Raw genomic sequence first — 57,671 nt, 5'->3', positions numbered from 1 at the left:
CCAAGTCCAGGAGCCGATCGCCCAACAGGTATAACCGCAAGTAGCGACCTTCTTCGGGGCTGGTGGGGGCGGTGGTTTTCAGGGGATTCGTGAGGCCAAGGCTGGTTTCGATCGTGTCGATGAGCCGATCGATCTCGGCCCAAGGGGGCGAAAGGTAGGTGTATTGAATCCCGATCGGGACAATGGCCACCCGCTCCGATCGCCCGGCCGATCGCAAATCCTCCACCGTCCAAAAGGCCATTTGGGCCACGCCCGGCTCCAGGGGGCTAACCACTTCGCTGTGGCTGTTGGTTGCGCCTTCCGGGGCCGCCGCCAGCGGAAACCGCCCGTTCAGCAACAGATCGCGAGCCGTTTTTAGCCCGGGGCGATCGAGCTTGCCCCGCTGCATTGATGTGCCGCCCAAGTGGGAAAACATCCAGGCCACCGCATCCCCCGCCCAAAGGGGAATGCCCCGATCGTAAATAAAGTGCGTGTGCGGCCAATCCGGAAGCCGAATGCCCCGATCGCGCGCTACCTGGGGCACTGCCTCCCACAGCAAGTGGGACATCACGAACGGGTCATTGGTGCTGGGATGCCGAAAAGCCAAAATAAAGCGGAGTTTGCCCGCCTGGAAGTCGCGAAACAGTTCCGCCAACGTTTCAGCATTTTCCGTATGGAGTTTTGCGATGCCCTGTTGGCGAATCAACCAAGGAAAGATCCAACGCGCCAACCGATGCACCCAAGGGGTGTAGTTGGGCGGAATGAATTCCAGAGTGGGCTGAATGCCGGAAGCGGATGCGGCGGGCATAGGGTTAATCAACAGTTGGTAGAGTGGTTACGAGCAATCAACGGCCACCAAAGCCGCCTTGGCCTTGCCCAGTGGGGTTCAAGGCTTGGGAATCAACAGCATAGGCCCGATCGCCCCAGCACAATCGCCATCGGGTGTCTGTATTTTGGCCGGTTGTGCCCAAGGAAAACACGATTGGTGACCGCCTGGCCAGTTGTCTATTCAGGAGCGTGGGGATGAGCGAAGCAGCGGTGCGACCGGCCAAAATTACGCGAGTGTTGCCCGGATCAATTGCCCAAGAGGTGGGGTTTGAAGTGGGCGATCGGTTGGTGGCCATCAATGGCCAGAAACCCCGAGATTTGATTGATTACAACTTCCTCTGTGCTGATGAGGTGTTGGAGTTGGAAGTGCTGGATCAGCACGATCACACCCACCTGGTTGAAATTGAAAAGGACTATGACGACGAGTTGGGCTTGGAATTTGAGGCGGCCCTGTTTGATGGTCTGATTCAGTGCAATAACCGCTGTCCCTTTTGTTTTATTGATCAGCAGCCGCCCGGTAAACGCGCATCGCTTTATTACAAAGATGATGATTATCGATTGAGTTTTCTCTATGGCTCCTATCTCACCCTCACCAATTTGACGCAGCGGGAATGGGATCGCATTGAGCGGCTGCGGTTGTCGCCTTTGTTTGTTTCGGTGCATTCCACGGAGCCAGAGGTGCGATCGCGCCTGCTGAAAAATCCTCGGGCGGGCGAGATCATGAACCAGTTAGCTTGGTTTCGCGATCGGCGTTTGCAAATCCATGCTCAAGTGGTGCTCTGTCCTGGCATTAATGACGGGGTGCATTTGGAGCGAACCATTCATGATTTAGCCAGCTTTTATGGATCGCCTGCGGGCCAAGCCGGGCCCAGTCGGCGGGCTATGCCGGCCCTGGCTGACCAAGCCGCGATCGGGGGTGGTTGGGCTATTTCCGAAAATGTGACGCTGTTGGCGGGGCGATCGCCTGGGGCCGATTTGGGGACGATCGAATCTGAGCGCGATCGGGTGGCAGTGATCGATCGCCTCGACGGTTCAGAAGCGGCAGAGTCGGATCTGCCTGACCCAAATGTTGTTAATCCGAATGTTGTCGATCCAGATGTTTTCGATCCAAATGTGTTCGATCCGCGATCGCAGCCCATGGGCTTGACGGATTGGGATTCAGAGGAGGATCAGGCCGATGAGGATGATCAGTGGGATGAGGCCGATGGGTTCGATCGGGCTGCTTGGGATGATCAAGACCCCAATGAGCTAGATGATGATCTAGATGGCGACCAAGACGAAGTGGAACCCCATCGCCCAACGGTCACCTCCGTGGCGATCGTGCCAGCGGGGCTAACGCAATTCCGCCCGGCCGATGATGAGCTACAGCCCGTCACCCCCGCCAAAGCCTGCGAAGTTATTGCCCAGGTGCGATCGCTCCAACAAACCTTTCGCCAAACCCTCGGTTCCACCTTTGTTTGGTTAGCCGATGAGTGGTTTCTGATTGCGGGTCAGGATTTGCCGGAAATGGTCGAGTACGAAGATTTTCCGCAAATTGACAACGGCGTGGGTTCCATTCGGCTGTTTGTGGATCAGTTTGAGCGGGCCCTGGCGGCGAACCCGGTGCGTGCAACCCCCTTTACCCGTCGCCTCACCTGGGTGGTGGGGAACACGGTGGAGCGGCCCTTCAGTGGTTTGGTGCGCCAGCTCAATCAAATTTCGGGGCTAACGGTGCAGTTGGCTGCCCTAAATTCAGATTATTGGGGCCAAACCATGACCGTCACCGGCTTGCTGACGGGCCAGGATTTGGTGCAAAAGTTGGCGGGCCAAGATTTGGGGGATGCCTTGCTGCTGCCGTCGTTGATGTTGCGCCATGGTGAACAGCGCTTTTTGGACGATATGACGGTGCAGGAGGTGAGCGATCGACTGCAAGTCCCGATCGTGATTGTCACCAGTGCTGAAGCGGTGATTGAACAAGCGGTGGCCGCCGCTTGGCCCCAAGCGATCGCCCCCCAAGCGCCCAGTGATTTGCTGGCGTAGGAGTTTGGGGACTCGGGGGAGCGAGCCGGCCGATTCTGTAGGCCAGCCGCTAGACTAACCAGTATGCTTTTTGAGGCACAACCTCGATTCGATCCTGGGTCGATTCTCAGTTTGATCTCAGTTCGATCGAGTATCCACTGCGCAAGGCCATCCAACCGACGCTGGCAACCCCCACAGGGAGTAATTCATCCCTGAACTTTCGGGCCCCGAACTTTCGGGAGTTGGCAGCGTCTGCTGGTGACGATGCGAGCAATAGGCGAGTAATTGAGTAATTTACGAACTTTGCACCAGTGGCAGCCGTCAAAACAGCCGGTTTTAGGCGTGAGGAGCGAAGCAAGTTTTGGTTATGAAGATTGCCCATCGAGCGATCGCCACGGGTTTAGGGGTTACCGTCGCGTTGTGTTGTCTGTGGGCGGATGCCGCCCGCGCCGAGTCGGTGGAAGCGGATGCGGCCGCCACCTTGGCTGAAGCTGATCATGTCATAGCCGACAAGTCCCCTACTTCGCCACCGGATTCAGCCGCCGCGACTGGTTCTGAATCTGCTGAATCCGCTGCATCGCCTCATTCGCCTGTTAATTCGCTGAATTTGCCGAAGCCAGCTAAACCGGCCAAACCGGCTGTGGGTGTGGTGGCCACCGCAGTTCCGATCGCTGCCGAGCGTCATCAGGAGTCGATCGCCCAAGAATCAGCCAGCCAAGAGCAAGCCGATCAAGAGCAAGAGCTTGCAGCAGCCTCCCCCAGGGCCGACGCTTCCGAGTCGATCGGGGGAGACTCAGCTCCCGTGGCCCAGGCGAATGATAGTTCCAGTAATCCCGATCCGTTCGGAAATGTGCCCTCAGCGCCTGGTTCCTTGGGCGATCGGCCTGAAGGCAATACAGAAGCGGATGAGCTGGTGATCCAACGGCTGGAATCTGATCCAAACCCGCTGCAATTTCCCACCCTGCCGGAAGAGGTGCGGATCCTGCTGACCCAGCCGATTACCCTTGAGCAGGCCCTAGAAATTGGCCGTCGCAATAACCGAGACCTGCGCCAGGCCTACCTCAGCATCGAAAGCAGCCGGGCCCAACTGCGCCAGGCGATCGCCGCTAACTATCCCCAATTGCGGTTCTCCTCCTCGCTCTCGGATTCGCTCACGGCCGGCAGTCGTTTGAATCTGTTGTTGCAAAACCGAACCGCTCGCCGTCTCGGCAACTTTGGGGGCCAGGTAGATATTGACACCCAAGATCAGTTCACCTGGAGCAGCGCTCTGGAACTGAGCTACAACATCTACACGTCGGGACTGCGGCCCGCGAACATTGCCGCCGCCCAAGCCCAGTTGCGAGCCACTGAGTTGTCCCTCGAAGCCACCTTTGAGGATTTGCGGCGCGACATCACCGATAGCTACTACCGGCTGCAACAGGAAAACGAGCAGCTCAAAATTGACCAATCGGCGGTAAAGTTTCGGGAGCAAAGCGTGAAGGATGCCCAAGCTTTGGAAAAGGCTGGGTTGGGAACGCGGTTTGAGGTGCTGCAAGCGGAAGTGGAATTGGCCAACGATCGCCAGTTGGTGGTGCAAACGCGCGATCGACAAACCCAGCGCCGCCGAGAACTGGCCCGGCTGTTGAGTTTGCCGGAGGCGATCGATATCCAAACCGCTGACCCGATCGCTAAGGCGGGTGAATGGACGCTGCCCCTCGCAGACAGCATCGTGCTGGCCTATCGCAACCGGGCAGAAATTGAACAGCAACTGGCCCAGCGAGAACTGAACAGCGCCCAACGGCGAGCCCGGTTGTCTCAGTTGGGGCCCCAGCTCAGTGCCTTTGCTCGCTATGAGTTGCTGGATGTGATTCAGCCCGATGACGACTTCAGCTTGGTCAGCGGCTATTCCACGGGCTTGCAGTTGCAATGGACGCTGTTTGATGGCGGCGCGGCGCGGGCCCAGGCGCGTCAGGAGTCGGTGGCGATCGAGCAGGCCGAAAACGGTGTGGGCCGGGCGCGCGATCGAATTCGGTTTGAAGTGGAAGTGGCCTACTCCAACCTGCAAGCCAACGCTGAAAACATTCAAACTTCCCTCAAGGCGATCGAGTCAGCCCAAGAGGAAGTGCGCTTGGCGCGGCTCCGGTTCCAGGCCGGCGTGGGCACACAGACCGATCGACTCAACGCAGAAACCCGCCTCACCCGGGCGCGGGGTAACGTGCTGATTGCGATTATTGGCTACAACCGCGCGTTGGCCGCCCTCAACCGTGCCGTCAGCAACCTGCCGCCGGGTACGATTCAACCGGTTCCGGAACCGATTCAACTGCCTGAACTGGTTGATGCACCGACGGGCCCTACTACTCCGTAGGGGGCTTGTTCGGCCCGCGTCTGCATTCCAACGGATCGGGATCGATCGAACTGGAATGGCCTGCTTTGAGCGGTCTTGCGTTTTGGGGGGCGATCGGGCCGAGGTCGGTTTTTTCGACTCTCTGCCACGATTGCTCCTGAGGCACTCGCATTAAACTGGGGTAGCTCAACAAACTGCAACATCTTGCAATGATCTTGCAATCTTTCACCGATTGCCTTTGCCTTCATTGCGTTTGTTGCATCTGTTGCTGCATCTGTTGTGTCCCTTGCTTGCAGCACTGCACCTGTGTTTGGGCGAAGCAGTGGCATTGGTCGTGGTTTTTGCCCCTTCTCGATCGCCCTGCCCACCACACGAGTTCCCAGTTTTCAGCAAAGACCCACAATTCCCCCTGAGCTACGCCCCGTCAGCGAGTCCCTTTCCCAACACCCTATGGGCACTATTCACTTCGTTAACGAAAACAAGGACGTAATCGCCGCCACCGGTTCCAACCTGCGAATCAAGGCGATCGAGAACGGCATTGATATCTATAAGCTGTACGGCAAAATGATGAACTGCGGTGGCTATGGCCAATGTGCCACCTGCGTTGTCGAAATTGTGGAAGGGATAGAAAATTTGTCCGATCGGACGGATTTTGAAAATCGCACCCTTCGCAAGAAGCCCGACAATTACCGTTTGGCTTGCCAGGTGTTGGTGAATGGCCCCGTGAGCGTGCGTACTAAGCCCTAGTATTGATGCCAGTGCTTTTGTAATTTCTAGGCCGAACAGAACTCTAGAACTCGACAATTACCGAAGGTGACAGCGCTTTGTTGTGTTGTTCCTTCGGTTTTTGCGTTGGGAATGGTTGATTGTTCCAACGCAACGGCCCATCTGCCCTGAAACAGTCGCACTGGCAACGGATTCTGTTGTGCAATTGCAATTGAGTAGATTAATCAGGCATGTAGATTGTTTCGGGGGCTAATGATAGGGGGTTGAATTGTCATCCTTCTCGCCGCAAGCGGACAAGGATTCTCGAATCTCCCGATTTGGGTTTTCTGCTTCATAGCACGCGCCTTCCGAGACTTGCTTTTCGGGTCTTACGGTCGCTCCACAGACTGACACCGCTAGCCCAGCGGCCAACTACATTCTAACAAGTCCTAAAGGGCGGGGTTTCAGACTCCGTTTTCAAACGATGAAGCGGCGGAATTTTCTGGGGTTGTTGGGCCTGGGTGCTGGTTCTGCGGTGGCCCTGGACTGGCAAAAAGTTTGGGCAAATCCGGGAACTGCAAGTGCATTGCGCCAGGCGATCGCTGCGAAGTTTCAGCCCATTCCCTTTGCAATTCCTTTGGATTTTGAAGGAGCCTCGATCGCGGAGCAAATTGCCAGCCACCGCACGTTTACGGTGCAGGATAATTTGGTGCTGCCTGAGGGATTTACCTATGACCTGTTGGCGGTTTGGGGCGATCGCCTTGGAAACGGCCATGTGGGCTACAACAACGACTACCTGGGATTCGTGGCCACCGATCGCGATCGGGGAGATTTGGTGGTCAATTTTGAATATGTTTGCGCCAAGCCTTGGTTAGAGGCCTACGAAACGGTGATGGGGCGATCGCTCCCGATCGAGCCGGTGACCCGTGCCCTAGCCCAGGCCGGTGGTCAAGGCCTGGATTGGGGGCAACTGGCCCCCGCAGATCCCCTCCGCGAGGCCCTGCGGCAAATTGCCACCGCCGCTCTGGAAGATTTAGGGATCGGTGTCATCAGTATTCAGCGCGATCGCACTGGGCGCTGGCGGCGGCAACCGTCCCGCCGAGAACGGCGAGTGACAGGCCTTTCGGGACTAACTGACGGGCACTACCTGCAAGCCACGGGCCCCGCCACGGCCATTTTCCGAAAGGCCACCATGCGGGGCTACAACGACCAACTGGGCGATCGAATCATTGGCACCTTTGCCAACTGTGCGGGTGGCACTTCTCCTTGGGGAACGGTTTTCAGCGCCGAAGAAAACTTTCAAGACGTGGTGGTGGAGCCAGTTCACGCGGATGGCAGCTCCTTTGCCCCTGAAACACTCCGATTCAAGATGGACACCGACGACTTCATGGGCTGTGGCAGCCTGTTGGGTCTGGCGGGCAATAAATATGGCTGGATGGTGGAAATTGACCCCAAAAACCCTCAGGACTACGGAACCAAACACACCTGGCTGGGACGGTTTCGCCACGAAGCGGTGGCCCTGCGAGTTGTCCCCGATCGCCCCTTAGCAATCTATTCCGGGTGCGATCGACGGGGTGGCCACATCTACAAATTCGTGAGCCAGGGCCGGGTGCGCAACCCTCAAGACAAACGCAACTCCCAACTGCTTCAGGAAGGAATGCTTTACGCGGCCCAGTTTGATCCCGACGGGACAGGGCGTTGGATCCCCTTAGCCCCGGATACGCCAGTGGATCCGGTTTTGCCCAGCCATTGCGTCGGGGGAATGGTCACCCTGCCCCAGCGGCCGGCGGGTGGCATTACCTGGGTGCGAGATGATGCGGTGGCCCTGGCCTTCAAGGCGAAATTTGCCACCCTCGGAGACCTATATGAAGGCACACCCGCAGAACGCCAAGGCGCAATTTTAATTGATGCCCACTTTGCGGCCAATGCAGCCGGAGCCACTTGCACGGCTCGGCCGGAGGATACGGAATTGGCGGCCGATGGCTCGGTGCTAATTGCCTTCACCTCCGGTTCCACCAACAGCCTGGATGGTGGCCCCGATCGCCGCGTCTTTGTGGGGCCCCAAGGGGAAGGAGCCTATGAGTATGGCTGGGTTGCTCGCCTAGTGGAAACTGATCAGGATCCGGCGGCCCTCACCTTCCGCTGGCAGTTGATCGCCACAGGTGGGGAACCGGCGGCCGGAGGTTTGGGGTTTGCCAATCCCGATAATTTGGCCTTTGACCCGGGGGGCGATCTCTGGATGGTGACGGACATGAGCGGCGATAAACAAAATCGTCCGGTTCCTGCCAATCGCCGCGACTCCCAAGGCCAGCCCCTGAGCCAATCGAATCTCAGGGCTATCTATGGCAACAATTCCCTTTGGTGGTTGCCAACGCGCGGGCCAGCGGCCGGTTTGGCAATTCCCTTTGCCTATGGGCCCATGGAAACGGAACTAACGGGGCCTTGCTTTTTGCCCGATCGCGCCACCCTACTGATTTCGGTGCAACACCCTGGCGAATTTGGCGGTACTCGTCGCCAGGATGCCACTCAAGTGGTGGAACTGGCGGTGATGGCCACCGATGGTACGCCTTTTATGCAGCGGCGCACTGTTCCGATTGGCTCCAATTGGCCGGAGGGTCATCGCAACCGACCGCCCAGACCGGGAATTGTGGCCATTCGCCGCGAAGATCTACAGCCCTTTTGCTAGTTGCACCCAATTTTGGGGGGTAGCTCTCCGGTTCGCTTGGATCCAAAAGATGCCAAAAACTTGAGATGCCATCAAATTTGACTGGATTTGATCGAATTCGATCGAACTTGATCGAATCCTCCTGACCTTCCCGATTACCGATGAAATCAGGGGTTTCAGACCCTCCTTAACCGTAATTTTCGACAATCTTTTCCAAGACTCGGTTCCGCCTCTTGTCGGTTCGATCTATAATCGCCACAGGAAGTGTACTGACTCAGTAACACTTTCACTGGTATCGGTGTGAGGAAACGCGAATGAAACTGTTCTGGAATGCACTGCGCCTGAGCCCGGCTGCTGCTGGCCTCTCGCTGTTGCTCGCTCAAGGCGCTTTTGCCGGTGAAGCAACGACCCAAACCAATATTGACGCTAGCCCTTCGGCGATCGAGCTTGGCCTGCAAGACGATCTCGCCAGCATGGACCAAGTGACCTCCGTGTCGCAATTGTCCGACGTGCAACCCACTGACTGGGCTTTCCAAGCGCTGCAATCGCTGGTTGAGCGCTATGGTTGCATCGCCGGTTATCCGGACGGCACCTTCAAGGGCAACCGCCCCTTGAGCCGCTACGAGTTTGCCGCCGGTTTGAACGCTTGCCTTGATCGGATCAACGACCTGATCAAGGCTGCTACCGATCCCCTGGCCACCAAGGAAGATCTGCGCAAGCTGCAAAAGCTGCAAGAAGAATTCGCGGCTGAATTGGCTGCCCTGCGCGGTCGCGTGGATGCTCTCGAAGCCCGCACCTCTGAGCTGGAAGCTAACCAATTCTCCACCACCACCAAGCTGACCGGTGAAGTGGTGATGGCCGTGGCTGCTGGCCTGTCGGATATTGTTGGTGATGACGACAACGACGAAGCAGACAACGCCACCTTCTCGCACCGCGTGCGCTTGAACTTCAACACCAGCTTCACTGGTAAGGACTTGCTGCGCACCCGTCTGCAAGTGGGTAACGTGCCTCGTTACTACAGCAGCGAGACCAACATGGCTCGTTTGGCTTGGGAATCGAACACCAGCAACAACTTCATCCTGGATGAGTTGTACTACCGCTTCCCCCTGAACAGCGCCAACACCTGGCGCGCCTTCGTGGGTACGACCGGTCTGGACATCGACGATATCCACTACACCGCCAACCCCCTGTTGGAATCCTCGGCTGATGGCGCTCTGTCGCGCTTCGGTCGCTACAACCCCTTGTTCCGTCAGCCCCAAGGCGCTGGTATCGGTGTGAACTACAAGGGCGAACGTTTCCGCTTTGCCGCCAGCTACCTGGCCAGCGAAGCCAACGATCCCCAAACCGGTGCTGGTTTGTTCGACGGTAGCTACAGCGCTGCTGCGAGCTTGTACTACTCCCCCAGCAAGACTTGGGATATCGGTCTGCTGTATGCCTACGCTTACCACAGCACCGATGCTCGCACCCGTCCGAGCTTGACCGGTGGTACCGGCAGCTTCCTGGGCGACAACCCCTTCCGCGACCCCACCACCGCTCACAACGTGGGCGTGCAAACCACCGCGAAGCTGAGCAAGAACTTCGTGCTGAGCGGCTGGGCCGGCTGGACGTTTGCTAACGCTGAAGACAACGGCGATGGCAACGCTGACCTGTTCAACTGGGCTTTGACCTTCGCGTTCCCCGACCTGTTCAAGGAAGGCAGCGTGGGCGCTCTGATTGTGGGTCAACAGCCTAACCTGTACAACGCCGACAACACTGTCGGTGGCGAAGATGATGACAATTCCTGGCACATCGAAGCTCTGTACAAGTTTGCGGTTAACGACAACATCTCGATCACCCCTGGTGTGATTGTGGTGACCGATCCCAACAACGACAACGACAACGACACTGCTGTGTTGGGCGTGTTGCGGACTGTCTTCAAGTTCTAAGTTGCAACTCCACTGCCGCGTTGAAATGACGGTGTAGTGGCCAATCAAGCTGGGCAGCAATCTCCGATTGGCTAGCCCAGCTTATTCAAAGGCAACTTTAGAAACAGTGCTTGGCTGAACCCGTTTGTGGGAGCCAGCACAATTCAAATGAAGCCATTTTCAAAAGAGTAAGTGTTACCCATGCACTTGCTCTTTTGTTTTGCTTGCTTTTCTGGGTGGGGGCGCTTGTGTGGCGCTTCCATTGACGATCGGGATTATGGGGGTGGGGGCGATCGGGATCCTGAAAACTTCAGGGCAGCGCGATCGTTCGGCGTGCCTTTGCCAGGTTTTCAACGGCTTGCGGAGCGCTTGAGGCATAATGGAAAAAGGTATCCTCTGGTTAGATGTTTGCTCTCGCATTGTGACCATTAGGGTGACCACGCGCCCAAAGCCAGCGTTTGGCCAGCGGAAATGTTCGTGCGATCGCCCCTGAGGCGGAACTCAGGTTCTGTCAAGGGTTCCACCGGTTCACGGGTGGAGCCAGGGACTTTGCAAATCTGCCATCAGCCAGATCTTGATTCACTACCAGCGCAGCACCCCTTTGCCATGAGCCAATGCCATGGGCAAATGCGGTAACGAGTGCGCGACTTCGAGGGGCAACCTGTATGTCGAAATTTGACTCCCATCTCAAGTGTTCGTTTTGTGGCAAGTCCCAAGAGCAAGTCCGCAAGCTTATTGCTGGGCCGGGAGTCTATATCTGCGATGAGTGCGTAGATCTGTGCAATGAGATTTTGGACGAAGAACTCTTCAACGGTGGCACGGCAACCCAAGCGCCGCCTCGTCCTGAACCGGCTGAGCGGACGCGCACCCGCACTCCCCGCACTACACCCCATCGGGTGCTGAAGCCCCGGGAAATCAAGAAATACCTCGATGACCATGTTATTGGCCAAGACGAAGCCAAAAAAGTCTTGTCAGTGGCGGTTTATAACCACTACAAACGGTTAGCCTGCTTGCAGGAAGCCGAAAATGGTCAGGGATCCGCAACAAGCCCCAGTAATCCTAGTGCGCCCGCTTTGGATGATGGGGTGGAACTCCAAAAGTCCAATATTTTGCTGATGGGCCCCACGGGGTGTGGCAAAACGCTGCTGGCTCAGACCTTAGCCAAAATTTTGGATGTGCCCTTTGCAGTGGCCGATGCCACAACCCTGACGGAGGCGGGCTACGTTGGGGAAGATGTGGAAAATATCCTGCTGCGTCTGTTGCAGGTGGCGGATTTTGACGTGGAGGAAGCCCAGCGCGGCATCATCTACATTGACGAAATTGATAAGGTAGCCCGCAAGAGCGAAAACCCCTCCATTACGCGCGACGTATCTGGGGAGGGGGTGCAACAGGCCCTGCTGAAGATGTTGGAAGGGACGGTGGCGAATGTGCCGCCTCAGGGGGGCCGTAAGCATCCCTACCAGGACTGCATCCAAATCGACACCAGCAATATTTTGTTCATTTGCGGTGGGGCGTTTGTTGGTTTGGAGAAGGTGGTGGAGCAGCGCACGGGCAAGAAGTCGATGGGCTTTGTGCGAGCGGGTGAAACCCAATCCCGGGAGCAACGCACGGCGGATACCTTGCGCCACCTGGAACCGGAAGACCTGGTGAAGTTCGGGATGATTCCGGAGTTTATTGGGCGGGTGCCGGTGCTGGCGGTGGTGGAGCCGTTGGATGAGGAGGCGCTGATTGCGATCCTGACGCAGCCGCGTAATGCGCTGGTGAAGCAATATCAAAAGCTGCTGCGGATGGATAATGTGCAATTGACGTTTGAGCCGGATGCGGTGCGGGCGATCGCCCAGGAGGCCTATCGACGGCGAACGGGGGCGAGGGCCCTGCGCAGCATTGTGGAAGAGCTGATGCTGGATGTGATGTATGAAGTGCCGTCGCGGAAGGATTTGACCCGCTGTCTGATTACGCGGCACATGGTGGAGCATCGATCGACTGCGGAGTTGTTGTTGCACCCGTCGTCGCTGCCGAAGCCGGAGTCTGCCTAGCCTTTCGGAAATTGGACTAGCTCAGCTCATTGGGCTAATGGCTCGATCGAGCCTGATGTTTGGGGCTTTGCACCCGATCTCGAAGTTTGATCTTGTGATCTACTAACCTTTTTGCATTAACCTTCTTTGCTGCTCTGCAACCATGGCCTATGTGGAGGTGCGCGGAACAGCGCATTATTACGAGTGGATTCGACAGGGGGGCGCAACGACCCCAACCGGTCGGCCCATTATGGTGTTTTTGCATGGCTGGGGCGGTTCCGGGCGCTATTGGCGATCGACTGCGGCGGCCCTGAGCGATCGCTTCGATGCGCTGATTTATGACCTGCGGGGATTTGGCCGATCGCGCTTGCCCCAAGACCACCCCCCGGCCGATTCTCCTGACTACTGGTTGGAAGCCTATGGGGAAGATCTGATCGCGCTGCTCGATCGCCTGGGCATCACGGAGCCGGTGTATCTCAATGCCCACTCAATGGGGGCTTCGGTGGCCGTGTTGCTGATGCGGCAATCGCCCGATCGAATTCGGCAAGCCATCCTGACCTGTAGCGGCATTTTTGAATATGACGCGGCGGCCTTTGCGGCCTTTTACCGGTTTGGGGGTTATGTGGTGCAATTTCGCCCCCCTTGGCTGTCTCGCTTACCCCTAGCGCCACAACTGTTCATGGCGCGGTTTTTGCACCGCTCCATTCCGATTTTGGAGCAGCGTGCTTTCCTGGAAGACTTTACTCAGGCCGATCGCGCGGCGGCCCTGGGCACGATCTTTACCTCCGTTAGCCTACGAGCCGTGGAAGAGATGCCCGCTGCTTTTGCGGCCTTGCCTGTGCCGACCCTGTTGGTGGCGGGACAGTTTGATCAAATCATTCCGCCGCGCTTGGGACAGCAGGCCGCTGCACTCAACCCTCGCATTACCTACCGCGAGCTGACGGCCACGGGGCATTTTCCAATGCTGGAGGATCCGGAAACTTACCTAGCCACAGTGCGCCAATTCCTGCATGGATGAAGCTGAAGTGGACAAGGGTGTTGTGGGGTGATTCCCCTCAGCCTGCTGGAAGATCGGGCTTTAGAATGTGCCTGAGGGGAGCGGTGGACTCAGGTATCGATCAAAACCAGACCGTTCGTCGATTCAGGCTCAGTTTCCCGATCGCCCAATTTTGCCCCCTTGCCTCCGGTGCTCTATCCGGCTTCTGGCCCATGCTTGACCATGCCAACAGTTCGCCTACCGAGTTGCCACCCAAGTTGCCCGCACCCTCACCAGCAGAGGGATCGACGACCTTTTGGGGATCTTTGGTCAACGGGGCGATCGCGGCGGGCAGTGCCATTACCCTGTTGTGGTTGGGCTTGAACCTGTCGGAGTTGTCGCCATCGGGGGCAAATTATTTGGGCCCAGCCTTGAAGCTGAGCGAAGGCGTGGCCATTCCACCTCTGGCCATGCAAGGCGGAGACCCTTACCTGCGGGCCTTGATGCGGACAATTTCCGTGAGCGAGGCGAATGGTCGCGATCCTTACGCGATGCTTTACGGCGGCCGACGGGTTCGGAACCTGAGCCAGCATCCCCAGGAATGCGTGACGATTTTGCTGGGGCCCAATATGGGCAATTGCTCCACGGCGGCGGGTCGCTATCAAATGCTCGATCGCACCTGGTTTGAAAAGGCGAAGGCCTATCACCCCGATCGCCACAGTTGGGGCGTTTTGGGCCGCTACAGTTTCGAGCCGGTTTATCAAGACTGGGTGGTCTATCGCTGGCTGAACGATCGGGCTGCTTGGGGGATCGATTTGCGCCAGGCCTTGCGCCAAGGCCAGCTCGATCGAGTGTTGCGCCGTTTGTCCGGGACTTGGACTAGTTTGGGCTACGGCATTGAAACCAACCGCATGACCCGTTTGCTGCCCAGTGCCTATCGTCAAATTTTGCGAGAAGAGTTGAAACGAACTCAGGGGCCCGCCCAACGCCCAGCCCAGTCCAGCCCTTTACCAACGCCCTAGCCGGATTCCTAGCCAGATACTGTGTGTCCCCCACAAGTTGGCATTCGATCTCACCCCGCCACTGGGCCGGGGTTGTTGGGAGAACCTAGGCGACGCGCTCTTCCGTCACCAGAGTTAGGCTAGCCCAGGCTCCTTGGGCATCGTAGCTGCGGATCAGCCGTTGGCGCAGATTAGGGTTGATTAGCCAACCGGCCTCCAAAAAGAGCGGCTGTCGATAATTGAGTTGCGTGGGAAAGGTGGCCGAAATCCCGTTGGGCAGCAGGAGCACTGTGCTGTTACCTGCGCGGAACTCCAGCCGATTCCCCACGATCGCCGCGTCAGAGCCGATCGCCTGATTCCCGAACTTGAGTGTTTGCACCAGCCGATCGCCCGATCGCCGAACTTCCAAGTGCGACATGCCTGTTTGGGCCGGCTGAAAATCGGGATAGACCGTCACCCACTGTCCTTGCCAAACCCCTGGCAGCGCGGCTAACAGCGCTTCAGGCGTGAGCGGCTCCCCCGGCGGCAAGGTTGGCATAGGATCCAGGGTTTCCCGAATCAGGGAAAGGGGCATTAACTGCGCCGCCTTGTCGTAGCGAATCACGACCCGCACCCGCAAGGGCCGAGCCACCAATCCCAACTCGGCCCCAAATTCGGAAAAGGGCCCTAATTGCATGGAACCTTGGGAAAATGCGCCGGTTTCGAGGGCTAAGAAGCCTCGCCCCAGGTTGCTGTAGGTGAGTTCTAAATCTTGAACGGGGGCAGCGGTTTCGATTTCGGGAAACTGTCCATCGGCCGTGGGGGCAAATTGGCGCACCCGCTGATAGATAGTTTTGCCGCCTTCGAGGGGGGTAATGCTGGTGATGCTGGGGCGATCGCTGAGGAGTTGTCCTTGGTCATCCACCGTGGCAAAGGAGCCGTACCACTCACCCACGTTCTCTAGCAAGCAGTCCCAGGTCGATCGCATGGCCCATAGCAGAGAGAGGACTCCATCGATGGTATCGTAGTACCCGCAACGTTTCGAGACATTCATGGACTCGCCACAGCCCTTGCGCCGCACCAAAATCGTCGCCACCATTGGCCCCGCCACTAACACGCCCGATGTGTTGCGATCGCTCATTGAAGCCGGTGCCACGACGCTTCGCCTCAACTTCTCCCATGGCAGCCATGCCGATCACCAGTCCAACATTAAGCTGATTCGGCAAATCTCCTTTGAGCTGAATCAGCCGGTGGCGATTCTGCAAGACCTTCAGGGCCCGAAAATTCGGCTCGGCAAATTTGCTGAAGGGTCGATCGTGTTGCAAAAGGGCGATCCCTTCGTGCTCACCAGCCGGGAAGTGGTGGGCACTCAGGACGCAAGCTCCGTCACTTACGATTTGCTGGCGGAAGAAGTTCCTGAAAATGCCACGATTTTGCTCGATGATGGGCGCGTGGAAATGGTCGTGGAACGGGTCGATCGAGCCAAGGGCGATCTCCACTGCCGCACCATTGTTGGCGGTCGCCTCTCGAACAACAAGGGCGTGAACTTCCCCGGGGTTTACCTGTCGATCAAAGCTTTGACCGACAAGGATAAAGAAGATTTGATGTTCGGCCTCGATCAAGGGGTCGATTGGGTGGCGTTGAGCTTTGTGCGCAATCCCCAAGACGTGCTGGAAATCCGCGAAATGATTGCCAGCCGGGGCAAAAACGTGCCCGTGATCGCCAAAATCGAAAAGCACGAGGCGATCGAGCAGATGGAGGCCATCCTCTCCCTTTGTAACGGGGTGATGGTGGCGCGGGGCGATCTGGGGGTGGAACTGCCCGCCGAAGACGTGCCCGTCCTGCAAAAGCGCTTGATTCGCACGGCTAATCGTCTGGGCATCCCGATCATTACGGCCACCCAGATGCTCGACAGCATGGTCAGCAACCCGCGGCCCACCCGTGCGGAAATTTCCGACGTGGCGAATGCCATTTTGGACGGTACTGATGCGGTGATGCTGTCCAACGAAACCGCTGTGGGTCAATATCCCGTGGAAGCCGTGGCCACCATGGCTCGGATTGCCGTGCGGATTGAACAGGAAAAATTCCAGTTCGATTTGGACAGTGCTGGGCGATCAATCCCGAATGCGATTTCCAAGGCCGTTGGGGACATTGCGGCCCAGTTGGATGCAGCGGCGATCGTAACCCTCACCAAGTCCGGAGCCACCGCCCGCAACGTTTCCAAATTCCGTCCTAGTACGCCAATTTTGGCCGTCACGCCCCATGTCAACATTGCCCGCCAATTGCAATTGGTGTGGGGAGTGCGGCCGCTGATGGTGTTGGATTTGCCATCTCCCACCCAAACCCTGCAAGCGGCGATCGGGCTGGCCCAAGAACAGTACGTTCTGCGCGAAGGGGATTTGGTGGTGATGACCGCCGGTACGTTGCAAGGCATCTCCGGTTCCACAGACTTGATCAAAGTAGAAGTGGTGACCTCCGTGTTGGGCCGTGGCCGTGGCATTGGCCAAAGCTCCGTTAGCGGTCGGGCCCGGGTGGTGAAAAACCTGATGGATGCCAACTCCCTGGAAGCGGGCGAAATCCTTGTGGCTCCTGCTACCAGTGTTGATTGCATTGAAGCGATTCGCCGTGCCGGTGGCGTGATTACCGAAGATGGCAGCCTGACGGGTCACGCCGCCACTATCGCCCAACGGTTGGGCATTCCCGTAATTGTGGGTGTGGATGGGGCGACCGATGCCATTCGTGACGGGGCGATCGTGACCTTGGATGCACCGCGCGGAGCCATCTATTCGGGAGCGGTAGGAGCCATCAGCGAATAGTTCACGAATCGTTTGCGAGCGACTCATTGAATTAATTAGTTAGTTCAACGAGAGGAGCGGGCTGGGGGTAACCTGGGCGATCGCCCTGTGGCGATCAAAAAACTGACCCCCGCCCTTTCCAAATCAGAGTTCAACCGGCAAAATACTGGCATCCCCCCGCCTGGTCAGCCCTGATCGCCAAAAGTTGGATCATCTCCACGGGCGAACCAAGTGGCGGGAAATGATCGATCCTGCTTTGGCGTGTAAAGCTGGCTGAAAATAAGCCAGTCACGAAAAAAGCAGACCGCGAATAGCAGATAGCCAGACGGTTAGATAGTCAGACAGTCAGACACGGATAAAAAACAGATGGGGTAAACGCTGGGCGAGAAGTCGTTTAACCAGTTGCAATGCTGGGTCAACCTCTCAGCCCCGCTCGACTCAACCCAATTCAATTCAGCCCTTGTCCTTGGAGCCTGGTAATTCTTTACCAAAGGTTCATACGGAATGGGCGAAAGTTCATCCTAGCTTTACAGACAGCTAGGGGTTTTCGCATACCCTTAAAGTTATGAAAGTGCTGAAAACGCAATAAGGGCTAAAAACTCCATTGCATTCACGCGCTTGCGGACGAAACAAAAAAGTCACCCCTTTGGGGTCTCCGCAGCGTGCCATCTCTGTCTGACATCTCTGACAATCTCCACAGACCCTGCTCTAACTCTCTTTTCCTGCTCTAACTCTCTTTTTACGACAACGGTTCATTGGGTGAGTGTGATTGACACACCACCCCTTTTTTTGTCTCTGGATTTTTTGTCTCTGGGTTTTTGGTGTAGCGTTGCTGATCTTGTGCTCTGGCTGGCTGAAAAATCGCCGGGGAATGGTGGATCAGCCTATTGAGCGCCTATCAACCTTGCTCAGAATCGAGAGCGTGAAATGGGCAACTAGCCTGTTCAGCCTAGGCTCCATCGCGATCGAGCAGACCTGAGGGCGGAGACCCGTATCGAGACCCCTAGAAGGTATTTGGCGCAACTCGCTAGAATCAAGGTTGTTTCAGGTCATTCACAAGCCATAGGACGCGCATGATCCCGACTGTTATCGAACAATCTGGCCGCGGCGAACGCGCTTTTGATATTTATTCCCGGTTGCTGCGGGAGCGCATTGTGTTTTTGGGAACGGCGATCGATGCGGATGTGGCCAACTCGATCGTGGCGCAGCTCCTGTTCCTTGACGCGGAAGATCCCGAACAGGATATCTACCTGTACATCAACTCCCCTGGGGGTTCGGTGACGGCTGGCATGGGCATCTATGACACGATGAATCACATCCGCCCGAGCGTTTGCACCATCTGCGTTGGTCTGGCGGCCAGCATGGGAGCGTTTTTGCTCAGTGCCGGTGAAAAGGGCAAACGGATGAGCTTGCCGAACTCCCGAATTATGATTCACCAACCCTTGGGCGGCGCACAGGGCCAAGCAACGGATATCGAAATCCAAGCTAAGGAAATTCTGTATCACAAGGCCAATCTCAACCGTTGCCTGGCGGATCACACGGGTCAACCCCTGAGCCGCATTGAAGAGGACACGGAACGTGATTTCTTCATGTCGGCTGGAGAAGCCCAGGACTATGGCCTGATTGACCAGGTGATTAATCGTCGGCCGTCGGCTTCGGAGCCGTTGGTGGCTGCGGTTTAGGATGCGGCGGCGCTGCGGCGTGGCTGAGACTGTGTAACCGGCGCTGCATGATTTGCACTGTGGGGCGATTGGCTTGCAGTGATGAAAAAGCTGAGGGCGCGGAATTTGGCATTGAATAGCCAACGATCGCGCGGGGGCAAGGGGCTTAAGCCCCTTGTCTGCTTTTGGTGGCCCCTTGTCTGCGTTTGGGGGCCCCTTGCCTGTTTTTGGTGGATAAGGCCAGGGCGAGCCGTTGCCTTGAAGATGGCTGGCGGGGCTTGATGTTTCTAGAGGCGCAGGGCGATGTGGTTGTCGATGCGTGCGATCGAGCCGTCGGGGCCGATCGCCCCAAATTGTTGGCAATAGTCCCGCACGATCGGGGGCAATTGCTGAAACTCAAAGAGCGCGTCCCCATTGGCCACATCGGCCCAGAAATTCCGCAACTGGGGAGTTAACAGGAGCGCTTCGTCTTGCGACAGCCCCAAACCGCCATACATCAACATTTTCAACATAAACGGCGGACTCCGATCGCCCATCCACTGCCGAGAAAGGGCGGGCAAATCTTCCCAACCGGGAACAGACTTCACGCGGCCCGATTCCACCTCCAACCAAGGATGACCCGCGCGATCGCGCCGCAAGGTGACCAAACGGAATGGATGGGGGTAACTGACTAAGGAGCCGGTGGTGATGTCATAGAGTCCGTCAGCTTCGGCAATGTCCTGCACATGGAGATGGCCCGTAAAAACTAACTGGATCCCGGCCGATCGCAGCTTTTGGCGCAGTTCGATCGCGTTTTGGAGCATGTAGCGACTGCCCAGGGGGTGAGTCGCCTGTTCCGGCAAATGTTCCACCACATTGTGATGCACCATCACCAGGGTCAGATCCTGCGGGTTGAGCTGGGCAAGGGTGCGATCGAGCCAGTCCATTTGCTCCGCATCGATCGCCCCAACAATTTCCTTGCCATCTTCTGCAAGTTGATTGGAATTCAGACCAATCAGCTTCAGGCCGGGCAACAACTCTTGAATGTAATAGGGCTGCGGAGAATCCCCATAGCCAAAATCCCGATACAGCGTCACAAACTCCGGCAGGGTCGTGATGCGCGGGTAACTCGATTGGGCAGGAAAATCATGGTTGCCCGGAACCACATAAACCGGGTAGGGCAACTGTTTCAGCCGTTGCACCAACCACTGATGATTTTCTGGCTCGCCATGTTGAGTCAGGTCACCAGGCAACAACAGGAAATCTAAATTTAGTAGCTCCAGTCGCTCCAGGATTTGCTCCAGGGCCGGAATCGCCACCTCCACCAAGTGAAATCGACTCGGATGATCCCAAACCGTGTGGGGCAAAGCGACATGTAAATCGCTGATGACGGCAAAGCGGCAAGGGCGATCGGGCCACGGGGCGATCGGGGAGGACATAGGAAGCGGTGAACAGGGGCTGAAGAACTGGACAAGGACGATCCCCGCTCAAAAACGAGTATAGCCTTGCGTTTCCGCCCCCGGGTGCGATCGGGCCCAAAGCAAGCAATCTGTAGTGATTTTTAAATCGTTATTAACGCATGTGTCTATTAAACGATGAAATGTGGGTTGATCCGAGAGCTGGACTGATGACTACAAAGGCTTTTTGCTCCGAATGAGGAAAATAAAATAATTTTCGTCAAGTATGTTGCAAGAAAAATTTACATAGTGTTATACTGTGAAACACAGGGCAACAAACAGCCCCCACACCCTTTGGAGCAGTGCCATGTACACCACCATTAACGAAACCGGCCAACTGAATAACTACGCTAAAGAGCCGAAGATGTACTACGCGCATTACCCCACCTTCTGGGAACAACGCCGCTACGCACAACTGGGTGGGGCCGCTGTCTTACTCCTGGGGCTAACTTTGGCAGTTGCCTTCGCTGCATCCTCAGTCGCCTAGAGCATTAGAACCTTCAGGGGTTAGTGTTAGCAGAGTCAACCATTTTCTGCACCCGCACGAGTGGTCGTTGAGTTCTAACCTCGTTGATGATCCACAATGACGGTTCGCAGCAACTCCCCAAAGTAATGACCTGCACTTGCTACCCGCAGCGATTACTTGCCACGACGATCTTTAGTCACCACTGGCTATAGTTGTCTGCAACCGACCAACCGTAACAAACAACACGAAAGCCACCCTAGTTTTGAACATCGAGGTGGCTTTTGTTGTTTTTAGAACTTGAATGAAAATTGACAGTCCTCTTGTGCCTCAACTCTTTCTCTTCACTTGGGCAAAGGGCATATAGAAATGAATCATAGATGGTAGATCATAGAACTTTCCCAAAGCTTTCTAGTAGCGGAACGAGCCTATGTCGATCGGTCAAGTCAAATGGCTGTTGCCGTTCCCCGATCGCTAGGTAACAAGGGGCTTAAGCCCCTCGTTATGACAACTGATTTCGCAACTTTGACCCCCCAAATTAAGGTGGCCATGCTACTAGGCAAAGTCTGAAGGGATCGTCGTGGCGCTATTGGGCAGCGGATTGGGAATCATGTCGCCCTCCTGCCATTGCTGCACCTGAGAGAAGAGGTTGCGAACAGTTTCTTGAAAGGCTTCTCGGGTTACTTCAATGCCTTGCATCACATCGCCGGGGATGTCGAAAAATACGAGGCTATCGATCGTTTCCATTGCCATCAGTTGAAACAGGATGTGCGTGACGGGAAATGGGGCGGCCATCAAGTTGGGATCTTTGGTGGGCATGGGGCCGCGGGCTGCGTCTTGCAAGGTGGGAAAGGCGTAGACCACATTTTTCTCGATTCCCTGTTCGCGGCGGTTCCCGAGGGTGACGCGTACCCAATCGCCATTGAGGGTTTGTAGGATGTAGTAGTCTTCGCGACTCAGTTGGTTGGCGAAGTAGATCAATGCTGGGGCGATCGCGGCAACGATTTCGGGAGTTTGACCGTCTTGGGGGGCATTGTCGATCAGAATTTGAATTTGGCTTTCAATATCCATAGGTTCAATGAAAAAGACGAAAAATGACGGTCAAGCTAGGCAGGGCGGGCAGCGGCTTTGGCAATCGCCCTAGTAACAGTCCTAGCAACGATCGCTCGTGCCACAACCATCGTTGCGATCGGCCGCAAGCATTGTACCTGCGGATTTTGTGGCAAGTTGTTGGGGGCTAATTGGGGTTACCGATCGCACAGGCAGCGTAATCGCTCGTGGTGGTCATCGCTGAGTCGATTATGCTTGTCATGGTAAACCGTTCCGTAGGACATCTCCGGAGTCTTGGGGTGGCATCAGTCGCAATGGTCGGTTGTAATGTTGGCATCAGACGAGAGTTGTAGGGGCGTGGAATCGACGATCGATTTATTGCAGCGGGAGTTGCGGTCAGGAACGACGGCTCCAGAGGCGGTTTGTACAGCGGTGGCCGATCGAATTGCGGCGGAAGTCGATCGCATCTGTACTGAAAGTCGTCGGATCCAGTCTTCCGGGGATGTGTTGGGTTGGGCCCACAGCCTGGCTCGTCACCGATTGCAACAGAATTTGCGCTATTACCAATTGGGATCCCAACGCGGCCGAGCCGAGTTGCACAGTACCCTCAGCGCCATCATTTACCGATACATTTCCCCAGCCCGATCGCGCACGAGCTATCAAGCGCGGCTGTTGGCGATCGAGGATTTCCTCCAGGGATTTTACGTGGAGGCGCTGGGGGCCTTTCGGCGCGAAAACCAGTTGCCCCCGGACTACACCCCTCGGGTACGGCTGGAGTTGGCGGAATATATGGCGTTTGTGGAGCGCTACGCCAAGCGCCGGATTCCGTTGCCCGGTGGGCGATCGCAGCAGTTAATTGTGTTGCGGGCCCAAACCTTTGCCCGTCAACAGCCCCCGGAAACTTCGATCGACATGGATCAGGCCGCCGAAAGCGCCAGTGATAGCGGTGAGGGCTACTCCTGGGATGATGCATCGGTGCAGCAGGTGCGCGATCGAATCAGCGCCAAGGAATCCACCGATGTGATGGATGGGGCCCTGCGCCAGGCGGTTGTGGATGAATTAATTGCTTATCTGCGCGATCGCAACCAAGAGGAATGCGTTAACTATTTGGTGCTGCGATTAAAAGACTTATCCGCCAGCGAAATTGAAAAGGTGTTGGGGCTGGATGCTCGTCAGCGCGATTACTTACAACAACGTTTCAAATATCACCTCATTCGCTTTGCCTTGCTCCACCGTTGGGAATTGGTTCACCAGTGGCTTGATGTGGATTTGGAGCGCGATTTAGGCTTAACCCCTCGTCAATGGGAAAGTTTGCTCAATCAACTGGGCCCGGAAATTACCAAATTGGTGGAGCTAAAACGCGCAGGATCAGACGATCGAACCGTGGCCCAAGCGATGGGGATCAGCGCTTCTCAAGTGCAAAAGCTATGGTTCAAGTTGCTGGAAACCGCTTGGGAAATTCGTAATCGCACAGAGTCCGGAACGAGGAGGGGGACAGATGAATAGCAACTTAGATAGCGTTCCCGGTGCGTTGCAAGCGCAGCTCTTGGGCCAGTTATTGGATGTGGCCAAGGAACTCGACCCCACAACCACCCCTGATCAGTCCCGATCGCCTGAGCCGATTGAACTTGGGGCAACCCAGCTTGAGCCGATCGAGATTGATCAGGCGATCGAACAGGCCCTCGCTGCCCATGCCTTCGATCCCGCTGACCTCCTAGAGGGCGACTTTGCTGCCCTTGCGGATCCGGCGATCAACCCCGCACCAGCGCGATCGCTATCTCCCAGCGATTTATCGGTTGCGAATCCTATGCTCGAACTTGATGCAATGCCCGTCGTTGACCAGCGCTATCACGCCCTGCTGAAACAGCGGTTGATTCTAGAAGCCTCCCAGCGCCCTCCCCTGTTTCCTTGGGAGTCGTCTGAAGCGGCGCTAGATTATCGCGACACTTACGAGGACGCGCCCTCGATCGCCCAAGTTCCCCAAAATCCCTGGCTACGGCAGTTCCAGCAGCTCAACCTGCCCACGAACCTGCCAGCGGAATTGGCCGAACGACTCTTAGCCGCTTGTCAAACCGTTGCCGCCCAGGCTCTCAAAGAAGGCGTAGCCCTCATGCAAGCCGTGGATGAGCTATTTCCCGACCAAGATCGCCTGCTGAATGCCCAAGCCTCCGTCGTGTTGCGCTGGGCAACGGCCGTGCGTACCGGTGCTGCCAATCGTTTTCCCATGGAATATGTGGAATATGATCGCGCCAACCCCCAGCAGCAAATGACCATTGCCCTGTTGGCCGCGCGGGAACTGCTGAACCGCCTGACCCTCGAACTCAGCGCCAAAACCCCCCAGGTCACCCAAGAATGGCTAGCTGATGGTGGTGCTTTGCGAATTGAGGCCCACTACATCCCCCAAGCCGATCGCCCTGCCTTGAACCTCACCCTCCGGCTTCCCGGCACGGGCACTGCTACTCTCAATGGCCCACAAGCCTCGGTGCAAGCGGCTGGGGAAGGCCTCCTGCGCCTGTCCATGCGGAACGTCAAACCGGGCGATCGCTACCGGTTGTCCGTGGCCCAAGTGGGCGAAACGGAGCTTCCTCCCTTGACCTTCACGATTTTGGTGCGCTAACAGCCACGAGCAAACAGCCACGAACAAACAGCCACGAACGAACAGCCACGAACGAGCGGCCCGGGCAACTGGCCGTGAGCGATTCGCCATGAACTGAGATCCCGTCAAATTACGGGCATGACTCAAGAGTACGACTCGGGAGCATGAACCAGATTTAGCAACTTGCCTGTTGTAAAAGTAATCAAGTCAGGCGATACACTAAAGGACGGGTGATCGCACGATCCAGCGACCTATCCATCGCCCGCCCTGAGGTCATCCCTCCAAGGAAAATCCTCATTCGTTTTGCTAAATCCAGAACGCTCGCCATGACCCTACCCCTCACTGTTGAAAACGTCGAAACCACCCTTGATGAACTGCGCCCCTACCTGATGGCTGACGGCGGCAACGTTCAGCTTGTTGAAATTGACGGGCCCGTTGTCAAGCTGCGTCTCCAAGGTGCTTGTGGTTCTTGTCCCAGCTCGGCCATGACCCTGCGGATGGGCATTGAGCGTCGTCTGAAGGAAGTGATCCCCGAAATTGCCGAAATTGAACAAGTGGTTTAAGGCGTTTACCTGAGCCTTCGGTTTGAGTCTCAAAACTGAAACCTTCGACGCTCAAAAGCAAGTCAACACAGCAACTCAATACACAACCAAATACAACTGATCGATCGCTGATAAAACAAGGGGCTTTTGCTCCTTGTTTTCTTATTTGATTTTCCTGTTGTGGATTATTTTCTGTAAATTATTTTCTGCAAATTTTCTTGCTTAAGCTCTCTTCAAAATCCAAAAACTTAGCCATCTAAAAACTAAAATTAGATACAGCCTTTACTTAAAATAATTGGCACGTCATATCGCAAATGCCATGAATCAACGGTTCGGTGGGCACGGCCCACCCTACAGACAACTGTGCTTAGTAATCGAGATAAGGGCTGTAGTAGAAGTTTTTCTGAAAATATTTTAGTAAAACAGTTTAAACATAAACAGGCAAGGAACGTCAGCTCCTTGCCTGGTCAATAGTTGTGCCGTTTGGCAGTCTAAATTACTTCAGCGTGGTTTCAGATATCCATGGAGATTCATCGATCGATGTTCCGTGCAATCTATTGATTGATAAACTAAGTCAAATTAATCAATGCAATAAATTCAACCGGAGTTAACTAGACCTGATTAGGACTGCTTAGATCTTTGGGTGAGTCTCAATGAAGCTGAATCCGAATAGGTCTGGATGAATCGCAGTGGGAGAATTTATGTGCCTCAGCCGATCGGCAGTTGATTGTTTGATCTGGCGAGCGAAATTTGCAAATTTGATGGGTAACAGCGCCCACGTCATCTCACGCGATAGCTTAGGGTTTGGCAAGCCAATTAATGTGCGCTTGATGGGGCTGCTGGTCTTAATCGTTAGTCCATTCTTCGTGACTGAGCAGGTCTCCCACGCAGTCCCGGAGTAGATAGTCACACCGCTCTAGCTCAAACTCCACACAAGTCCATTCCCGAGGCGGAATAAATTGGCAGAGGACATAGAGGGGCTGATGACGATCCACGTTTCCCGTTTCCACGAGATGGCGGGCTTCGTCTCGGATCTCGTCGATCGAGTAACGCAGTTTCGTTTGCAGCATATAGAAGGCCCTCTTGGCGATCGATTCGGATGGTTCGGTATGGCTCGATTCAAATGCACCCTACTGTAACGCACCAAATTTATCTATGGCTGTTGCTTAGTAGCGGGCAATACTGAACTTTTACCTATTCTCATCCTTGCCCGAGGGCTTAGCACAGGTCTGGCCGTTAAAAATTCTTAAAGACTGCGACTGTCCTGCAATATTTGATCATCCCCCTTATCATGGCTCTTGGATCGTGACTAGGCGGGTCGATCGAATCCGTCACGTCACTGGGCAGCCTCAGTCAAGCTCTGGAACCGTGGGCAATGGCAATGGTTGTGAATAGTTGCCAGATAGTTGCCAGATAGTGGCGCGAAGAGTGGCGCGAGCAGTGGCCGGAGGCAAAAAGTACCCAATTTGGCCCATAAACCGCAAGCACCGGAAGATCCATGGGACTCATCTTCCAGTGCTTGTGGTGGGTGATGCTATGCGCTAGCTAAAAGGTTGGCTGTTCCCGATCGGGCAGCCCTGGGCTTGCGCTGCCTAGGAGGCGATCGCCCCTTTTGTTTGATAACAACCTAATTGCAACGGGCAGATGGCGCGCTAGGGTGAAGGCCTAGCTAGCGATCGTGCGAGGAGTGCCCTCAAGGGCTTGGTCTTCACTATCAAAAATTTCAAATACGGAATCCATCACGGTGACCTCGAAAACCAGCTTGGCTTCGGGGTGTACCTGACAGAGGCGAAAACTGCCTTTTTCCTTATCGGCATCCCGCATCCCGGCAACGAGCGAGGTGAGGCCAGAACTGTCAATGAAGTTGACCTTGCTGAGATTCACGACGATATGAGGACTCAGCTTAGAAATACATTCTTGCAGTTTGAGGCGAAATTGCCAGGCTGTCGTAATGTCCAGCCGTCCTTCAGGGGTGAGAACAATTACCGTCGTGCCATCTTTGGTCGTGTGGGTCTTCTGCTCCATGATGGATTGTTCGCTCTTGGGGGACTAGGAAGGGGGCTGGCCGACAGATCGTGTTGAGGACAGCGGCGGATCGGCAAGCACTTCATGACCATACCCAAACTCGGGGGCCAGTGGACGTGCAAAGAACGATCCCGGTCAGGACACGGAGATCGAAACAAAGCTGGGGGCTTGATGCTTCGATTTGATCGCACCGGCTACGAGCACCACGCAATCGGAAGCAGCGCTCGACAGGTAAGTCTCCTTCGGATTGTATCACGGCACCCCAGGAGACTTAAGTGGTCTCGGAGTGCCGTTTTCCCCAAGCTGCTAGGCAAGTCCAGGCACTTGAGGGGGTGCATTGAGCCAATCCTGCGGCTTCAGGAAGATCTCATAGAGACTCGCTTCCCGCGTGTTGGGGTCGGGCTGGTAGCCATATTCCCAACGCACGAGTGGCGGCAAGGACATCAAAATTGACTCTGTGCGACCGTTGGTTTGCAGCCCGAAGATCGTGCCGCGATCGTACACCAAGTTAAACTCAACGTACCGTCCCCGACGATAAAGCTGGAAATTTCGCTCCCGATCGCCATATTCCTGGGACTGACGACGCTCAACGATCGGCACGTAGGCCGGTAGGAACGCTCGGCCGCAATCTTGCACGAAGCCGAACAACTCTTCCCAATTGCGCTGAGCCGGCACGCCCACTTGCTTGCTGTGTTGGGCGGCGGGGCCCTGGGCATCGGGGCCGCGATAGAGTTCGTTGGTGCCGTCTTGGTAATCGAAGAAGATGCCGCCAACCCCACGGGTTTCATTGCGGTGCTTCAGGAAGAAATATTCATCGCACCAGAGCTTGAAGGTGTCGTAGTAGTGCGGATTGTGGCGATCGCACGCATCCTTCAGGGTTTGGTGAAAATGCACCACATCTTCCACAAAGGGGTAGTAGGGGGTGAGGTCAATGCCGCCTCCAAACCACCACACGGGGCCCGCTTCAAAGTAGCGGTAGTTGAGGTGAACCGTGGGGATGTAGGGACTTTTGGGGTGCAGCACCATGGAGGTACCGGTGGCGTAGAAGCCATGACCGGCCGCTTCCGGGCGCTGGGTCAAAATCGAAGGGGGCAATTGGGTTCCCCACACTTCCGAGAAGTTGACTCCGCCTTGCTCAAATACGCCGCCGTTGGTGATGACGCGCGATCGCCCGCCGCCCCCTTCGGGCCGCTCCCAGGCATCTTCACGGAACTGACCCGCCCCATCGGCGGCCGTCAGTCCCTGGCAAATTTCATCTTGAATTTGGCGCATCCATTGGCCAACCCGTTCACGGGAGTCGGCTGGCGGTGCGCCCGCAACCATGGGTTGGGCCTGGCCGTTGGCCTCGGGATGGGTGATCGATGACTTGGCGGGGGTTGCGAATGCGGTCATAGCTAATGTCTAACGCAGTTTGTTAGGAAGCTTTAGGAAAAGGAAACGCCCGCGATCGACCTAAATTTAGGAACTCCCTCAGCCTGGGACGGGGGACGGCGATCGATCTTGGTAGAAAACAGGTTCTGGCGGTTGGGTCAGTTTCCTCACCCAAACGACAACCAGTGCCACGGTTGCTATTGACCCTCTAGCGTACCGGAGGCCCCTAAAAGTCCGGCCAAGCAGTCGTAGAACTTAACAATTTTGTTGTAATCCTGCTGCTGAGTCGCAATTAATCGTTGGTACGAACGCTCGATCGCCCCCGATCGCCTAAGCCGCCGCCTGCCAACTTCCCTTAACAAGACTGAGATCAAGGTGGGGATCAGCTTGAAATTGAGGAGCGCCCAGAGCCATGAGAGCGACTCAAACAGATACTCAAATCAATACTCATCAATACCCAAACAGAACTCAAACAATACCCAAACAGATGGAGAAGCAACTTCTAGAATTCAACCCAGACCCCTGAGCACCGAGCCTCCCCAGATTTTCCCAAGTCGCGATCTTGCAAGCCCTGAGAACAATCAGAACGTTCAGAACATGAGGAGCCTTCTGCTCGATCGGTAGCAGCCCACCGGCAAACGGTAAGATTTCAAAACATATAAACTCTGAGTACAAATCCTTAGAATCACCCAAAAGTTCCTGAATCCCCCCGACTCGCTGCCATGGCCGAACCATCGGCCCCCGTAGTCCGAGCTTTGGAAACTTCAGTGAATTCGGGATCTCTGAGGGATCTGTTCGGGATCTCTTTTAGCCTCAGCTTCCGATTAAGACTCAGCTTTCGACTCAGCTACGCCAACGAATTCCCACTCACCCATGACTGCTACCGCCCTCAGTCCCGAAGCCGTGCTTGAGATTTTGCGCCCCGTGGAAGATCCGGAACTGCGCAAAAGCCTCGTTGAGTTGAACATGATCCGCAACGTCAGCATCGATGGCGGCGCTGTGCGGTTCACCCTGGTGCTGACAACCCCCGCTTGCCCCTTGCGGGAATTTATTGTGGATGACTGCAAGCGGGCGGTGAAAACCCTGCCCGGCGTGGAGTCGGTGGACGTGGAAGTGACGGCTGAAACGCCGCAACAAAAATCCTTGCCCGATCGCGCGGGGATTTCCGGCGTGAAAAATATCCTGGCCGTGTCCAGCGGCAAGGGCGGCGTGGGCAAAAGCACCGTAGCCGTGAATATTGCCGTTTCCCTGGCCCAATCGGGGGCCAAAGTGGGGCTAATTGATGCTGATATTTATGGGCCCAACGTGCCAACCATGCTGGGTTTAACCCAGGCGGAAGTGATGGTGCGGCCAGGGCAGGGGCAAGGACAAGACATCTTGGAACCGGCGGAAAACCACGGCGTGAAGATGGTGTCCATGGGCTTCTTGATTGACCCCGATCAACCGGTAATTTGGCGGGGGCCGATGCTGAACGGCATCATTCGCCAATTCCTGTACCAAGTGGACTGGGGCGAGTTGGACTACTTAATTGTGGATATGCCGCCTGGAACGGGGGATGCCCAGTTAACCATGGCCCAAGCTGTGCCCATGGCGGGGGCGGTGATTGTGACCACGCCCCAAACGGTGTCGCTGATTGATGCGCGGCGGGGGCTGAAGATGTTTCAGCAGCTCAGTGTGCCGGTGTTGGGGATCGTGGAAAATATGAGCTACTTCATTCCGCCGGATCTGCCCGATCGCCAATACGACCTATTTGGTTCGGGTGGAGGCAAAAAGACAGCGGAAGAATTAGCAGTGCCGCTGCTGGGCTGTGTGCCCTTGGAAATGCCTGTGCGGGAAGGGGGCGATCGGGGTGTGCCTATTGTGGTGTCGGCTCCGGATTCGGCCTCAGCCCAGGCCCTGAAGGCGATCGCCCAGGCCGTGGCGGCACGGGTTTCGGTAATGGCCCTGAGCTAGTTTGCCTGAACTAGTTTGGGCGTTACCGGCGACTGGCGGTGAACCATCGGGCCATCGCTCCGCTACTGTTTGATCCAATCCTCGCCCTTTGCTTGCACTCAATGGCTTCTTCCATGTTGCGCTCCAGTCGCTGGAATCTCAAATCGCTGATTCAACCCTGGGCTGATATTGACTGGGTGTTGCTGCTGGCGGTCACGGTGATGACCGTCATTGGTGGCATCAGCATCCGCAGCGTCGAACTCAGCTCCGGGGGCACGAACTGGATTCAACACCTGGTGATGGGAGCCATTGGTTTAATCATTGCCCTCTGGCTGGCTCGATCGCGCTATGAGGAAGTGGAGCGTTGGCGCTGGTGGATCTATGGCGGCATTAACCTGCTGTTGATTGCGGTGATGCTGTTTGGGACAACGGCCTTGGGGGCAGAACGTTGGCTGACGATCGGGAACTTTAATATTCAGCCTTCGGAGTTTGCCAAGGTGGGGCTAATCATCACCCTGGCCAGCGCCATCAACCAAGAAAGCATTTCCACCCTGCCGCGCTTGTTTCAGGTGCTAGCCGTGACGGCCGTGCCCGCCGCCCTGGTGTTCTTGCAGCCCAGCTTGGGATCAACGTTGGTGCTGGGGTCGATTTGTATGAGCATGTTGTATTGGGGCAATGCCAATCCCGGTTGGCTGGCGCTGCTGGTGTCGCCGGTCATTTCCGCCGTGTTGTTTAACGTTTACTTGCCCGCTTGGTTGGCTTGGGTGGCCCTGATGGGGTTTGCGGCTTGGAAAAGTCTGCCCTGGCGCATCTATGGCAGCTTGGGAGCGATCGTGGTGAACCTGACTTCCGGGGGGTTGGGCAAAATCTTTTGGGACTTTTTGAAGCCATACCAAAAGGCCCGAATCACCATGTTCCTCAACCCAGATCAGGATCCGATGGGTGGGGGCTATCACTTGATCCAGTCGCGGATCGCGATCGGGGCGGGGGAGCTTTGGGGCCAGGGGTTGTTCAAAGGAACCCAAACCCAGTTGAACTTCATTCCCGAGCAGGACACAGACTTTATCTTTGCGGCGGTGGGCGAAGAGCTGGGGTTTATTGGCTCGATCGTGGTGCTGGCCCTGTTTTGGATTATTTGCTTGCGGTTGGTGTCGATCGCCCAATCCGCGAAAGATAACTTTGGCTCGGCGATCGCGATTGGCGTGTTGGGAATGTTGATTTTCCAAATCACGGTCAACATTGGGATGACGATCGGCTTGGCTCCCATCACGGGGATTCCCTTGCCCTGGTTGAGTTATGGGCGATCGGCAATGCTCACCAATTTTGTGGCGATCGGGCTGGTGCTGTCGGTGGCCAACCATCGCCAGCGGCTGCGATTCTGAACTCAGATTTCGCCACTAGAGTTTTGACAACCAGCCCTGGTGCTTCGCGGCTTTGATCAGTGGTTCTGATCGGTCGTTTTGAGTAGTTTTGAACAGTGGCTTTTAACGGCATCAGGCATTAGGACTCAGCGGTGTTTACAGGATTGGTGCAAGGACTGGGAACCCTGGAACGGCTGGGGAACGATCGGGTGGTAATTACCTGCGAACCCGAGGCGATCGGGGCGATTGTCCCCGGCTTGGAACTGGGTGATAGCGTGGCGGTGAATGGGGTGTGCTTGACGGTGGAAACCCTGTTGCCCGATGGGTTTGTGGCGGCTGTGTCCCCGGAAACCATCGATCGCACCACCCTGGGGCAAGTGCAGCGCGTGAACTTGGAACCTTCGTTGCGGGTGGGCAGCAAAATTGGCGGCCACTTCGTGACGGGGCATGTGGACGGGCCCGGCTGGTTTGAATCGGCGATCGCCACGGCCACCTCCTGGGAACTGAGTTTTCAGGCGAGCGATCGGGTCGCACGCTACATCGTTCAAAAGGGCAGCATCGCGATCGATGGCATCAGCCTGACGATCGCCGATTGTTCGGACGATGGCCGCTGGTTCAAGGTGGCCGCCATTCCCCACACCTACGCCCACACCACCTTGCAGGAATTGCAGCCCGGGGCCGCCGTCAACCTGGAAGGGGACGTGTTGGGGAAATATGTTGAAAAACTCCTGCGATCGGGAGCGGGCCCCCTGAACGGCGGCGCGGGGGAGAGCTATGCCATCACCCCCGACTTTTTAGCGGAGCATGGCTATCTTTAGAAGCCCGATCGCTCGTGGCCCGAACCAGTCCCATGCAGGGGCCCATAGAGGCGCTGCTGAGGAATACCGGGGCGATCGGGCAAGGGCCGCGAAACCCAGTACCATAGATCCCGAAGCTCCCGAAAGCTCCCGAAGCTTAAGCAGCAAGATCAAGCCAATCCCTGAGCAGCGCTCAACGATTGGTAATCATGATTTGCAATCTCGAAGCCTGGGCAAACCGATCAATCCGCTCGTGGTTTTGGGGTTTGCGCCGTAGTCCCTGATGCGCCATTTCCGGCCAATTTTCCTTTAACAACCATTTCTTGAAAACGCTGGTTCTTCCTAGGTTGGCATGAGCGATTCCCCTGCGTCCGCCGTCATTGATCCGTCTACCGCCCTCGACTCCCTGGCCACCGCGCTCAACAGCGGCAACCTGAAAAAGCAATTGGCCGCCCTTCCGGCGTTAGCGGCCCTGGATGATGGCGTGGCCTTGCTGATCGACTTTGCCAAGGATCGATCGCCCCAGCCCTTGGCCATTGACACGATCGATCCGCTGCTGGGTCGCATCGGCCAACTGTTGAACCGGGCCGACTTGCCCCAGGCTCGCAACTTCCTCGAAGGCTACTATCCCGATGGGGTGGTGGAGTTGCCCGGGGAATGCACCGTGGACTACCAACCCATTCAAACGGCGTTGCTTGAGGAAGATTTTGATCAGGCCGATCGAATCACCATCCAAAAACTGTGCGAGCTGGCGGGCCCCGAAGCCGTCAAACGCAAATGGCTGTACTTCACCGAGGTCGATCGCTTCCCCGCCCTCGATCTGCAAGTGATTGATGGCCTGTGGCGCACCTATTCCGAAGGGAAATTTGGCTTTTCGATTCAGCGCGAAATTTGGTTGGGTGTGGGGCAAGATTGGGAAAAATTCTGGCCCAAAATTAACTGGAAACAGGGTAACCACTGGACGCGCTGGCCCGGTGAATTTACCTGGAGTTTGGCAGCGCCCCGAGGCCATTTGCCCACCACCAATCAACTGCGGGGCGTGCGGGTGATGAATGCCCTGATGCGCCATCCGGCTTGGTCTTAGGAGTGAGCCAAGGGTTGCGCTAGGGGTTGCGCTGGTAGTGATGCTGGTAGTGGTGCTGGTGGTCACGCAAAGGGTTGCGCGAATCGTTGAGCCAATTTGGGAAAACCGCCAGCGGCGCGATCGCTAGCCATTGGGCCCCGATCGACCTAGGCTAAATGTGCTGTTTTCCACACAGGCATCGCCGCCACCTCCTCGCATGACCCATTGGGACACGATCGGGCAAACCCTCACCCTCTCTGGAGTCGCCTTAACCCAGTGGCGACAAACAAGCTGGCTGGGTCGTTGGATTGGGGCCCTCAGCGCTTGGCGACAAAGTAGCTGGCTGCTGCATTGGGGCGAAACCCTGCTGGCCCTGTTGGCGGCCACGGTTTTTGGCTTGGCTCCCTTTGCCGAAACGGATTTGCTGGGGCTGTTGCTGTTGGCGGCCGGTGCTTTTTGGGTGCTGCTAACGGTGACCGATCGCCCCGTTGCCGCTGCGGAAGCTGGCGATCAGCCTGGATTGTTCACCCCCATTCACCTGTTGGTGTTGCTTTATGGGGCGATCGCCACCGTGGCCGTGGCCTTTTCGCCCGTCCAGGCTGCCGCCTTCGTGGGCTGGACTAAGTTGATTTTGTACCTGGTCTTCTTCTGTGTTCTGGCACGGGTCACCCGGCTGGAACGGGGCCGCGCCATCATCACCACCGTCTACCTGCTGGCCGCCTTAGCCACCAGCGTCTATGGTTTGCGGCAATGGATCTTTGGAGCCGATGCCCTGGCCACCTGGGTTGATCCAGAATCACCCCTCAGCAAAACAACCCGGGTCTACAGCTATTTGGGCAATCCCAATCTGCTAGCCGGTTACCTAGAAGCCTCGGTTCCCCTAAGTGTGGCAGCGATCTTGGCCTGGAAAGGCTGGATCCAAAAAATCTTAGGCGTGGTGCTGTTGGGGCTGAATGGAACCTGTCTGGTGCTCACCTTCAGCCGAGGCGGTTGGATTGGGCTGGTGGTGGAATTAGCGGTGCTGGGAATTTTGCTGCTCTATTGGTGGTCTGTGCGGTTCACTCCCTTTTGGCGACGCTGGGCGATGCCGGCCCTGCTGGGCGGTGGCACAACCCTGATGGTGTTGGCGGTGGCGGCTTTGGAACCTTTGCGCGATCGGGTCTTCAGCATCTTTGCGGGTCGGGGCGACAGCAGCAACAACTTCCGCATTAACGTTTGGCAAGCGGTTTTGCAGATGATCCAAGACCGCCCTTGGTTAGGCATTGGCCCCGGTAATGTGGCCTTCAACCGCGTCTATCCGCGTTACCAAAAGCCGAAGTTCAGCGCCCTCAGTGCCTATTCCGTGGTTTTGGAAGTGTTGGTGGAAACGGGTGTGATTGGTTTCACCTGCTTTGTTTGGCTGTTGGGCATGACGGCGTATCAAGGGGGACGGGCCCTCAATCGACTGCGACAACTGCAAGCCAGCCAGGGCTACTGGTTGCTGGCGGCCTTGGCCACCATGGCCGGTATGTTGGCCCATGGTTTGGTGGATACGGTTTGGTATCGCCCCCAGGTCAGCACGCTTTTCTGGTTAATGTTGGCCCTGGTGGCGGGGTTCTATCAACCACCGACCATCGCTTCAGCGGCAACCCCCGATCGCCCAAACTTGGCCAGCGAAGAGAGTTAAGCCGCCCGTTGATGGTTGATGATTCATCGATCGGCCCAATTCACTGCCTTAACCGAGTTCACCGAATCGAATCAACCCAGCGAACTATCAGGCGATTAGTCAAGCGCTGGAGAATTTTGCAGCCAGCGGGGGCAGATTGCTGGTTTGGGAAACCCGATCGAGCCGATCGGAGTCGAATCCCGCAGTGGCCTGTTGATGAATTCGGTTAATGGATAGTTATGACCCTTGAATCGCTCGATCGCCGTTCGCGCATTGCCGTTGCTTCCAATGAGGCGAATGATGTGCGGTTTTTGTCCTCCACGGGTCAGGGATTTGATGGGGTCGTGGGCTATGGCACGGGTGGCCAAGTAGACTGCACCGGTTCGCTGCTGTTGTCGGGCCAGCATGTGGTGACGGCGGCTCACTGTGTGGGCGATCGCCTGGTGAGCGACAACAGCTATCAGGTGTATTTCGATGTGCCCGAGGGGCGACAGTCAGTGCGGGTGCAGCAAATTTTTGTCCACCCCAACTGGGACAGCTCTGATCCAGATTCCAACAATGATGTGGCGATTCTGTGGCTTGCTTCTTCGGCTCCCGATGGGGCCGATCGCTACGATATTTACCGCAACGGCGATGAAGTGGGGCAGGTAGCGACCCTGGTGGGCTATGGTCAGCCGGGCACGGGCAGCGTTGGGGAACTAGTGGGTGATTTTCCCGCCATTCGTCGGTTAGGAACCAATCGCATTGATGGGCTAGGGGATGTTTTAAACCGCCAGTCAAATGTGGCCGTGTTGCCTGGAACCCAGTTGATCTATGACTTTGACAATGGAACTGATCGCAATGATGGCCTAGGGCGTGATTTTGGCCTGCGCGATCGGGGCACTGGCAGCACTGAAGTGGGATCCAGCAGTGGCGACTCCGGGGGGCCTTTGTTTCTTGGCAACCGCGTGGCCGGGGTGGTGTCCTATGGCGCTGTGCCCCGGGCCACGGGAGCCGACGTGACCGGCGCAAACGACACCAGCTACGGCGAAATTTTTGCGGCGACCCGGCTTTCGGCCTTTGCCAGTTGGATTGACAGCACGATCGCGCGGACTCTTTCCAGCAGCGATCTGTTGATCGGCACCAATCGCCCCGACACCCTGTCCGGAAACCAAGGCAACGACACCCTTTCCGGTCGTGGTGGGAATGATTTTCTCTCCGGTGGTCGCGATGACGATCGCCTCGAAGGCGGTGATGGGGATGATGATCTGTATGGCAACCTGGGCAATGACCTGTTGTTTGGGGAAGCGGGCAACGACAGCCTCTTCGGTGGTCAAGGCGATGACACGCTGATCGGCGGCGATGGGAATGATTGGCTGAGTGGCGATCGGGGAGTGGATTTGCTGACGGGTGGGGCTGGGGTCGATCGATTCATCCTCAATCCCACCACCGCCGACAGTAACCCCGCCCTGGCCGACATCATCACCGACTTCAGTGCTGAAGATGTGATTGGCCTTGCGGGAGGCTTAACGGCCAGTGCGATCGCCTTGGAAGTGGGCAATCTGCGCACCACGCCAGGGACATTTATTCGTGGCGCAGGTGTTGTGTTGGGATTTGTCAACAACACCGATCCCAGTCAGTTAGCCGGCCGTTTTGAGGCGATCGGGTAACGTCGCTTGCTAGAACGGAGGGCAGTGCCCGCTTGCTTGACCGTTCTTGAGGAATTACCCCATGTCGTTTCCATCCCAGGACTACCAAATTGCTGTCATGGCTCGCGAGGAACTATCGATCGCGATCGATTGGGCGAGGGTAGAGGGTTGGAATCCTGGGCTACAGGACGCGGACTGTTTCTATGCAGCAGATCCCCAGGGATTTTTGGTGGGCAAGCTGGATCGCCAACCGATTGCCACCATTTCCGCTGTCAAATACGGCCATTCCTTTGGCTTCATCGGGTTTTACATCGTCCACCCAGACGCTCGGCATCAAGGCTATGGCATCCAAATTTGGCAGCGTGCCATCGAGATCCTTGAAGGCCGAACAATCGGCTTAGATGGCGTGGTTGCCCAACAAGAGAATTATCAAAAATCAGGATTTACCTTTGCCCATCGCAATATTCGCTTTGCGGGCATCAGCGATCGCGCTGACCAACTCCACCCCGACCTTGTGCCGCTATCCGCCATCCCCTTTGAGCAACTGAAACAGTGCGATCGTCGCTTTTTTCCTGAGCAACGCGAGCAATTTTTACGGGCTTGGATTGATCAGCCTGACGCTCAGTCTATGGGAATTTTGCAGGGCGATCGGCTCTGTGCCTATGGCGTGATTCGTGCGTGCCACACCGGCTACAAAATCGGCCCACTCAATGCTGAAACCCCTGATCTGGCTGATGCACTTATCCAAGCCTTGATGGCCACCCTTCCATTAGGGTCAACCTTCTATTTAGATGTACCTGAACCTAATCCGCAGGCGATCAAACTGGCCCAGAAATACAAAATGAAACCAGCTTTTGAAACTGCCCGAATGTACCGAGGGTGCTCGCCGGAGCTGCCTTTGGGTCAGATATTTGGCATTACCAGTTTTGAGCTGGGATAACCCTGGGTATCATCATGGAGCATCAAAGCATAGCTGCCTGACTGACCAGATCTGGGACGGTCACCAATTTTGACGGAGATCGCCGCACCAAAACTATTGCGTCCCTCAAGATTATAAAATAGTAAAATACGCGAAAAACCATTTTGCTATAGAAGTCTCTGTATCTTATTAGACCAAGATGTATGACTAATATACTGAAATTTTAAAAATAGTTGAAAAAATCTCAAAGTGTTTCCTTGTCTATTTCTACGTCTTTTCCTGGATCTACTCTAATGCTGGCAAATTGTCAACTATCGGGTTATCAATTCATTGAAGAAATTTACCAAGGTTCTCGAACTGCTGTTTATCGCGGAATGCAGTTACCGTCACAACAGCCTGTTGTGATTAAAATTCTGCGATCAACTTATCCCAGTTTTGAGGAATTATTGCAGTTCCGGAATCAATACACGATTTCCCAAGCCTTGGACATGCCAGGCCTCGTCCGCTCCTATGCTCTGGCCGCCTATGAAAATAGTTATGCATTAATCATGGAAGACTTCGGAGGAATTTCTCTTCGTGAATATGCTCAAAATCAGCCATTGTCTTTACATGAAGTTCTGTCTATCGCTCTGCAATTGTCCGTGATTTTGGATTACTTGCATCAACAAAAAGTCATTCACAAAGATATTAAGCCGGCCAATATTTTGATTCATCCCTCCTCGGGAAAAATTAAATTAACTGACTTTAGTATTGCTTCCCTGTTGCCCCGGGAAGCCCAATATCTTCAGAGTCCCACTAGCTTGGAAGGCACGTTGGCTTATTTGGCTCCTGAACAAACGGGGCGGATGAATCGCGGGATTGACTACCGCAGCGATTTTTATGCTTTGGGTGTGAGTTTGTATGAGCTGCTGACCGGCCAACTTCCATTCCCCACCACTGATCCCATGGAGTTGGTGCATTGCCACTTGGCAAGACAGCCGATCGCCCCTTCAGCTCTGAATTCAGAAATTCCGCCCGTGGTTTCTGCGATTGTGCTGAAACTGATGGCTAAAAATGCTGAAGATCGCTACCAGAGTGCTCGCGGACTGGGCCACGATTTGCAAATTTGCCTAGATCAATTACAAGCGCAAGAGGCAATTTCAGATTTTGAGTTGGGTACTAGGGATCTCAGTGATCACTTCTTAATTCCTGAAAAGCTCTATGGTCGCGAATCAGAAGTAAAAACTCTGCTCGATGCGTTTGAGCGAGTTCAATCAGGAAAAACTGAGTTGATGCTGGTTGCAGGGTTTTCTGGAATTGGCAAAACAGCCGTCATCAATGAAATTCACAAACCCATTACGCGCCAAAAGGGATACTTTATTAAAGGAAAATTTGATCAATTCAATCGCAATATTCCCCTATCAGCCTTTGTCCAAGCGTTTCAAAGTCTGATCGGGCAGTTGCTCTCGGAATCTGACCAAAAATTGCAAGATTGGAAATCAAGAATCCTGGAAGCATTGGGTAACCAAGCGCAGGTTTTACTGGAAGTGATTCCAGGACTAGAACGCATCATTGGCTCACAGCCACCTGCACCAGAATTGTCGGGAACGGCTGCTCAAAATCGCTTCAAGTTGCTATTTCAAAAATTTATCCAGGTTTTTACGACCACTGAACATCCACTTGTGATTTTTCTCGATGACTTGCAATGGGCAGATCCAGCCTCCTTGCAAGTGCTGAAAGTCTTGATGGAAGATCAAGGATATTTATTGATACTAGGAGCCTATCGAGACAACGAAGTTTCAGTGGCTCATCCATTAATCTTGACTCTGCAAGAGTTACAAAAATCTCAAGCAATAGTTAATACAATTACGCTTCAACCGCTGACTATTCAAAATTTAAACCATTTAATTGCTGACACCTTTCATTGTTTGCCTGATTTGGCACTGCCACTGACAAAACTGATCCATCAAAAAACACAGGGAAATCCCTTTTTTACAACACAATTCTTGAAGACACTGCATGAAGAGGGTTACATCACCTTTAATGCCAACCACTGTTATTGGGAATGTGACCTAGCACAAATTAATGTCCTCGCTTTGGCTGATGATGTGGTGGAGTTTATGGCGGCGCAACTGCAAAAACTACCCCCTGCAACTCAGCAAGGCTTGCAGTTGGCGGCTTGTATTGGTAATCAGTTTGATCTAGAAACATTGGCAGTGATTGCAGAGCAATCTTTGATGGAAGCGGCCGCCGCACTGTGGCGATCGCTTCAGGAAGGGATGATTGTGCCCGTGAATCAGGCTTATAAGCTCTTTCAAGCGGCAGCGACTGCCCAGGGCGATCGCCCCTATGACTTGAACCCAACCTATCGATTTCTACACGATCGCATTCAGCAAGCGGCCTATTCATTAATTGCGGAGACGGAGCGACCTGCCCTCCATTACCGAATTGGTCGGCTGTTGGTTCAGCACTTTACCCAAAGTGATCAAGAGGATCGAATTTTTGAAATCGTTAATCACCTCAATTTGGGTCGTCATTTAATTACTGATGATTTTGAGCGGCGTGAGTTGGTTGGTTTAAATTTACAAGCAGGTCGCAAAGCAATTGCTTCGGCGGCCTATGGGGCCGCCTTGGATTATTTGAATCAGGGCATTGATTTGTTACCGAATGATGCTTGGCAGCAAGAATATGATCTGACTCTTGAGCTACACCAACAACGCCTAGAAGCGGCCTACTTCAACACGGAGTTTGAACAGCTAAAAACTTGGGGCGAAGTGATTTTGCAGCACAGCACTTCGGTGTTGGATCAAATTAAAGTTTATGAAACCCGAATGCTGGTTTTGCAGGCACAGAGTGAATTTGCACAAGTGATTGATTTAGGGTTACAGGTTTTGCAACAACTGGGGATTGAATTCCCCTTGCAGCCAACACCCGCAGAAATTAATGCAGCTTACGAGCGATCGCGCCAGGCCTGGGAAGCGCAAGATCCGTTGAGTTTGCTGGATTTGCCACCAATGGAAGATCCAAAACTCTTAGCCGCCATGCAGATTTTGACAAACTTGTCACACTCTGCATGTATGGCAGCTCCGGTTCTATTGCCACTCCTGATTTTTAAACAAATCAGCCTTTCAATTCATCACGGAAACTGTGCAGTTTCTGTGGTTTCCTATGCGGATTACGGAATGGTTCTTTGCGGAATCATGAATGATATTCCGGCAGGATATCAATTTGCGCAGCTTTCGCTGGTACTTCTGGAAAAATTGCAAGCTAATGCGTTTAAAAGCCGAGTTTATCTGGTTGTGAATACCTTTGCTCGTCACTGGTGCGAGCCGCTACAAGAGGTAACTCCAGCTTTGTTGGAAGGCTGCCGCAGTGGCTTGGAAAGTGGCGATTGGGAATGTGTAGCGCTGAATTTATTTACCTATGCTAATCATCAATATTGGAGTGGGCGAGAGCTGCTGGGCTTAGCGGAGGAACTGCTGAGCCATGAAGTTGTGATTGAGCAAGTGAAGCAGCAAGCAGCCTTGCGTGCGCATCAATCCTATCGACAAGTGGTGCTGAATCTCCTGGGTAGATCGACTGTTCCCTATCGTTTGCAGGGCGATGTTTTTGATCTGGAGCAATTGGCTCCCTCCCTCAAGGTGGGGAATGATCGAGCCTCTTTGTTCAGTGGTTATTTGCATCAAATCTTCCTGTACTACCTATTTGAAGAACATGAAGCAGCTATAGCGTTAATTCCAAGGGTTCAAGAGTATCAGGATGCAGGAATTGGCTTCTTTTCAATGTCTACTTGGGTGTTTTACCAAGCGCTGATCGAGCTTCAGCAGCACTCCTTGGCAACCTCGTCCGAACAGGTCAAAATTTGGGAGTCAGTGCAAGGGGCCCAAGATCGCCTTCATCAATGGGCAGTGTATGCGCCAGAAAATCAAGCCCATCGTTGGCAATTGGTGGCGGCTGAGGTTAATCGAGTGTTGGGGCACAAAACTGAGGCGATCGAGACCTATGACTGTGCGATCGCTGATGCTAAAAAAAGTGGGTTTTCCCATGAGGAAGCTCTGGCCAATGAGCTGGCAGCAAAGTTCTACCTCCAATGGGGTAAAGAAAAGGTGGCCGCCGGTTATATGCAAGAGGCTTACTATGGCTATGCGCGTTGGGGTGCGAAGGCCAAAACTGCGGATTTGGAGCGACGCTATCCACAGTTGTTGAGTCCAATTTTGCGATCGCCTGCGCCAGTTTTTAATCCCTTAGAAACGCTGGCAGCGGCTACAATTCCGCCGGCACTCCGCACATCTGCAATTCACAATTCTTCAGGCCAGGTTAGTGGTACGCCCAGTTCTTCTGCTTCCGACGTGAATGAAATGTTGGATTTGGCGGCGGTCATTCGTGCTTCTCAGACCTTGGCCGGTACGATTCAGTTAGATGATTTGTTGCGGCAACTAACACAAATTGTTTTGCAATGTTCGGGTGGCGATCGCTGTGCGCTGGTGGTTGCCGGTGGCGAAGGTGATTGGCAGGTGCGGGCGATCGCCCAGCCAGAATCAGTGAAAGTCTGCACAGAATCTTTGGAAACTTGCCCTGTTTTGCCAGTGCAGTTGGTGCAGTACGTGAAAAACACTGAGACAACAGTGGTGATTGACCAGGGCCAAACCAGCTTGCCCATCACAGATCAATATTTGATTCAGACCGCTCCTAAAAGCGTGTTGTGCTTGCCAATTTTGAACCAATCGCAGTTGGTGGCGATTTTATATTTAGAAAATAGCGCGGTGGCCAATGTTTTTACGAACGATCGCCTACTGGTCTTGAACTTTCTCTGTGCCCAGGCTGCGATTTCTCTGGAAAATTCACGCCTATATCAGCAAGCCCAAACCTATGCCCACCAGCTTGAGCAGTCCCAATTACAGGTGGTGCAAAGCGAAAAAATGGCCTCGTTGGGCAATTTGGTAGCTGGTGTGGCCCATGAAATTAATAACCCGATCGGCTTTTTAAATGGCAGTATCCAAAATCTTCAGGATTCCATTGGAGATTTGCTAAGCCATCTATCGCTTTATCAGCAATATTACCCGGATCCTGAATCGGCCATTGAAAGCCATGCGGAAGCGATCGAACTAGACTTTTTAAGTGAAGATTTGCCGACGCTCTTGAAGTCTATGCAGTTAGCAACCGATCGAATCAAGGGAATTAGTAATAGCTTGCGAACCTTCTCGAGGGCGGACAACCAATATAAGATTCAGGCTCATCTTCACGAAGGGATTGATAGTACGCTGCTAATTTTGAAATATCGACTGAAGGCGAATGAGTATCGCCCAGCGATTCAAGTGATTCAAGACTATGGCAATGTGCCCCCGATCGATTGCTTTCCGGGGCAACTGAACCAGGTGTTTATGAATTTGCTGGCCAACGCGATCGATATGTTTGATGAGTTGGCCCAGGGGTCACCCTTTGAGTATTGGGTTGCCCATCCGCAACAAATTACAATCTGTACCCAAGTTGTGGATCAACAGGTGCAAATTGCTATTCGGGATAATGGGAAAGGGATGAGCGAAGCGGTGCGATCGAATATTTTTGACCATGCCTTCACGACAAAAGCCGTGGGCAAGGGAACGGGGTTGGGATTAGCGATCGCCCGCCAAATTGTTGTGGATAAACACGGGGGGAGCTTGGAGGTGCGATCCGAGATTGGCCAAGGTGCAGAATTTCTGATCAGCTTGCCAATTCGTGGAGATTAAGGCTGTGAGATTAAGGCTGTGAGTCGGTTGGGCTGTGGCGGTCAGCGGCCCCAACGGACAATGACCGCGCCCCAAGACAGGCCAGCCCCAAACCCAGCCAGGGCCAAGGTGTGGCCGGACTGAATCCGTCCGTCACGAACCGCTTCATCAAGGGCGATCGGGATGGAGGCGGCGGATGTGTTGCCGTAGCGCTCTAAGTTGCTGATGGTTTTTTCGTGGGGCAAACCAAGGCGATCGGCCACCGCATCGATGATTCGTTGATTCGCTTGGTGCAACAGCAGCCAATCTACTTGCTCGATCGACCGTTCCGCCCGATGCAAGGCCTTCTCGATCGCCTCGGGAACCCGCTTAACGGCAAAACGATAGACTTCCTGACCGTTCATGGTGATCGGCTGAAAATTGCCTTGACCCACCACGGTTCCGTTTTTGAGAGGCTGCTCGATCGTCTCCCCCGCCAGGTTCAAGACATGGTTCATGGAGCCATCGCTGCGTAGCTCAAACCCCAGCAGAGCATCGCTAGCGGCGGGTTGCTCCTGCAAATCGATCGCCTGTAACACCACAGCCCCTGCCCCGTCGCCAAACAGGATGCAAGTGCCCCGATCGTTCCAGTTCACCCAGCGCGAGAGCACATCGGCCCCAATCAGCAGCACATTGCGATAAACACCCGATCGCAAAAACTGAGCCGCCGTCACCAAGCCAAACGCAAACCCCGAGCAAGCCGCCGTCAAATCCATCGCCACCGCGTGGCTCGCCCCGATCGCCCCTTGGATCGCCCCAGCACTCCCGAACAAATCATCGGGCGTGGAGGTGGCCAGCAGAATCAAATCCAAATCAGCCGCCTGGAGATCCGCCATCGCCAACGCCCGCTCAGCAGCCTTTGCGGCCAACGGCGTAAGGGACTCCTGCGGTTGCGCCAAACGCCGTTGACGGATTCCCGTCCGCGTGGCAATCCACTCGTCGGAGGTTTCAACCAACTGCTCTAGGGCGAGGTTGTCTAAAATTCCATCCGGCAAAGCTGAACCGCTGCCAATGAGGGCGATTCCAAAGGGCGATCGCGTTTGCATTAATTCTCCGAAGCAACAGCCTGCTGCACGCTTTGTTGATACTGGGCTTGGATTCGCTCAATCACACGAGATTCCACAGCCGCCTTGGCGAGGCGGATGGCCCCAAAGGCTGAAGGGGCCCGCGAGCTGCCATGGCCAATAATGCAAACCCCGTTCACGCCCAGCAACAAACCGCCCCCATGCTCCGCATGATCGACCCGTTGCTTAATGCGCTTCAGGTTGTGCTTCAACACCGTGACCCCAATTTTGCCGCGTGTGCCCTTGGGTAGTTCTTCCTTCACCACCTGAAGCATCGCGCTGCCCACCGCTTCCGCGAACTTCAGCAGCACATTGCCCACAAAGCCATCACAAACAGCCACATCGAACTGACCTGAGAGGATATCGCGCCCCTCGGCATTGCCCGCAAAGTGAATGACGGGATTTTCCGACAGCAACTGATGAGCCCGCAGGGCCAGTTCATTGCCCTTACATTCCTCTTCGCCAATGTTGACCAAGCCCACGTTGGGCCGTTCCACCCCCAAAACATGTTGGCTGTAGATGGAACCCATCACGGCAAATTGCTCTAGGAATTTGGGGCGACAGTCCACATTGGCCCCCACATCCAAGATCAAAACTTGCTTGCCATTGACCTGGGTTGGCAACACGGCCCCGATCGCGGGGCGTTCAATGCCCGGAATTCGTCCCAACCGCAGCAGTGCCGCCGCCATGGACGCGCCCGAGTGCCCCGCCGAAACCACAGCATCGGCTCGGCCTTCCTTGACCAGATTCGTGGCCACATTGATGGAAGAATTGGGTTTGCGGCGCAGGGCGGTTAATGGCTCTTCATCCATCTCCACCACACCATCGGCGGGCACAATTTCGAGGTTTGAACCAGCATTGTGCTCTTTCAGGCAAGCCTCGATTTTGTGGGGATCACCGACTAGCAGAACCTTAACCCCCAGTTCTTCGCTGGCGCGCACGGCTCCGGCGACGATTTCTTCGGGGGCATAGTCGCCGCCCATTGCGTCAATTGCGATTCGATCCCCAGTTGACCCCATAGAAGCCGAACACGGTAGAAGTCTCCCAAATTTTACCAGACAGGGTGCAAATGGCTGTCGTTTGGCAATTGGGTTTGGCAATTAGGCCGAATCGCTGGGCTTGGCAATTGGGTTTGGCGGCTTTTGGGGAGAGCGGCCGGTGGCGGCTGGGGAATGGTGAACCCCGTGAGCCGATGCAACCGAGACTCCGGCCCTAAGTTAGAGTTAAGTTCGGGGCCGATCATCGATTGAGCTTGGGTTGGTTTGGGTTGACTTGGGGTTGTTGGCCGCCAAACATTGAGCACAGCACTGAACACAGCAAGGGTAGATGAGCACAGCCCTGTGGTCGGTTGCTTGTGGTTCGGGATCGCCTGCCTGCGCTTGCGGCCTAGATTTGCGGTCTACGATTTGCGGTTCTAAGATCGATTGTCTTCATCCATCCGTTTAATCAATGCCGATCGAGCCACAGCCGAGGGGTCATGGGGCGATCGCCCTTGATGAAACTGCTTGCATCTCCGGTGATCCCCTGTGATCGATCAAGGGAAGATGGCTCGCCATCAACTGCATGAGTGATTTCATGACCGATCATGCGTGATGCACTGGGGGAATCGATCGGGACTCAGATCAACGACTGATTGACCCATCATCGATCACAATCAATTTGAGATTCACAGCCCCCTTGATCAGTACCCATTGATGAGACTGATCAGACCGATCACGTTAACTGATCGCTACTGCGCTAATCCATTAAATCCAGTGATTGGGTGAGAGCGATCGGGAAAATTGGGGCGATCGAGGGTGGGTCAAGGTGATCGAAAGGTGATCAAATCGACGGCGATCAAGGCGATCAAACTTAATGAAATCGATTGACCTAGAGCCATCTGCATGGAGATCAGGCGATCGATGACATTAATGGAGATCCGCAATGAAATCCGCAACCCCAATGCTCAAATATCTTGCGCAATCTACTGTCTGAGCCTGTCGGTGGCCAGGATGCATGGAAATTGAAGCGGCTGTTCAACGAACCTTTGCCACAGGCTCAGCGTCTGGATCGGTGGCGGAAGCGGCACGGCGCTGGATGGCTCTGCCCGATAGTGCTGCCCGATCGAGTTGTTTGCTGGTTCTCGAAAGCAATCAGCTTAAGGGCGTGGTCTTGCCTCGGGATCTCTTGCGGGCCCTGGCCACTCAGCCCACGCGGTTGCTGGGAACCATTGCCCAGGCCGTCCAACCAATCTTGCTCAAGGACTTGGGGCAATGGATTGGCACCATTGAGGGCCTCCGAACCCTGTTGGATCTGTTTACCCGCCAAGGCCTCGATATTTTGCCCGTGGTGGATGGGGGACTGCGGCCCCTCGGGGTATTGCCGCTGATGGTCGTTTCCCAAGAATTGATTTTGCGCCTGCAACAACAGGCCGATCACCGTGACCTGGCCGAGCAGCAGTTAATGACTGCCTATGCCGAAATGCGGGGCATGTTGGAAGCCCTGCCGGATCTGGTGCTGGAACTGTCAACGGAGCAGGCCCATGTGCGGGTGATGCCTACCCAGTTGGCCCAGGTGTCAAATCATGGGGGGGAGCTAATTAATCAGATGGTGGAAATTCTGACGGATTCCACCCGATCGGGCCCTTGGTTGGCCGCCGCGCGGGAAGCCATTCGGCAACAACGTTCCCTGTCCTTGGAATATTCCCTGCGGCTGGGAGAACAGGAGGCTTGGTTCATTGCCAACATTGCCCCCACCTCCCACAGCAGCGTGATTTGGGTGGCGCGTGATATCAGCGATCGCAAACGGGCCGAGCGGGCCCTGGCCGAAGCCAATGTTCAGCTCAAGGCTTGGATTGATACCCTAGAGCGCCGTAACCAGGAGTTGAAACTGCTGGGCGATCTCAGCGGTCTGCTGCAAACTTGCCTGAGCATCGCTGAGGCGGGCCGCGCCTTGCCCAGTGTGTTGATGGCTTTGTTTCCCCGCTGTAGTGGAGGGGTGTTTTTATACGACGACAGCAAGGGCGTATTTTCCCTGATCAGCCAGTGGGGCGATAGTTTCTCCAGCCAATCGACCTTTGCCTTTCGCCATTGCTGGGCCCTGCGGCGTGGGCGATCGCACCGAGTGGAATCGGGGCCGCAAAACCTGCGCTGTCAGCACGCCTTTGAGGGGTTCATTGGCGAATCTCTCTGTATGCCTTTGGTGGGGCGGGGGCAAACCTTGGGCCTGTTGCACCTTTGCACCCAGCCCAATCAGCGTCTGATTTCCGAATACCAACCCATGGCCACGGCCGTGGCGGAGCACTTGGGCTTGGCCTTGTCTGATATGCAATCGCGCCAAAAACATAACCTGGTGACGCTTCAAGATGAGGATGCGCAACTGTTTAATCGGCAATATTTGGAGCAGCGGCTTCAGCGCGACTTGTTAAGTATGGCTCGTGCCCAGCAACCCTTGAGCTTGTTGGCGATCGCCCTGGATGGGTTGGCTGTGGCGGAGCGCCTTTCGGGCCAAGATACCAGCCGATATTTGTTGCAACGGGTGGTGATGCGGTTGCGCAACCATATTTCTGAGTTGGAAGCCCTGGGGCGCTACGGCAAATATGACTTGGTGCTGTTGTTGCCCAACACGGAGATTGAGGAAGCCTGTCGCCGAGCGGAGCGGTTGCGCCAACTGTTGTCGTCGCTGGATGCGTCCCTGCTGGAGTTTGCGCCCCAAGGAATTGGCGTGGCGATCGGGATTGCCAGTTTCCCAGACCATGGCCGCACGGCGGCTGAGTTGTTGCACCGGGCAGACGTGGCCCTTTATCGGGCCCGATCGGGCAAGGGTAACGGGATTGTGCCCTATAGCTTGCCCGACAGCGATCGCGCCTAAATTGCCCATTTCCGCCCATTTGCCCTGATTGTGCCCCTGAGCGTCCTGTCCCGAAACGCTACCCGATCGCGGGCCTCGCTAAGATAGAAGGCCCCAAGCGGCGGTTCGCGAACCAAAAGTCGGGCCACGTCGTCAATTAGCGTTAGAGTAGCCACGATGCGCGATCGACCGTCGCTTTCTACTGTTGTTGAGTTTCGTTGGTATGGTTCAGCAATTGCCCGATCGTCCCCTGCCCGCCGCCGACCAGGTTGATAAAATCACCCTGCCGAAAACTAGCGAATCGGAAACGCTGAAAAAAATTCGCCACACCACTTCCCACGTGATGGCCATGGCGGTGCAGCGCTTGTTTCCCAAGGCTCAAGTGACGATCGGCCCCTGGATCGAAAACGGCTTTTACTACGATTTTGATAGCCCCGAACCCTTCAGTGAAGAGGCGTTGAAGGCGATCAAAAAAGAGATGATCAAAATCATCAACAAAAAGCTGCCGGTGATTCGCGAAGAGGTGTCCCGCGAGGAAGCCAAGCGCCGGATTGAGGCGATCGGGGAACCCTACAAGCTGGAAATTCTCGACGACATCAAAACCGAACCGATCACCCTTTATCACCTGGGCGATCAGTGGTGGGATCTCTGCGCCGGGCCCCACCTGGAAAACACCTCGGAAATTAACCCCAAGGCGATCGAACTGGAAACCGTGGCCGGAGCCTATTGGCGCGGCGATGCCACCAAGGCCCAGCTCCAGCGGATCTATGGCACGGCCTGGGAAACCCCCGAGCAACTGACCGAATATAAACGCCGCAAGGAAGAAGCCCTGAAGCGCGATCACCGCAAGCTGGGCAAAGACTTGGGCTTGTTTATCTTTGCCGATCCCGTGGGCCCCGGCTTGCCCCTCTGGACTCCCAAGGGCACGATGCTGCGATCGATCCTGGAGGACTTCCTCAAGGGCGAACAGGTGAAACGCGGCTATTTGCCCGTGGTCACGCCCCACATTGCCCGGGTGGATTTGTTCAAAACCTCCGGCCACTGGCAAAAGTACAAGGAAGACATGTTCCCGATGATGGCCGAGTCGCCGGAAGAGGCGGCCGCCGAGTTGGGCTTTGTGCTGAAGCCGATGAACTGCCCCTTCCACATCCAAATCTTTAAGAGCCAGTTGCGATCGTATCGGGAGCTGCCGATGCGCCTGGCGGAATTCGGCACGGTCTATCGCTACGAGCAGTCCGGCGAGTTGGGCGGCCTAACGCGGGTGCGCGGCTTCACCGTGGATGACTCCCACCTGTTTGTTGCGCCCGAGCAGTTGGATGCGGAATTTCTGAAGGTGGTGGATCTGATCCTGACGGTGTTCAGGGCGCTGCAACTGAAGAATTTCAAAGCGCGTCTCAGCTTCCGCGATCCCGACTCCGACAAGTACATCGGCTCCGATGAGGCCTGGAATAAGGCCGAAAACGCCATTCGATCGGCCGTGCAAACCCTGGGCATGGATTCCTTTGAGGCCCCCGGTGAAGCGGCCTTCTATGGTCCCAAGCTGGACTTCATTTTCCAGGATGCCCTAGAGCGCGAGTGGCAACTGGGGACAGTGCAGGTGGATTACAACCTGCCGGAGCGGTTTGATCTGGAATACGTCGCCGCCGATGGTAGCCGCCAGCGGCCGGTGATGATCCACCGAGCCCCGTTCGGCTCGATCGAACGGCTGGTGGGCATCCTGATCGAAGAATACGCCGGAGATTTCCCCTTCTGGCTGGCTCCCGAGCAAATTCGGCTGTTGCCCGTGGGTGACAATTTCCGCGACTACGCCGACCAAGTGGTGACGCAACTGCAACTGGCGGGCATTCGGGCCACGGTGGATGGTTCGGGCGATCGCCTGGGCAAAATTGTCCGCAACGCCGAAAAGGAAAAAATTCCTGTGATGGCCGTGGTGGGCGAAAAAGAGGTGGAAACCAACAGCCTCAGCCTCCGCACCCGGGCCGACGGCGATTTGGGATCGGTGACGGTGGCCACGACGATCGAACGGGCCACGGCCGCCAACCGCGATCGCACCAATTTTTAGAGTTCAGGGCAGCGCCAGCCCAGAAAAGCTCTAGCCTAGGGAGGTGGAAACGGCCGACCGTGCCCCTGTTCCCGATCGAGGATGTGCCTCGTTTGCCCATCGCCCCGTCCTCGATCGTCCAACGGCTCAACAGTTCCTCATCTAGTTCCCATCAAGTCCCCATCACAAGTACCGCTTGAACTTTGCGATGAAACTTCAATCCACAATCGCAGCGATCGCCCTGGGTTTGCCGCTGCTGCTGACCCCCACCGCTGCCCAAGCCAACGAATACGATCGCTGTGTGCGCGACCTGCGCGACTCCAACATCAGCCCCGACCTGATTGCTAGCTCCTGTGCCTATGTGCTCCACCCCGAGGACTTGGGCGACTGCGTGGAGCGAATTGACGAAAAAACCACCATCTCAGCGGAGGCGGCCCTCAGAACCTGTCGGCAAGCTCGCCGCCCGATCGACACCGCCAACTGTGTGGTCAGCATCTCGCGGGCCGGAGCCGTTGACGGCAGCGCCGTTTTGGATCACTGTCGTCGCAGTTTGCTGCCCGAACGGTTTGCCCGCTGCGTCACCACCCTGAATCGCCAGGTGACCAGTGACCTCACCACCGCCATGGGCCAATGCATTGACGGGCGCGATCGCCCCCGTGACATGTATCCCGAATATCCCGGGCGATCGGGCAACTGAAATCGGTGACTGAGATCGTGAAACTGAGGCCGTAAATCAGCGTTTTGGTTGATTTGGGTCCCAGTTGATTTGGGTTCGATCGGGTTTGGCCCACCTGTCCGTTGCCCTGCCAAGCCCACACCCCCCTCAAGAGAACTGGATCTATCTCCTAGGGTTAAGCCGCAGTCGTTGAGGCTGAACCGCTAACCCCAGGAGATAGACCCAATCTCGATGATCTCAATGGTCAGTAGGATCTGTAGTCCCGACGGCGATTGGGGCCCGGTCGTTGGTCAGTTGTTTTTGAATGGTTGATGGATTGTTCACGGCATGGTGCCCCCTCTCACCTTGCCTAGTGTCCTAGGAAATCCCTGGAAATCCCTACTCGCTGCGGCCCACCAATTTGGGAATCGGCGGAGCGACGGGCAATAGGTTGGCATCCTTGGTGACAATGTGGCCCACGTAGAAAGCCCCCGCCTCAATATTCAAGGCGCTAACCACCACGTCCCCCTCCAAGCGCGAGGTGCGCGTTAGGGTCAGACTTCCTTCGGCCACAATACTGGCCTTCACTGTGCCGTGAATGATGATGTTGCCGGCTTTGACCTCGGGCCCTTCGATCGAGCCAGTCGCCGAAATCTCCAAATCCCCATTCACTTCCACCGTGCCCCGCACCGCACCATCAACCCGTAAACCGCCCTGGACTCTTAAGTTTCCTTGAAAATCACTTCCCTCAGCCAAATAGGTCACTGACGGCATTAGTTTTTTGCTACGTCCAAACATCGGTTAACTCCAGAGTCACTATTGCATTGATCCATCCCCGCGTTTCTCCCAGCACGCGGCCTCGCGATCGAGGCCTGCTTCATTTTTCAACTCCTTGAAACTGCCTGAACTACTTTGCAAGTTTGCTGGGTCACTGACCCAGTTGGTGTTGCCATCAACAACAATTTATACTTCCGATCCTTGTTGTTTTTCTGACCTCTTAGTTTTTCTGGCCCCTGCGTTTAAGGCGTGTTACTGATGGTGGCTTGTCCTGGGGGATAGAGTTGTCTTGAGATTAATGTCCGCAGTCTGATTTCAGGGTTTTTACGGAAGAAATGCACTGATTCGGGTAATGGATGAAACTGTGAATCAACCATTACCAAATGGTTCTGCGCTTGTGGTTGATGGAAGAGGCGCAAATAGGGGCTAAGTTCTAAAATTCCCAAAAATTGCCCAAAATAAGCTCAAAATCCTGAAAAATTTGACTTTTCTCGACAATGATCGCCAAGAATTTTCTGAACGACGGTTTCCTAAACTTCAGAACAATCAATGCGACTCAGACCCTATAAACCCAAACGAACACAAATCAATCACAGTCAGTCTTTGAGCGTAATTTTGCCAGGATCATTGGGCTTGCGACTAATAGGGAGTTGATCTATGGGCGAGGGCTACTGAATTTGGATGTCGCTTGACCCGTGACGGGTCATGCCCCCTGGAGGATTGTGGGACATTTTGGAGAAGCAATGATTGCAAGATACTCTGAAGGATCTATTTTGAAGGATCTATAGGGTATGGCAATAGAGGGTATAGCAATAGGGTATGGCGATCGACTGGCAATTTCGGCTCGGCTGTGCCGTGTGGTCTTATCCCGGTTGGGTGGGTTCGGTGTATCCGCCGGGAACTTCGGGGCAAAAAGCCCTGCGTTGTTATGGCGAGCGGTTTTGGGCCGTTGAGGGCAACACGACGTTTTATGGTGTGCCCACGGCAGCCACGGTGCAGCGCTGGGGATCATTGGTTCCCGATGGATTTCGCTTTTGCCTGAAGTTGCCTCGGGATGTGACCCATCTGGGGCCCTTGCTCGATCGCGGGCCGGCAGCGTTGGCCTTTGCGGAGCGAGCGGCGGCCTTGGGCGATCGGTGCGGGCCCTTGTTTGCCCAGCTTCCTCCTAGCTACGGCCCCAGCCAGAGCGCAGATCTGCGACAGTTTTTGAGCCGATGGCGACAGTCAACCAATGTCCCTTTGGCTTTGGAGGTGCGTCACCGGGATTGGTTTTTGCCCCATTGGCGCGATCGCCTCAATGGTTGGTTACGAGAGCTGGGGATTGGTCGGGTGGTGTTGGACACGCGGCCCATTTATCGGGGTTTGGATTTGGCCCGGGACGATCCCCAACGGCAATCCCAGCGCCGCAAACCGGATTTGCCGCTGCAAGCCTGTGTAACGGCGGAGTTCGCGATCGTCCGGTTCATTTCCCACCCGGAAGCCTGGCGCAATGAGGCTTATTTGTTGGAATGGCGCGATCGAGTGTTGCGCTGGCTGGAGCGAGGGGTGCAACTGTATTTTTTTGTCCATTGCCCGATCGAGGAGCATTCGCCCCACACGGCCCGCCAGTTTCAGGCTTTACTAGAGGCGGCGACGGTTCCGGCCGTGGCCGCGATCGCCCCGTTGCCTTGGAATCAGTTATCAATCACCGAAGGCGCGGCAGCAATGGGCAGGAATCAGACTGGGGGCGATCGCCTCGGATCCCAAAACAATTCCCAAAACGATCAGCTTTCCCTGTTTTAGGGAGCCGTATTTTAGGAAAAGAGACCGCAGCGAGGCGACTACATCAAGCCGGTGCGATCGACCAACAGGGCCACACCTGCCGAAAAAGCCGTAATGCCCATCGCGATCCAGGGGCTTTGGCCGAACGCTACCGCGAAGGACACCGCCACACCGGCTCCAACGGCAGCGGAAATAACACCAGTGACCAAATCTTTTTGCTCGGGTTGCATGGTTTTTTCCCTTGATGATTTCTTAAACAAAAGGCACTAATAAGAACCGCTAATGAGCGGCTGTGCTGTCCCAAATTACCATCCCGATTTAGCTGGGTGTTTGGGAAAGGCCTGGCTTTGCAACTAACCTTTAATAAGCTTGAGAATTCTTGAAATTTCGCGATAAAAATTCACAAATCAGCCAAATTTTCGTCGATCAGAACGCAATAAACGGTAACGACTAAACGAGTAGCAGTTCCAATGCAGTCGCCTAAAAATGGGAGTGCTAAGGGCCGACCGGTGAAATGGCCGTGAACTAGTTGGCGAGTTGGTCAACAGTTCTCTAGGAGCTAGGAAAATCGTAAAAATCTGTGAAAAAGATAAGAAAATGAACAATATCAATCAATAAACGAATTAAAAAATGAATTTAAGGGCAGATCTAGACATGAAAACTAGAAAAATCAGCAACATAGCCAGAACAATCATCAAAAGCACAACAATCAACAAACAGGGATCAACAACCAATAATCAACCAATCATCCACAAGTAGGGATCAACAAGTAGGGATCAACCAGCAGCTATTAGAACGCAGGTATTAGAACAAAGAGCGCACAGCGAAAGGAGAACTGTGCGCCCTTTGAGAAATGGTTGAACGTAATTCAAAACAATTCAACGCGATCCAAAATCCAAAAATAGACTCCCGATCGGGTGGGTAGGGGCTGATTGCCTAGACTCGACTGCCTAGACTCGACTGCCGAGGAACTGCTCGATCGCGTCGGCCTGTTCCCAACCATGGCGCACGCAATCACCCAGCGCTACGCCGCCTTCATAGTTGCTGCAAGCAAAGAGGCCAGGCCAATGCTGAAGCTCCTGGTGCAAGGTGGCCAGGCGAGACCCATGCCCGATCGTGTATTGCGGGATTGCCCGTCGCCAGAGTTTGACCGACAGCACCTTGGGCGGCACGTCCTGTTTCAGCAAAATCCGCCGCACGTCCGCATGAACCATTTGGGCGATTTCGTCTTCGGTTTTGTGGATCAGGGTGGGATTTTGTGCGCCGCCAATGAAGTTGATTAGGTGGGCCCAACCTTGGGGAGCGCGTCCCGCAAACAGGCTGGAAGCCCAAATGGTTCCTAGAGTTTGCAGGCCCAGGCTGCGGGGAATCAGGTTGCCAAAGCCGCGCAGAGACTGGGCAAAGGCGGTTTCGGGATAGGCCAAAATCACGCAGGCAACGGCAGGGTAGGGAATGGCGTTGAGGGCGGTGCTGGCTCGGGGGGCGAGGGGTTCTAGCAGTTGAGCCGTGACCGGAGCCGGGGTGGCCAGAATGATCGATCGAGCCGTGATCTGTTGGGGGCCATCGGGGCTGGCGATCGCAACCTGGTAAGTACCTTGGGGATCACGGGCGATCGCTGCCACCTGCCAACCCAACTTGACCCGATCGCCCAAACCGCTTGCCACCGCTTCCGGCAAAGCTTGCAGTCCCTCGCGGAAGGATCCCAACTCCCCGGACTTGGGCTTGGGTAAGCGGGGATCGGCTGGGGGCGCTTGCTTGGCCGCTTGGCGTTTAGCCCAGAGAATTCGCGCCGCCCCGGCTCCCAAGCCACCACCGGCCGCTTGCATGGCGGCCATTTTGCGGAAGGCCGCCGAAGCACTGAGGGCATTGGGATCTCCGGCATAAACCCCCGAGATAAAGGGATCCACGAGGCGCTCCATGGCTTCTTGACCCAGGTGGCGAGTGAAGAATTCACGGACGGTTTCTTCGCCGCCCCTTGCCGAAATGGCTGCACCCACGATCGGGGGCACAAAACCCGCCGCACCTAACAGCAGTCTGGCTTTGCCCCGATCGCTCAGCAAGGTGGAATTCCAAAATGCGCCGGGACTCATGGGAATGGCTTGTAACCGACCGTCCCAGTAGACAAATCGGGGAAGCTTGCCATCCGCAAACACCAGCTCATCCTTCAACCCCACTTCCACGGCGAGTTTCAGCAGCTCTGGCGTGGGGGCGAAGCTGTTGGGCCCCTCTTCCCACAGGAACCCATCGGCCGATCGGGTGGTGATGTTGCCGCCCACACGGTTTTGCGCTTCCACCACCAGGGTCGATCGCCCTCGGTTGCCCGGGTGATTCACCAAGCGGTGGGCAGCGCTCAAGCCCGTTAAACCCGCGCCGACAATCAACACATCGATCGCCGTCGATCGATCCGTTGTTCCTTCAACCCCAATCGGTGCAGCAACCACCACGGCTTGATCTCCTTTTTTCAAATTTTCTCAAAACAATTTCAAATTCAAACGCCAGCCCACGAATGGGGCTAGTTGCGCTAGTTGCGTTAATTGCCCTAGTTGCCCTAGCTTCCCTGAGTTCAATCAATCGCTTGAAGGACGGGTGATTCCAGGTGCTTGCAGTTATTCGCAGGCGCTCGCGGTTGATTTCAGTCGATGCGATCTCGACGCGATTTCAAGCGATGTGGGATCGATCGAGTGAATTGATTTAATTGTGCGGTTTTTGGGGCTGGGGCGATCGGGTCTCGGGAGGAGTGGCGATCGGCCAGCCAACCGCTTCTTAATTTAACCGTTGATGGTCTTTTATCTTTTTATCGTTATTGGGTTATGAAATAAATTCATATGAAATAAATTCAACGGTGACCCTCAAGGAATAAGGAATGCTAGGTTAGCCAATGCTGGGCGAGCTACTGCGGGGTCGCCGGGTAACTGAGGATCGCGCTCTGAACGTAGAAGGCGATCGCCCGATCGAGCAATCGCCTTCTACTCAAGTAACCCTTCAATTAAGCCTCAAGTAACCCTGAGCACCAGTCCCAAGGGATCCAAATTTTCCCGATGATTGCCTAACGCAGAGCTGCGATCGGGACGGCCGCCTTGGAATCGGTCATTGGCTGGGGTGATCGCGCCACCAACACCTCCCGAATCAACCGGGCGATCGCTCGTTGGGCTAACTCTCCGGCGATCTGTTGACCCAACTGCTGGGTTTCCGGCCGCACCAGAATCCGCGCCGCCAACTGCAACAGCTTCATGGAATCAAACCCAGGCGTTTCCTGAAGCAACTGCCAAATGCGTTGCAACCGCTCCAGGGTTTCACGTGGGTCGCTGGGGTTGGTTCCCGGGTTGGAACTTGCCGGACTGCCTGGGTTGCGGTTCAGGAACTTGCCCCAATTGTCCAGGAGCGATCGCCAAGCACTTTGGCCCGCCGCGTCGATCGCTTCCACTAACCGACTGGCGACCTGCTGGCGAATAAATTCCCCACGCTCCGACAACAGAAACTCCGCTGCCCGATCGATCCCTTCATTGAGATCATAATCAGCACTGTCCTTGGCATTGCGCAACAGATTTTCTAACCGATTCCAACGAAAATCTCCTTCCCGGAACAGCAAATCTTGCAACGAAGCCCGCAGTTCTGGAGCCGGATCCGTGAGCAATCGTTTGGCAATGTAAGGATAGGCTTTGCTGAGCACTTTGAATTCCGGATCCACATTGATCGCAATCCCTTCAAGGGTCACCAGCGATCGAATAATCAGGGCATAGTAAGCCGGAACTCGAAACGGATATTCATACATCACCCCTGACAATTGATCGGTGATGTTTTTGAAATTCAACTCCGAAACACTCGATCCCAACGCATTGCTAAACACACCGGATAGGGCTTGGGAAATTGGCTCCAAATTGGTGTCAGGAGTCAAAAACTCCAGCTTCACATAATCTTCTGCCAATCGAGCAAAATCGCGATTCACCATGTGAACCACCGCTTCGATCAGTCCGTAGCGCTGATATTTTTTAACTCGGCTCATCATCCCAAAATCGAGATAAGCCAATCGACCATTGGGCATGGCCAACAGGTTGCCCGGGTGAGGATCCGCATGGAAAAAACCATGTTCCAGCAATTGCCGCAGAGAACACTGCACCCCCACATTTACCAAGTGGGTGGCATCAATGCCTTGTGCGGCCACTTC

Annotated in this window: 39 protein-coding genes and 1 pseudogene (2 of these 40 cut by a window edge); 27 read left to right on the top strand and 13 right to left on the bottom strand. The window is 55.3% G+C overall.

Annotated features, from left to right (window positions below):
* A protein-coding gene (locus H6F46_RS15345) for a 1-acyl-sn-glycerol-3-phosphate acyltransferase (RefSeq protein ID WP_190355588.1) crosses the window boundary here: on the bottom strand, nucleotides 1–787 show its 5' portion. Its footprint begins 575 nt before the window's first position; only the first 787 of its 1,362 coding nucleotides appear in the window; its start codon is at nucleotides 785–787; its stop codon lies beyond the left edge, outside the window.
* A 215-nt stretch (nucleotides 788–1,002) separates the two neighbouring features.
* Between H6F46_RS15345 and H6F46_RS19920 the strand changes: the two are divergent.
* The 9 genes and pseudogenes from H6F46_RS19920 to H6F46_RS15300 form a co-directional block, all read left to right on the top strand.
* Nucleotides 1,003–1,650 (top strand): annotated as a pseudogene (locus tag H6F46_RS19920) (PDZ domain-containing protein); the annotation flags it as partial.
* 39 nt (nucleotides 1,651–1,689) lie between these two features.
* Nucleotides 1,690–2,826, top strand: coding sequence for a DUF512 domain-containing protein (locus H6F46_RS19915; RefSeq protein ID WP_190355612.1), 1,137 nt, complete (start codon nucleotides 1,690–1,692; stop codon nucleotides 2,824–2,826).
* Nucleotides 2,827–3,172: 346 nt separating this feature from the next.
* Nucleotides 3,173–5,149: a TolC family protein gene (locus tag H6F46_RS15330; RefSeq protein ID WP_190355587.1), complete on the top strand. Its 1,977-nt coding sequence runs from the start codon at nucleotides 3,173–3,175 to the stop codon at nucleotides 5,147–5,149.
* Nucleotides 5,150–5,578: 429 nt separating this feature from the next.
* A complete protein-coding gene (locus H6F46_RS15325; RefSeq protein ID WP_099531595.1) occupies nucleotides 5,579–5,875 on the top strand; it encodes a 2Fe-2S iron-sulfur cluster-binding protein in 297 nt (98 codons plus the stop codon).
* 442 nt (nucleotides 5,876–6,317) lie between these two features.
* Nucleotides 6,318–8,519, top strand: a complete 2,202-nt coding sequence (locus tag H6F46_RS15320) for a PhoX family phosphatase (RefSeq protein ID WP_190355586.1) — start codon at nucleotides 6,318–6,320, stop codon at nucleotides 8,517–8,519.
* 293 nt (nucleotides 8,520–8,812) lie between these two features.
* A complete protein-coding gene (locus tag H6F46_RS15315; protein WP_099531593.1) occupies nucleotides 8,813–10,423 on the top strand; it encodes an iron uptake porin in 1,611 nt (536 codons plus the stop codon).
* Between the two features lie 644 nt (nucleotides 10,424–11,067).
* On the top strand, nucleotides 11,068–12,438 hold the full coding sequence (gene clpX, locus H6F46_RS15310) for an ATP-dependent protease ATP-binding subunit ClpX (protein ID WP_099531592.1): 1,371 nt from the start codon (nucleotides 11,068–11,070) through the stop codon (nucleotides 12,436–12,438).
* Between the two features lie 142 nt (nucleotides 12,439–12,580).
* Complete coding sequence (locus H6F46_RS15305; RefSeq protein ID WP_190355585.1) at nucleotides 12,581–13,435, top strand: alpha/beta fold hydrolase; 855 nt, start codon at nucleotides 12,581–12,583, stop codon at nucleotides 13,433–13,435.
* A 191-nt stretch (nucleotides 13,436–13,626) separates the two neighbouring features.
* Nucleotides 13,627–14,415, top strand: a complete 789-nt coding sequence (locus H6F46_RS15300) for a glycoside hydrolase family protein (RefSeq protein ID WP_190355584.1) — start codon at nucleotides 13,627–13,629, stop codon at nucleotides 14,413–14,415.
* 85 nt (nucleotides 14,416–14,500) lie between these two features.
* Here H6F46_RS15300 and H6F46_RS15295 read toward each other — a convergent pair whose 3' ends face one another.
* The gene (locus H6F46_RS15295) at nucleotides 14,501–15,472 is read right to left on the bottom strand and encodes a DUF3598 family protein (RefSeq protein ID WP_242027983.1); all 972 of its coding nucleotides are present in this window, start codon (nucleotides 15,470–15,472) and stop codon (nucleotides 14,501–14,503) included.
* Here H6F46_RS15295 and pyk point away from each other — a divergent pair.
* Complete coding sequence (gene pyk, locus H6F46_RS15290) at nucleotides 15,426–17,189, top strand: pyruvate kinase (protein WP_190355583.1); 1,764 nt, start codon at nucleotides 15,426–15,428, stop codon at nucleotides 17,187–17,189. The genes H6F46_RS15295 and pyk overlap by 47 nt on opposite strands.
* Nucleotides 17,190–18,241: 1,052 nt before the next feature.
* On the top strand, nucleotides 18,242–18,850 hold the full coding sequence (gene clpP / locus H6F46_RS15285; RefSeq protein ID WP_099531589.1) for an ATP-dependent Clp endopeptidase proteolytic subunit ClpP: 609 nt from the start codon (nucleotides 18,242–18,244) through the stop codon (nucleotides 18,848–18,850).
* 266 nt (nucleotides 18,851–19,116) lie between these two features.
* Here clpP and H6F46_RS15280 read toward each other — a convergent pair whose 3' ends face one another.
* Complete coding sequence (locus H6F46_RS15280; protein WP_190355582.1) at nucleotides 19,117–20,247, bottom strand: metallophosphoesterase; 1,131 nt, start codon at nucleotides 20,245–20,247, stop codon at nucleotides 19,117–19,119.
* A gap of 325 nt (nucleotides 20,248–20,572) precedes the next feature.
* Between H6F46_RS15280 and psb34 the strand changes: the two genes are divergently transcribed.
* Nucleotides 20,573–20,752, top strand: coding sequence for a photosystem II assembly protein Psb34 (psb34, locus tag H6F46_RS15275; RefSeq protein WP_190355581.1), 180 nt, complete (start codon nucleotides 20,573–20,575; stop codon nucleotides 20,750–20,752).
* Between the two features lie 531 nt (nucleotides 20,753–21,283).
* On the opposite strand, the gene H6F46_RS15270 is transcribed toward psb34, so the two are convergent.
* The gene (locus H6F46_RS15270; protein WP_190355580.1) at nucleotides 21,284–21,799 is read right to left on the bottom strand and encodes a hypothetical protein; all 516 of its coding nucleotides are present in this window, start codon (nucleotides 21,797–21,799) and stop codon (nucleotides 21,284–21,286) included.
* Nucleotides 21,800–22,105: 306 nt separating this feature from the next.
* Here H6F46_RS15270 and hetZ point away from each other — a divergent pair, with 306 nt between their 5' ends.
* The 3 genes from hetZ to H6F46_RS15255 all read left to right on the top strand — a co-directional run bounded on the left by hetZ (nucleotide 22,106) and on the right by H6F46_RS15255 (nucleotide 24,937).
* On the top strand, nucleotides 22,106–23,284 hold the full coding sequence (gene hetZ / locus H6F46_RS15265; RefSeq protein ID WP_099531585.1) for a heterocyst differentiation protein HetZ: 1,179 nt from the start codon (nucleotides 22,106–22,108) through the stop codon (nucleotides 23,282–23,284).
* A complete protein-coding gene (locus tag H6F46_RS15260; RefSeq protein ID WP_190355579.1) occupies nucleotides 23,277–24,395 on the top strand; it encodes a hypothetical protein in 1,119 nt (372 codons plus the stop codon). Before hetZ ends, H6F46_RS15260 begins: the two co-directional genes overlap by 8 nt.
* 305 nt (nucleotides 24,396–24,700) lie before the next feature.
* Entirely contained in the window at nucleotides 24,701–24,937 is a 237-nt protein-coding gene (locus H6F46_RS15255) for a NifU family protein (RefSeq protein ID WP_099531583.1), read from the top strand.
* 824 nt (nucleotides 24,938–25,761) lie between these two features.
* Here H6F46_RS15255 and H6F46_RS15250 read toward each other — a convergent pair.
* The 3 genes from H6F46_RS15250 to hemF all read right to left on the bottom strand — a co-directional run bounded on the left by H6F46_RS15250 (nucleotide 25,762) and on the right by hemF (nucleotide 28,264).
* Nucleotides 25,762–25,986 (bottom strand): DUF4327 family protein, encoded by a 225-nt coding sequence (locus H6F46_RS15250; RefSeq protein WP_099531580.1) that lies wholly within the window; start codon nucleotides 25,984–25,986, stop codon nucleotides 25,762–25,764.
* Between the two features lie 595 nt (nucleotides 25,987–26,581).
* Nucleotides 26,582–26,941 (bottom strand): STAS domain-containing protein, encoded by a 360-nt coding sequence (locus H6F46_RS15245; RefSeq protein WP_190405019.1) that lies wholly within the window; start codon nucleotides 26,939–26,941, stop codon nucleotides 26,582–26,584.
* A gap of 306 nt (nucleotides 26,942–27,247) precedes the next feature.
* Nucleotides 27,248–28,264: an oxygen-dependent coproporphyrinogen oxidase gene (hemF, locus tag H6F46_RS15240; protein ID WP_234406460.1), complete on the bottom strand. Its 1,017-nt coding sequence runs from the start codon at nucleotides 28,262–28,264 to the stop codon at nucleotides 27,248–27,250.
* 921 nt (nucleotides 28,265–29,185) lie between these two features.
* On the opposite strand from hemF, the gene H6F46_RS15235 reads away from it, so the two are divergent.
* The 8 genes from H6F46_RS15235 (at nucleotide 29,186) to H6F46_RS15200 (ending at nucleotide 43,362) form a co-directional block, all read left to right on the top strand.
* Nucleotides 29,186–30,265, top strand: coding sequence for an Mrp/NBP35 family ATP-binding protein (locus H6F46_RS15235; protein ID WP_099531576.1), 1,080 nt, complete (start codon nucleotides 29,186–29,188; stop codon nucleotides 30,263–30,265).
* A gap of 101 nt (nucleotides 30,266–30,366) precedes the next feature.
* A complete protein-coding gene (gene rodA, locus H6F46_RS15230; protein ID WP_242026199.1) occupies nucleotides 30,367–31,626 on the top strand; it encodes a rod shape-determining protein RodA in 1,260 nt (419 codons plus the stop codon).
* A 131-nt stretch (nucleotides 31,627–31,757) separates the two neighbouring features.
* Nucleotides 31,758–32,423, top strand: a complete 666-nt coding sequence (locus H6F46_RS15225) for a riboflavin synthase (protein ID WP_190355578.1) — start codon at nucleotides 31,758–31,760, stop codon at nucleotides 32,421–32,423.
* Nucleotides 32,424–32,754: 331 nt separating this feature from the next.
* On the top strand, nucleotides 32,755–33,486 hold the full coding sequence (locus tag H6F46_RS15220) for a GUN4 domain-containing protein (RefSeq protein WP_190355577.1): 732 nt from the start codon (nucleotides 32,755–32,757) through the stop codon (nucleotides 33,484–33,486).
* A 196-nt stretch (nucleotides 33,487–33,682) separates the two neighbouring features.
* Nucleotides 33,683–35,131 (top strand): IctB family putative bicarbonate transporter, encoded by a 1,449-nt coding sequence (locus H6F46_RS15215; RefSeq protein ID WP_190355609.1) that lies wholly within the window; start codon nucleotides 33,683–33,685, stop codon nucleotides 35,129–35,131.
* Nucleotides 35,132–35,349: 218 nt separating this feature from the next.
* Complete coding sequence (locus tag H6F46_RS15210) at nucleotides 35,350–36,759, top strand: trypsin-like serine protease (protein ID WP_190355576.1); 1,410 nt, start codon at nucleotides 35,350–35,352, stop codon at nucleotides 36,757–36,759.
* Nucleotides 36,760–36,820: 61 nt separating this feature from the next.
* Nucleotides 36,821–37,678 carry a GNAT family N-acetyltransferase gene (locus H6F46_RS15205; protein ID WP_190355575.1) on the top strand — a complete coding sequence of 286 codons (858 nt, stop codon included), beginning with the start codon at nucleotides 36,821–36,823 and terminating at the stop codon, nucleotides 37,676–37,678.
* 272 nt (nucleotides 37,679–37,950) lie between these two features.
* Entirely contained in the window at nucleotides 37,951–43,362 is a 5,412-nt protein-coding gene (locus H6F46_RS15200; RefSeq protein WP_190355574.1) for an ATP-binding sensor histidine kinase, read from the top strand.
* A 41-nt stretch (nucleotides 43,363–43,403) separates the two neighbouring features.
* On the opposite strand, the gene H6F46_RS15195 is transcribed toward H6F46_RS15200, so the two are convergent.
* Nucleotides 43,404–44,426: a beta-ketoacyl-ACP synthase 3 gene (locus H6F46_RS15195; RefSeq protein WP_190355573.1), complete on the bottom strand. Its 1,023-nt coding sequence runs from the start codon at nucleotides 44,424–44,426 to the stop codon at nucleotides 43,404–43,406.
* Nucleotides 44,426–45,463 carry a phosphate acyltransferase PlsX gene (gene plsX / locus H6F46_RS15190; RefSeq protein ID WP_190355572.1) on the bottom strand — a complete coding sequence of 346 codons (1,038 nt, stop codon included), beginning with the start codon at nucleotides 45,461–45,463 and terminating at the stop codon, nucleotides 44,426–44,428. Before plsX ends, H6F46_RS15195 begins: the two co-directional genes overlap by 1 nt.
* A 976-nt stretch (nucleotides 45,464–46,439) precedes the next feature.
* Between plsX and H6F46_RS15185 the strand changes: the two genes are divergently transcribed.
* The 3 genes from H6F46_RS15185 (at nucleotide 46,440) to H6F46_RS15175 (ending at nucleotide 51,010) form a co-directional block, all read left to right on the top strand.
* Nucleotides 46,440–48,293: a diguanylate cyclase domain-containing protein gene (locus tag H6F46_RS15185; protein ID WP_099534577.1), complete on the top strand. Its 1,854-nt coding sequence runs from the start codon at nucleotides 46,440–46,442 to the stop codon at nucleotides 48,291–48,293.
* A 202-nt stretch (nucleotides 48,294–48,495) separates the two neighbouring features.
* Complete coding sequence (gene thrS / locus H6F46_RS15180; RefSeq protein WP_190355571.1) at nucleotides 48,496–50,334, top strand: threonine--tRNA ligase; 1,839 nt, start codon at nucleotides 48,496–48,498, stop codon at nucleotides 50,332–50,334.
* Between the two features lie 187 nt (nucleotides 50,335–50,521).
* Nucleotides 50,522–51,010 (top strand): hypothetical protein, encoded by a 489-nt coding sequence (locus H6F46_RS15175; protein WP_190355570.1) that lies wholly within the window; start codon nucleotides 50,522–50,524, stop codon nucleotides 51,008–51,010.
* 357 nt (nucleotides 51,011–51,367) lie between these two features.
* Here the strand turns inward: H6F46_RS15175 and H6F46_RS15170 are convergent, their stop codons facing one another.
* On the bottom strand, nucleotides 51,368–51,766 hold the full coding sequence (locus H6F46_RS15170; RefSeq protein WP_099534580.1) for a polymer-forming cytoskeletal protein: 399 nt from the start codon (nucleotides 51,764–51,766) through the stop codon (nucleotides 51,368–51,370).
* A 798-nt stretch (nucleotides 51,767–52,564) separates the two neighbouring features.
* On the opposite strand from H6F46_RS15170, the gene H6F46_RS15165 reads away from it, so the two are divergent.
* A complete protein-coding gene (locus H6F46_RS15165; RefSeq protein WP_190355569.1) occupies nucleotides 52,565–53,527 on the top strand; it encodes a DUF72 domain-containing protein in 963 nt (320 codons plus the stop codon).
* A 38-nt stretch (nucleotides 53,528–53,565) separates the two neighbouring features.
* On the opposite strand, the gene H6F46_RS15160 is transcribed toward H6F46_RS15165, so the two are convergent.
* From H6F46_RS15160 to H6F46_RS15150, 3 genes are all read right to left on the bottom strand, one after another.
* The gene (locus tag H6F46_RS15160; protein WP_190355568.1) at nucleotides 53,566–53,736 is read right to left on the bottom strand and encodes a hypothetical protein; all 171 of its coding nucleotides are present in this window, start codon (nucleotides 53,734–53,736) and stop codon (nucleotides 53,566–53,568) included.
* Nucleotides 53,737–54,456: 720 nt separating this feature from the next.
* Nucleotides 54,457–55,947, bottom strand: a complete 1,491-nt coding sequence (gene hemG / locus H6F46_RS15155) for a protoporphyrinogen oxidase (protein WP_370567166.1) — start codon at nucleotides 55,945–55,947, stop codon at nucleotides 54,457–54,459.
* Between the two features lie 605 nt (nucleotides 55,948–56,552).
* Nucleotides 56,553–57,671 carry the 3' portion of an AarF/ABC1/UbiB kinase family protein gene (locus H6F46_RS15150; protein ID WP_190355567.1) on the bottom strand. It continues 903 nt past the right edge of the window, so only the last 1,119 of its 2,022 coding nucleotides appear in the window; its start codon lies beyond the right edge, outside the window; its stop codon occupies nucleotides 56,553–56,555.

The organism is Limnothrix sp. FACHB-1083 (assembly GCF_014696485.1).
In the GTDB taxonomy this organism is placed as follows: Bacteria; Cyanobacteriota; Cyanobacteriia; order CACIAM-69d; family CACIAM-69d; genus CACIAM-69d.
This window is presented reverse-complemented; position numbering and strand designations above follow the sequence as displayed.

What these genes read in the sequence shown, in the direction of transcription:
- clpX (WP_099531592.1), top strand. Translation starts at nt 11,068, where the DNA reads ATGTCGAAATTTGACTCCCATCTCAAGTGTTCGTTTTGTGGCAAGTCC.
- H6F46_RS15185 (WP_099534577.1), top strand. Translation starts at nt 46,440, where the DNA reads ATGGAAATTGAAGCGGCTGTTCAACGAACCTTTGCCACAGGCTCAGCG.
- H6F46_RS15270 (WP_190355580.1), bottom strand. Translation starts at nt 21,799, where the DNA reads ATGGATATTGAAAGCCAAATTCAAATTCTGATCGACAATGCCCCCCAA.
- H6F46_RS15220 (WP_190355577.1), top strand. Translation starts at nt 32,755, where the DNA reads ATGAGCGATTCCCCTGCGTCCGCCGTCATTGATCCGTCTACCGCCCTC.
- H6F46_RS15160 (WP_190355568.1), bottom strand. Translation starts at nt 53,736, where the DNA reads ATGCAACCCGAGCAAAAAGATTTGGTCACTGGTGTTATTTCCGCTGCC.
- H6F46_RS15315 (WP_099531593.1), top strand. Translation starts at nt 8,813, where the DNA reads ATGAAACTGTTCTGGAATGCACTGCGCCTGAGCCCGGCTGCTGCTGGC.
- plsX (WP_190355572.1), bottom strand. Translation starts at nt 45,463, where the DNA reads ATGGGGTCAACTGGGGATCGAATCGCAATTGACGCAATGGGCGGCGAC.
- H6F46_RS15215 (WP_190355609.1), top strand. Translation starts at nt 33,683, where the DNA reads ATGACCCATTGGGACACGATCGGGCAAACCCTCACCCTCTCTGGAGTC.
- clpP (WP_099531589.1), top strand. Translation starts at nt 18,242, where the DNA reads ATGATCCCGACTGTTATCGAACAATCTGGCCGCGGCGAACGCGCTTTT.
- H6F46_RS15245 (WP_190405019.1), bottom strand. Translation starts at nt 26,941, where the DNA reads ATGGAGCAGAAGACCCACACGACCAAAGATGGCACGACGGTAATTGTT.
- pyk (WP_190355583.1), top strand. Translation starts at nt 15,426, where the DNA reads ATGGACTCGCCACAGCCCTTGCGCCGCACCAAAATCGTCGCCACCATT.
- H6F46_RS15165 (WP_190355569.1), top strand. Translation starts at nt 52,565, where the DNA reads ATGGCGATCGACTGGCAATTTCGGCTCGGCTGTGCCGTGTGGTCTTAT.
- H6F46_RS15250 (WP_099531580.1), bottom strand. Translation starts at nt 25,986, where the DNA reads ATGCTGCAAACGAAACTGCGTTACTCGATCGACGAGATCCGAGACGAA.
- thrS (WP_190355571.1), top strand. Translation starts at nt 48,496, where the DNA reads ATGGTTCAGCAATTGCCCGATCGTCCCCTGCCCGCCGCCGACCAGGTT.
- rodA (WP_242026199.1), top strand. Translation starts at nt 30,367, where the DNA reads ATGGCTTCTTCCATGTTGCGCTCCAGTCGCTGGAATCTCAAATCGCTG.
- H6F46_RS15305 (WP_190355585.1), top strand. Translation starts at nt 12,581, where the DNA reads ATGGCCTATGTGGAGGTGCGCGGAACAGCGCATTATTACGAGTGGATT.
- H6F46_RS15295 (WP_242027983.1), bottom strand. Translation starts at nt 15,472, where the DNA reads ATGGTGGCGACGATTTTGGTGCGGCGCAAGGGCTGTGGCGAGTCCATG.
- H6F46_RS19915 (WP_190355612.1), top strand. Translation starts at nt 1,690, where the DNA reads ATGCCGGCCCTGGCTGACCAAGCCGCGATCGGGGGTGGTTGGGCTATT.
- hetZ (WP_099531585.1), top strand. Translation starts at nt 22,106, where the DNA reads ATGTTGGCATCAGACGAGAGTTGTAGGGGCGTGGAATCGACGATCGAT.
- H6F46_RS15280 (WP_190355582.1), bottom strand. Translation starts at nt 20,247, where the DNA reads ATGTCCTCCCCGATCGCCCCGTGGCCCGATCGCCCTTGCCGCTTTGCC.
- H6F46_RS15325 (WP_099531595.1), top strand. Translation starts at nt 5,579, where the DNA reads ATGGGCACTATTCACTTCGTTAACGAAAACAAGGACGTAATCGCCGCC.
- H6F46_RS15170 (WP_099534580.1), bottom strand. Translation starts at nt 51,766, where the DNA reads ATGTTTGGACGTAGCAAAAAACTAATGCCGTCAGTGACCTATTTGGCT.
- H6F46_RS15210 (WP_190355576.1), top strand. Translation starts at nt 35,350, where the DNA reads ATGACCCTTGAATCGCTCGATCGCCGTTCGCGCATTGCCGTTGCTTCC.
- H6F46_RS15195 (WP_190355573.1), bottom strand. Translation starts at nt 44,426, where the DNA reads ATGCAAACGCGATCGCCCTTTGGAATCGCCCTCATTGGCAGCGGTTCA.
- H6F46_RS15320 (WP_190355586.1), top strand. Translation starts at nt 6,318, where the DNA reads ATGAAGCGGCGGAATTTTCTGGGGTTGTTGGGCCTGGGTGCTGGTTCT.
- H6F46_RS15255 (WP_099531583.1), top strand. Translation starts at nt 24,701, where the DNA reads ATGACCCTACCCCTCACTGTTGAAAACGTCGAAACCACCCTTGATGAA.
- hemF (WP_234406460.1), bottom strand. Translation starts at nt 28,264, where the DNA reads ATGGTTGCGGGCGCACCGCCAGCCGACTCCCGTGAACGGGTTGGCCAA.
- psb34 (WP_190355581.1), top strand. Translation starts at nt 20,573, where the DNA reads ATGTACACCACCATTAACGAAACCGGCCAACTGAATAACTACGCTAAA.
- H6F46_RS15260 (WP_190355579.1), top strand. Translation starts at nt 23,277, where the DNA reads ATGAATAGCAACTTAGATAGCGTTCCCGGTGCGTTGCAAGCGCAGCTC.
- H6F46_RS15175 (WP_190355570.1), top strand. Translation starts at nt 50,522, where the DNA reads ATGAAACTTCAATCCACAATCGCAGCGATCGCCCTGGGTTTGCCGCTG.
- H6F46_RS15330 (WP_190355587.1), top strand. Translation starts at nt 3,173, where the DNA reads ATGAAGATTGCCCATCGAGCGATCGCCACGGGTTTAGGGGTTACCGTC.
- H6F46_RS15235 (WP_099531576.1), top strand. Translation starts at nt 29,186, where the DNA reads ATGACTGCTACCGCCCTCAGTCCCGAAGCCGTGCTTGAGATTTTGCGC.
- H6F46_RS15300 (WP_190355584.1), top strand. Translation starts at nt 13,627, where the DNA reads ATGCTTGACCATGCCAACAGTTCGCCTACCGAGTTGCCACCCAAGTTG.
- H6F46_RS15205 (WP_190355575.1), top strand. Translation starts at nt 36,821, where the DNA reads ATGTCGTTTCCATCCCAGGACTACCAAATTGCTGTCATGGCTCGCGAG.
- H6F46_RS15200 (WP_190355574.1), top strand. Translation starts at nt 37,951, where the DNA reads ATGCTGGCAAATTGTCAACTATCGGGTTATCAATTCATTGAAGAAATT.